Annotated in this window: 55 protein-coding genes and 1 riboswitch (1 of these 56 running past the window's edge); of the genes, 9 read left to right on the forward strand and 46 right to left on the reverse strand. The window is 33.4% G+C overall.

From position 1 onward, the window contains the following. Positions 1-185: 185 nt before the first annotated feature. Entirely contained in the window at positions 186-1,421 is a 1,236-nt protein-coding gene (locus AC23L6_RS10445) for an ABC transporter permease (protein ID WP_487562488.1), read from the reverse strand. Between the two features lie 96 nt (positions 1,422-1,517). Here AC23L6_RS10445 and AC23L6_RS10450 point away from each other — a divergent pair, with 96 nt between their 5' ends. Next, the gene (locus AC23L6_RS10450) at positions 1,518-2,831 is read left to right on the forward strand and encodes an exo-beta-N-acetylmuramidase NamZ family protein (protein ID WP_487562487.1); all 1,314 of its coding nucleotides are present in this window, start codon (positions 1,518-1,520) and stop codon (positions 2,829-2,831) included. Here AC23L6_RS10450 and AC23L6_RS10455 read toward each other — a convergent pair. Together AC23L6_RS10455 and AC23L6_RS10460 are read right to left on the reverse strand one after the other, a co-directional pair. Then, entirely contained in the window at positions 2,828-3,670 is an 843-nt protein-coding gene (locus AC23L6_RS10455) for a thioredoxin family protein (RefSeq protein ID WP_487562486.1), read from the reverse strand. The two genes, AC23L6_RS10450 and AC23L6_RS10455, sit on opposite strands and share 4 nt — an antisense overlap. 32 nt (positions 3,671-3,702) lie before the next feature. Beyond that, complete coding sequence (locus AC23L6_RS10460) at positions 3,703-4,197, reverse strand: YkgJ family cysteine cluster protein (RefSeq protein WP_487562485.1); 495 nt, start codon at positions 4,195-4,197, stop codon at positions 3,703-3,705. A gap of 85 nt (positions 4,198-4,282) precedes the next feature. Here AC23L6_RS10460 and AC23L6_RS10465 point away from each other — a divergent pair, with 85 nt between their 5' ends. Beyond that, entirely contained in the window at positions 4,283-4,990 is a 708-nt protein-coding gene (locus AC23L6_RS10465; RefSeq protein ID WP_487562484.1) for a class I SAM-dependent methyltransferase, read from the forward strand. Between the two features lie 24 nt (positions 4,991-5,014). Here the strand turns inward: AC23L6_RS10465 and AC23L6_RS10470 are convergent, their stop codons facing one another. The 11 genes from AC23L6_RS10470 to AC23L6_RS10520 all read right to left on the reverse strand — a co-directional run bounded on the left by AC23L6_RS10470 (position 5,015) and on the right by AC23L6_RS10520 (position 15,167). Beyond that, positions 5,015-6,265 carry a T9SS type A sorting domain-containing protein gene (locus AC23L6_RS10470; RefSeq protein WP_487562483.1) on the reverse strand — a complete coding sequence of 417 codons (1,251 nt, stop codon included), beginning with the start codon at positions 6,263-6,265 and terminating at the stop codon, positions 5,015-5,017. A 90-nt stretch (positions 6,266-6,355) separates the two neighbouring features. Then, complete coding sequence (locus AC23L6_RS10475; RefSeq protein WP_487562482.1) at positions 6,356-7,510, reverse strand: aminotransferase class V-fold PLP-dependent enzyme; 1,155 nt, start codon at positions 7,508-7,510, stop codon at positions 6,356-6,358. Further along, the gene (locus tag AC23L6_RS10480) at positions 7,510-7,902 is read right to left on the reverse strand and encodes an energy transducer TonB (RefSeq protein ID WP_487562481.1); all 393 of its coding nucleotides are present in this window, start codon (positions 7,900-7,902) and stop codon (positions 7,510-7,512) included. The genes AC23L6_RS10475 and AC23L6_RS10480 overlap by 1 nt, the downstream gene beginning before the upstream one ends. Before the next feature lie 10 nt (positions 7,903-7,912). Then, positions 7,913-8,665, reverse strand: a complete 753-nt coding sequence (locus AC23L6_RS10485; RefSeq protein ID WP_487562480.1) for an energy transducer TonB — start codon at positions 8,663-8,665, stop codon at positions 7,913-7,915. Positions 8,666-8,668: 3 nt separating this feature from the next. Beyond that, entirely contained in the window at positions 8,669-9,301 is a 633-nt protein-coding gene (locus AC23L6_RS10490) for a 7-carboxy-7-deazaguanine synthase QueE (protein ID WP_487562479.1), read from the reverse strand. Between the two features lie 142 nt (positions 9,302-9,443). Further along, positions 9,444-11,108, reverse strand: a complete 1,665-nt coding sequence (locus tag AC23L6_RS10495; RefSeq protein ID WP_487562478.1) for a tetratricopeptide repeat protein — start codon at positions 11,106-11,108, stop codon at positions 9,444-9,446. 16 nt (positions 11,109-11,124) lie between these two features. Next, complete coding sequence (locus AC23L6_RS10500) at positions 11,125-12,045, reverse strand: PstS family phosphate ABC transporter substrate-binding protein (RefSeq protein WP_487562477.1); 921 nt, start codon at positions 12,043-12,045, stop codon at positions 11,125-11,127. 231 nt (positions 12,046-12,276) lie between these two features. Beyond that, positions 12,277-13,068 carry an energy transducer TonB gene (locus tag AC23L6_RS10505; protein ID WP_487562476.1) on the reverse strand — a complete coding sequence of 264 codons (792 nt, stop codon included), beginning with the start codon at positions 13,066-13,068 and terminating at the stop codon, positions 12,277-12,279. A 21-nt stretch (positions 13,069-13,089) separates the two neighbouring features. Further along, positions 13,090-13,683 (reverse strand): ExbD/TolR family protein, encoded by a 594-nt coding sequence (locus AC23L6_RS10510; protein ID WP_487562475.1) that lies wholly within the window; start codon positions 13,681-13,683, stop codon positions 13,090-13,092. 16 nt (positions 13,684-13,699) lie between these two features. Further along, positions 13,700-14,308 carry an ExbD/TolR family protein gene (locus AC23L6_RS10515; protein WP_487562474.1) on the reverse strand — a complete coding sequence of 203 codons (609 nt, stop codon included), beginning with the start codon at positions 14,306-14,308 and terminating at the stop codon, positions 13,700-13,702. Positions 14,309-14,345: 37 nt separating this feature from the next. Further along, positions 14,346-15,167, reverse strand: coding sequence for a MotA/TolQ/ExbB proton channel family protein (locus tag AC23L6_RS10520; protein WP_487562473.1), 822 nt, complete (start codon positions 15,165-15,167; stop codon positions 14,346-14,348). A 307-nt stretch (positions 15,168-15,474) separates the two neighbouring features. Here AC23L6_RS10520 and AC23L6_RS10525 point away from each other — a divergent pair, with 307 nt between their 5' ends. The 3 genes from AC23L6_RS10525 to AC23L6_RS10535 are packed head-to-tail and all read left to right on the forward strand — an operon-like array spanning position 15,475 to position 17,721. After that, positions 15,475-16,983, forward strand: coding sequence for a helicase HerA-like domain-containing protein (locus AC23L6_RS10525; protein ID WP_487562472.1), 1,509 nt, complete (start codon positions 15,475-15,477; stop codon positions 16,981-16,983). Between the two features lies 1 nt (position 16,984). Continuing rightward, positions 16,985-17,356 (forward strand): DMT family protein, encoded by a 372-nt coding sequence (locus tag AC23L6_RS10530; protein ID WP_487562471.1) that lies wholly within the window; start codon positions 16,985-16,987, stop codon positions 17,354-17,356. A 2-nt stretch (positions 17,357-17,358) separates the two neighbouring features. Then, positions 17,359-17,721 carry a cupin domain-containing protein gene (locus AC23L6_RS10535; RefSeq protein ID WP_487562470.1) on the forward strand — a complete coding sequence of 121 codons (363 nt, stop codon included), beginning with the start codon at positions 17,359-17,361 and terminating at the stop codon, positions 17,719-17,721. 15 nt (positions 17,722-17,736) lie between these two features. Here AC23L6_RS10535 and AC23L6_RS10540 read toward each other — a convergent pair whose 3' ends face one another. Continuing rightward, positions 17,737-20,121, reverse strand: a complete 2,385-nt coding sequence (locus AC23L6_RS10540; protein WP_487562469.1) for a penicillin acylase family protein — start codon at positions 20,119-20,121, stop codon at positions 17,737-17,739. A gap of 164 nt (positions 20,122-20,285) precedes the next feature. Between AC23L6_RS10540 and AC23L6_RS10545 the strand changes: the two genes are divergently transcribed. Next, on the forward strand, positions 20,286-20,927 hold the full coding sequence (locus AC23L6_RS10545) for a flavin reductase family protein (RefSeq protein ID WP_487562468.1): 642 nt from the start codon (positions 20,286-20,288) through the stop codon (positions 20,925-20,927). Between the two features lie 65 nt (positions 20,928-20,992). Continuing rightward, positions 20,993-21,727, forward strand: a complete 735-nt coding sequence (locus tag AC23L6_RS10550; protein ID WP_487562467.1) for an SIMPL domain-containing protein — start codon at positions 20,993-20,995, stop codon at positions 21,725-21,727. A 72-nt stretch (positions 21,728-21,799) separates the two neighbouring features. On the opposite strand, the gene queA is transcribed toward AC23L6_RS10550, so the two are convergent. The 13 genes from queA to AC23L6_RS10615 form a co-directional block, all read right to left on the reverse strand. Beyond that, entirely contained in the window at positions 21,800-22,849 is a 1,050-nt protein-coding gene (gene queA / locus AC23L6_RS10555) for a tRNA preQ1(34) S-adenosylmethionine ribosyltransferase-isomerase QueA (protein WP_487562466.1), read from the reverse strand. A gap of 173 nt (positions 22,850-23,022) precedes the next feature. After that, entirely contained in the window at positions 23,023-24,255 is a 1,233-nt protein-coding gene (gene aroA, locus AC23L6_RS10560) for a 3-phosphoshikimate 1-carboxyvinyltransferase (RefSeq protein WP_487562465.1), read from the reverse strand. Between the two features lie 84 nt (positions 24,256-24,339). After that, the gene (locus AC23L6_RS10565; protein WP_487562464.1) at positions 24,340-24,666 is read right to left on the reverse strand and encodes a nucleotide pyrophosphohydrolase; all 327 of its coding nucleotides are present in this window, start codon (positions 24,664-24,666) and stop codon (positions 24,340-24,342) included. A 109-nt stretch (positions 24,667-24,775) separates the two neighbouring features. Continuing rightward, positions 24,776-25,081 (reverse strand): GIY-YIG nuclease family protein, encoded by a 306-nt coding sequence (locus AC23L6_RS10570; protein ID WP_487562463.1) that lies wholly within the window; start codon positions 25,079-25,081, stop codon positions 24,776-24,778. Between the two features lie 146 nt (positions 25,082-25,227). Continuing rightward, positions 25,228-25,422, reverse strand: coding sequence for a hypothetical protein (locus tag AC23L6_RS10575; RefSeq protein WP_487562462.1), 195 nt, complete (start codon positions 25,420-25,422; stop codon positions 25,228-25,230). Further along, on the reverse strand, positions 25,419-25,655 hold the full coding sequence (locus tag AC23L6_RS10580; RefSeq protein WP_487562461.1) for a hypothetical protein: 237 nt from the start codon (positions 25,653-25,655) through the stop codon (positions 25,419-25,421). The genes AC23L6_RS10575 and AC23L6_RS10580 overlap by 4 nt, the downstream gene beginning before the upstream one ends. Positions 25,656-26,046: 391 nt before the next feature. After that, complete coding sequence (locus AC23L6_RS10585) at positions 26,047-26,526, reverse strand: hypothetical protein (protein WP_487562460.1); 480 nt, start codon at positions 26,524-26,526, stop codon at positions 26,047-26,049. A gap of 119 nt (positions 26,527-26,645) precedes the next feature. Continuing rightward, the gene (dtd, locus tag AC23L6_RS10590; protein ID WP_487562459.1) at positions 26,646-27,098 is read right to left on the reverse strand and encodes a D-aminoacyl-tRNA deacylase; all 453 of its coding nucleotides are present in this window, start codon (positions 27,096-27,098) and stop codon (positions 26,646-26,648) included. Positions 27,099-27,200: 102 nt separating this feature from the next. Further along, complete coding sequence (gene rsgA, locus AC23L6_RS10595) at positions 27,201-28,184, reverse strand: ribosome small subunit-dependent GTPase A (RefSeq protein ID WP_487562458.1); 984 nt, start codon at positions 28,182-28,184, stop codon at positions 27,201-27,203. A 161-nt stretch (positions 28,185-28,345) separates the two neighbouring features. Then, a complete protein-coding gene (locus AC23L6_RS10600) occupies positions 28,346-29,428 on the reverse strand; it encodes a chorismate mutase (RefSeq protein WP_487562457.1) in 1,083 nt (360 codons plus the stop codon). A gap of 31 nt (positions 29,429-29,459) precedes the next feature. Next, positions 29,460-30,317 carry a prephenate dehydrogenase gene (locus AC23L6_RS10605; protein WP_487562456.1) on the reverse strand — a complete coding sequence of 286 codons (858 nt, stop codon included), beginning with the start codon at positions 30,315-30,317 and terminating at the stop codon, positions 29,460-29,462. A 4-nt stretch (positions 30,318-30,321) separates the two neighbouring features. Continuing rightward, positions 30,322-31,467 (reverse strand): aminotransferase class I/II-fold pyridoxal phosphate-dependent enzyme, encoded by a 1,146-nt coding sequence (locus AC23L6_RS10610; protein ID WP_487562455.1) that lies wholly within the window; start codon positions 31,465-31,467, stop codon positions 30,322-30,324. Continuing rightward, positions 31,464-32,291: a prephenate dehydratase gene (locus tag AC23L6_RS10615; RefSeq protein ID WP_487562454.1), complete on the reverse strand. Its 828-nt coding sequence runs from the start codon at positions 32,289-32,291 to the stop codon at positions 31,464-31,466. Before AC23L6_RS10615 ends, AC23L6_RS10610 begins: the two co-directional genes overlap by 4 nt. Before the next feature lie 492 nt (positions 32,292-32,783). Here AC23L6_RS10615 and gldA point away from each other — a divergent pair, with 492 nt between their 5' ends. Continuing rightward, on the forward strand, positions 32,784-33,683 hold the full coding sequence (gene gldA / locus AC23L6_RS10620) for a gliding motility-associated ABC transporter ATP-binding subunit GldA (protein WP_487562453.1): 900 nt from the start codon (positions 32,784-32,786) through the stop codon (positions 33,681-33,683). Between the two features lie 17 nt (positions 33,684-33,700). On the opposite strand, the gene AC23L6_RS10625 is transcribed toward gldA, so the two are convergent. Both AC23L6_RS10625 and AC23L6_RS10630 read right to left on the reverse strand, forming a co-directional pair. Beyond that, positions 33,701-34,447, reverse strand: coding sequence for a head GIN domain-containing protein (locus AC23L6_RS10625; protein ID WP_487562452.1), 747 nt, complete (start codon positions 34,445-34,447; stop codon positions 33,701-33,703). A gap of 7 nt (positions 34,448-34,454) precedes the next feature. Further along, positions 34,455-35,549 carry an acyloxyacyl hydrolase gene (locus tag AC23L6_RS10630; protein WP_487562451.1) on the reverse strand — a complete coding sequence of 365 codons (1,095 nt, stop codon included), beginning with the start codon at positions 35,547-35,549 and terminating at the stop codon, positions 34,455-34,457. A gap of 60 nt (positions 35,550-35,609) precedes the next feature. Here AC23L6_RS10630 and AC23L6_RS10635 point away from each other — a divergent pair, with 60 nt between their 5' ends. Continuing rightward, the gene (locus AC23L6_RS10635) at positions 35,610-37,739 is read left to right on the forward strand and encodes a beta-1,3-glucanase family protein (protein ID WP_487562450.1); all 2,130 of its coding nucleotides are present in this window, start codon (positions 35,610-35,612) and stop codon (positions 37,737-37,739) included. Positions 37,740-37,790: 51 nt separating this feature from the next. On the opposite strand, the gene metF is transcribed toward AC23L6_RS10635, so the two are convergent. The 16 genes from metF to thrA form a co-directional block, all read right to left on the reverse strand. After that, entirely contained in the window at positions 37,791-38,747 is a 957-nt protein-coding gene (metF, locus tag AC23L6_RS10640) for a methylenetetrahydrofolate reductase [NAD(P)H] (protein WP_487562449.1), read from the reverse strand. Positions 38,748-38,751: 4 nt separating this feature from the next. Then, positions 38,752-41,430: a methionine synthase gene (gene metH, locus AC23L6_RS10645; RefSeq protein ID WP_487562448.1), complete on the reverse strand. Its 2,679-nt coding sequence runs from the start codon at positions 41,428-41,430 to the stop codon at positions 38,752-38,754. A 42-nt stretch (positions 41,431-41,472) separates the two neighbouring features. Beyond that, entirely contained in the window at positions 41,473-42,471 is a 999-nt protein-coding gene (locus AC23L6_RS10650) for a homocysteine S-methyltransferase family protein (protein WP_487562447.1), read from the reverse strand. A gap of 175 nt (positions 42,472-42,646) precedes the next feature. After that, positions 42,647-42,750: riboswitch (SAM riboswitch) on the reverse strand. A 90-nt stretch (positions 42,751-42,840) separates the two neighbouring features. Then, on the reverse strand, positions 42,841-43,893 hold the full coding sequence (locus AC23L6_RS10655; protein WP_487562446.1) for an NAD(P)/FAD-dependent oxidoreductase: 1,053 nt from the start codon (positions 43,891-43,893) through the stop codon (positions 42,841-42,843). A gap of 104 nt (positions 43,894-43,997) precedes the next feature. Continuing rightward, positions 43,998-44,576, reverse strand: coding sequence for a precorrin-2 dehydrogenase/sirohydrochlorin ferrochelatase family protein (locus AC23L6_RS10660; RefSeq protein ID WP_487562445.1), 579 nt, complete (start codon positions 44,574-44,576; stop codon positions 43,998-44,000). Next, positions 44,576-45,349 (reverse strand): uroporphyrinogen-III C-methyltransferase, encoded by a 774-nt coding sequence (gene cobA / locus AC23L6_RS10665; protein WP_487562444.1) that lies wholly within the window; start codon positions 45,347-45,349, stop codon positions 44,576-44,578. The genes AC23L6_RS10660 and cobA overlap by 1 nt, the downstream gene beginning before the upstream one ends. Continuing rightward, positions 45,342-47,432, reverse strand: a complete 2,091-nt coding sequence (locus AC23L6_RS10670; protein ID WP_487562443.1) for a HEPN domain-containing protein — start codon at positions 47,430-47,432, stop codon at positions 45,342-45,344. Before AC23L6_RS10670 ends, cobA begins: the two co-directional genes overlap by 8 nt. A 28-nt stretch (positions 47,433-47,460) precedes the next feature. Then, complete coding sequence (locus AC23L6_RS10675) at positions 47,461-48,705, reverse strand: sulfate adenylyltransferase subunit 1 (RefSeq protein ID WP_487562442.1); 1,245 nt, start codon at positions 48,703-48,705, stop codon at positions 47,461-47,463. 89 nt (positions 48,706-48,794) lie between these two features. Further along, on the reverse strand, positions 48,795-49,694 hold the full coding sequence (gene cysD, locus AC23L6_RS10680; RefSeq protein ID WP_487562441.1) for a sulfate adenylyltransferase subunit CysD: 900 nt from the start codon (positions 49,692-49,694) through the stop codon (positions 48,795-48,797). Between the two features lie 98 nt (positions 49,695-49,792). After that, positions 49,793-50,494, reverse strand: coding sequence for a phosphoadenylyl-sulfate reductase (locus tag AC23L6_RS10685; protein WP_487562440.1), 702 nt, complete (start codon positions 50,492-50,494; stop codon positions 49,793-49,795). Next, a complete protein-coding gene (locus AC23L6_RS10690) occupies positions 50,494-51,396 on the reverse strand; it encodes a sulfite exporter TauE/SafE family protein (RefSeq protein WP_487562439.1) in 903 nt (300 codons plus the stop codon). Before AC23L6_RS10690 ends, AC23L6_RS10685 begins: the two co-directional genes overlap by 1 nt. 119 nt (positions 51,397-51,515) lie before the next feature. Further along, a complete protein-coding gene (locus AC23L6_RS10695; protein WP_487562438.1) occupies positions 51,516-51,926 on the reverse strand; it encodes an RrF2 family transcriptional regulator in 411 nt (136 codons plus the stop codon). Positions 51,927-52,026: 100 nt separating this feature from the next. Then, entirely contained in the window at positions 52,027-53,199 is a 1,173-nt protein-coding gene (locus tag AC23L6_RS10700) for a trans-sulfuration enzyme family protein (protein ID WP_487562437.1), read from the reverse strand. 91 nt (positions 53,200-53,290) lie between these two features. Further along, positions 53,291-53,719 carry an OsmC family protein gene (locus AC23L6_RS10705; protein ID WP_487562436.1) on the reverse strand — a complete coding sequence of 143 codons (429 nt, stop codon included), beginning with the start codon at positions 53,717-53,719 and terminating at the stop codon, positions 53,291-53,293. 214 nt (positions 53,720-53,933) lie between these two features. After that, positions 53,934-54,362 carry a hypothetical protein gene (locus AC23L6_RS10710; RefSeq protein WP_487562435.1) on the reverse strand — a complete coding sequence of 143 codons (429 nt, stop codon included), beginning with the start codon at positions 54,360-54,362 and terminating at the stop codon, positions 53,934-53,936. A gap of 78 nt (positions 54,363-54,440) precedes the next feature. Continuing rightward, positions 54,441-57,671: the 3' portion of a bifunctional aspartate kinase/homoserine dehydrogenase I gene (gene thrA, locus AC23L6_RS10715; RefSeq protein WP_487562434.1), read on the reverse strand. Its footprint extends 159 nt past the window's final position; only the last 3,231 of its 3,390 coding nucleotides appear in the window; its start codon lies beyond the right edge, outside the window; its stop codon occupies positions 54,441-54,443.

Below are 57,671 nucleotides of genomic sequence, written 5' to 3' on the forward strand. Positions count from 1 at the left end.
AAAAAAATCATTCCAAAGGACTTTTGAAATCAAATACCAATAGCCACGACCTGTCTGCCGACAGGCAGGTAGTAGTGGAAATCCTTTACCCTAAAGTTTCTAGCCTTTTAAAGACTTGAAGCTTCAGGGTAAAGATTGCAACGGATAGCGGGAAATAGCTCCTGAGAAATCCTAAAAAATAGGAATCAGTCGAAACGAATTGCTTTGACGGGAGAGATTTTGGTAATAATATAGGATGGGATTAGCAACACTAATAAACAGATTAGGATTGTACCACAATTTAAAACGAGAATGTAAAACCAGTTTAAATCTACTGGAGCAACACTTACATAATAATTTTCGGGATTAAGCTTGATGACTCCAAAATACTGTTGAATTAAAATTAAGCCAATGCCTATTAAATTTCCCCAAAACAAGCCTCGAACTATCAAATAAAAAGCGTTGTAAAGAAATATTTTTCGAACCGACCAATTATTTGCTCCAAGAGCTTTTAAAATTCCTATCATTTGAGTTCTTTCTAAAATAAGTACTAATAAAGCAACTACCATGTTTATGGTTGCGACTATTATCATTACTATTAATATAGTTAGAATATTAAAATCAAATAACTGGAGCCATTCGAAAATGTAATAATATTTTTCTACTATGGTTTTGGTGTCTAAAGTCGAGTTAATTTCAGAATAGACTTCTTCTCCTTTTTCTTTTATCTGGTTAAAATCATCTATAAAGACTTCAAAAGCACCAACCTGATTGGGCTTCCACTTGTTTACTCGTTGAACATGCCGAATATCACCTATAATATATGTAGCGTCAAATTCCTGAAATCCAGAATTATAAACTCCAACAACTTGAAAAACTCTCAAATTGGGAAGTTTATTATTTTTGTCTTTCATAAAAAAAGTATTGAACTTGTCTCCTACTTTCAAATTCAATCTATCTGCTAAAAATTTGGAAATTAACACTTGAGAATTTAAATCATGTGATACATCAGGTAGTTTTCCAGCAACAAGATATTCCTTGAGATTTTCCCACTGATATTCTTTTCCTACACCTTTAAAAATTATGCCTTCAAAAGCAGTAGCAGTTCTAATAATTCCTGCTTTACTGGCAACGGCCTGTATGTGATTAATTCCGTCAATAGAATTGAATTTAGGGTAAAATCTTTGATTGGTTACTATTGGTTCGACACTAACTTGAGATTGATTGTCATCATAATTTGAGATAATAATATGTCCATTAAAAGCTGACACTTTCTCACGTATTTTTTGCTGTAAACCAATGCCCATGGCTACCGAAACAATCATCATAATCATCCCGATGGCAATTGCAGCAATTGCTATTTTTATAATAGGAGTAGAAATAGTACTTTTACGGCTTTTAACCGAAATAAGCCTTTTGGCTATGAAATATTCTAAATTCAATTGGATAGTTTGTGTATTTCTGTTGTCAAAAATACAGTTTTAGATGCTATTTCTATCACGTTTAGATGATTTAATTATTCACCGTAAACCCATATCATGATTTACATACACGTTTGTAAGAGATTCAAAAAAGCAATTAATCATTATAGTTTGTCATTGTTGACAATTCTTTCTTTGGTAGTAGTTTCTTGTAAAACATCAAAACCTATTAATTATTCTATCCCTGCTGAAACGACAATAAAAAGTAAAATCAAATCAACAAAATTTTTGACTGGTGCAGATAATGTAAAAAGTTATTTATCGCTTTTAAAAAATAAAAATGTTGGAATTGTAACTAATCAAACAGGAATGATTTCATATGATTCTATTCATACCGTTTTTGATACAGTATCAGAATCTCATATTGATGTTGTGACCAAAAAAGAGTTGCATATTGTAGACTATATTACTCAGAAAACAAAAATAAATCTCATTAAAATCTATGCTCCCGAACACGGATTTAGAGGAACAGCTGATGCAGGAGAGTTAATTGTAGACGGAAAAGATACCAAAACAGGTTTGCCAATAGTGTCTTTGTATGGCAATAATAAAAAACCAACTGCCGATCAATTAGAGGGTGTTGAAGTTATTGTTTTTGATATTCAGGATGTAGGAGCGCGTTTCTACACTTATATTTCGTCTTTGCATTACATCATGGAAGCTTGTGCAGAAAAAAATATAGAACTAATAATACTAGATAGACCCAATCCAAATGGGGGTATTGTTGATGGACCCATTTTAGAAAAGGAATACAGTAGTTTTGTGGGAATGCATCCAATTCCGATTTTACACGGGATGACCATTGGCGAATATGCTTTGATGATTAATGGTCAAAAATGGTTAAAAGACAGTATTCAATGTCCACTAAAAATTGTTCCTTGTGAAAATTACCATAGAAGTATGCCTTATAAGCTACCCATAAAACCCTCACCAAACTTACCTAACGATCAAGCTATTAATCTATATGCAAGTTTATGCTTGTTTGAAGGTACTAATATAAGTGTGGGTAGAGGAACAGACAAACAGTTTCAAATTTATGGCTCACCCTATCTTCCCAACATAGATTTCTGTTTTATACCAGCTCCAAATCTAGGAGCTAAAGACCCTCTTTATAATGGCAGAGACTGCTTTGGAGAAGATTTATCAAAAATCCCAAAAGTAAAACAATTGGAATTAAAATGGTTGATAAAAGCCTATAATGAAACAGAAGAAAAATCAAAATTTTTCAATTCCTTTTTTACTAAACTTGCTGGAACTAAAAAATTGCAACAACAGATCGAGGCTGGTATACCCGAAGCTGAAATTAGAGCTTCGTGGCAAGATGATCTAGAGAAATTTAAAATAATGCGAAATGAGTATTTAATTTATTAATCCTTCTTTTTTGAGAGAATTAAGTCAATCTTTTTTGCATAATAGCTAAACCCTTCTAATCTCATTGCTTCTTCCTCGATTTCAATTCTATTCTCATTACCTAATCCTTTTGCTGTAAAAAGTCGTAGAAAATAATACGAGTTCAAATTATTTTCTAAAATAGTATTTCTACTGATATTCGATAATTTATTATTTAGCTTATCATAATTATAAGCATATACATAATTATATAATTCCAATAAATCTATTTTTTGTCTTACTTCTTCGTAATTTTCTAGTTTCTTTGAAATCATTTTTTTTGCCTGAAAAAAATAATCATTACCTATTTTAAGTATCTTATTCTTTATCTGTTCATCTACGTATAAAGAATAATCCATATACTTTTGAAAAACTCTTGATGCAGTATTGTAATTATTGCTCTTATAAAAGTTTATTAAATCAACCGATAAAAACTCTGTTGAAATCTCAAACTTTTCCAACTCTTTTTTTAATTCATATGCATTATGGTAGCCAGAAAAACTATGAACTACCATGCCGTTACCATCCATAACAAACATATTAGGAATACTATTGATTCCATATTTATTTGCTAATTCTCTATCTGAATCTATATTAATTTTAACCTGAATATAATTTTCTAATATTGCGTTAACACTAGCGTCACTCCATGAATCATAGTCCATTTTTTTACAAGGACCGCACCAAGAAGCCCAAAAATCAACAATCATAAATTTGTTTGTGGCCAATGCCATTTTTTTTGCTTCTTCAAAATTAGTCAACCAATTGGCATTCATTAGTTGTGAGGTTGAAACAAATAAAATTAAAAATATCTTTTTCATAAATAATTTTTTAATAAACATAAACAACATCTCTAAAGTGGCAATCTCTTCTTCATTTGCTCAACTATATTAAAAGCCGCAGGGCAGATAGCTACATTTAATAATGTTAAATCGGAAATTTGTTGAAATTTCTTTCTATCAGTATGAGGAAATTCCCTACATGCTTTGGGTCTTACAGCATATATGACACAAGCATTTTCATTGTCTAAAAAAGCACAAGGTACACTTTGAAGCACATAATCCTTATCTTCATCAATGCGTAAATAACGCTCTATAAATTGTTGTGGTTTCTGTTTAAAATGTTTGGAAATACGTTCAATATCAGCTAATGTAAATAGTGGACCTGTCGTTTTACAACAATTAGCACATTTCAAACAATCTGTTTTTTTAAATTCAGCTTCATGCAATTCTAGCATTACATAATCTAGGTTTTTAGGAGGTTTCTTTTTTAGCTTATCAAAATACTTTTTATTTTCGATATGCTTATCTTTGGCTAACTTTTGTAGTAGTTTAAGTTGGTTTACCATGGTTAGAGTTGGTTTAGATTGTATAAACTTCTATTAAACAAATTTAAACTTTTAAACTATTTAACACATTTAAACTTTTAAAAAGATGTTGGATTTATTCGGAAAAGCGATACTCGACTATCAAACTAATAACGCACCTGAAGATTTGATTACTGAAACCTCCATATCAGATGAAGATGCAATGAGTGTTGCCTATTTATTTCGAAGTTTTGATGAAATGCCTAAATTGGAACAACTTGCGTTACAACTCGCCAAAGGTAGAATTCTTGATGTAGGTTGTGGTGCGGGAAGCCATAGTCTTTATTTACAAAATACATTAAATTTAGACGTTACTGCAATTGACATTTCAGAAAATGCCATTACAGCCTGTAAACTAAGAGGAATACAAAAAACTATGGTTCAAGACATTATGACGTTAGAGAACGAAACTTTTGACACCATCTTACTTTTGATGAACGGTGCAGGTATGTGTGGTAGACTCAAAAATATTTCAAAGTTTCTTCTAAAATTGAAATCACTCTTGAATGAAAATGGGCAAATTCTTCTGGATAGTTCAGATATTATTTACATGTTTGACGAAGATGAAGACGGAGGAAAATGGATTCCATCTGTAAACGATTATTATGGAGAAGTCGTTTTTAAGGTTAGTTATAAAGGTCAAAAAGAAAAACCTTTCCATTGGATGTATATCGATTATAATACATTACAAAATGCAGCTTTCGCCAATGGACTAAAATGTGAATTGATTCAGGAAGGTGAGCATTATGATTATTTGGCTCGACTATCTGTTTAATAAAAAAAACAAGTAAAAGAAAGCTTACTCTTTTATTACTTTATCAGATTTTAAGAATTTACCTTTACTATAAATTCTCAAGTAGTACGTTCCGGAACTTAAATCTTGAATATTAATTACGTTATTTGTCTGAATTAATTTTTGGGTTTTAACCAATTGCCCCAACGCGTTATACAGCTCTACTTCATCAATTTTTAATTCTGGGGATGTAATCATAAAATAGCTAGAGACTGGATTTGGATAAACTGCAATAGCATTTACCGCCTCATAATCATTTAGACCTAGTGTACCGCATCCATTAGAAGACAATAAACTCAATCTCGGTCCTGATAAGGCATTTCTAACAACTGTTTTTTGACCCACTGTAAAAAAAGCCATACATGCATCATCTACATATTCCATATAATTCATAAACATAGAACCATTTGTTGAAGCTGTACATGCATTAGTATTATCTGGATAAGTTGGGCAATCATAATAAGGATTATTTGTAGCTGGAGTATCAGTTACAAAATCACTATTGGCTCCAGTTCCGCAAGCACTTCCATCTGCACCCCAAGGATGATACAACCCAAAATAATGTCCAATTTCATGAGTTGCAGTTCTTCCCTTATTAAATGGTGAAAGTGCAGTTCCTGAAGTCCCAAATGTCTTATAACTAATACATAAACCATCATCATCACTACCGGCAGACGAGGGTGGATATGCAAATCCTAATAAGGTAGTATCTGTAAAACTTCCAACCCAAATATTCAAATAACGAGTAGTATCCCAGGCGGGCTGACCTGAGGCAGTGTAATAATCATTATCAAAACTAAAGTTTGAAGGAATGGATTTCCTAGTTATACCAGTAGTGGTAGCACCAGTAGGTGTTTTTGTTGCCTTACAAAAAACAATTTCCATATCAGCTGCTAAAGATTTAAAAGCAGTAGGAACCACCGTATTAAAATCTGTATTTAACTTTCTGTAATCTTTGTTCAATACATCCAATTGAGATTGTATTTGAGCGTCTGAAATGTTTTGATTCGCATTTTTATACAATATATGAAAAACCACTGGTATTGTGACCACGGTAGCTGCTGAACTTGATTGTCTGCTGAAAAATGATTCTTTCTGGTTTGGATTATGAATAAAATCCATTATTTCTTTGTGATGCGCTTCAAATCCGGGTACTGTTTGTATACGCTCTCTTATTTTAGCATCTGCACCACAAGTTCTTTGAGCAATTATTGATACAGAAAAGAATATCAATAAAACGGTAATTATTTTATTCATTTTTACATTTTTTCGAATACAATATTACGAAACATTTATTATTCAACTATTTATACAATAGTTTTTTTAACAGATTAAACTAACTTTACCCTAATCTATCAAATCTGTATTCTTTATAATATCGCGAAGTGCTTTTAGAAGAATATCTAAATCTTCCTGAGAATTGTAAGCGTTTATAGAATATCTTAAATAAGTATTTCCATTTAGAAACATGATTGGAATTTGGATCTTGTACTTAGTATACAACAACTCTTTCAATTCATTCGGCTTTGCAGTCCTAATAGGGATACTCGCCATTTGCCCTAAAAATTCTCCAGAAATTGGGCAGATAGGTTCGGTATGGAGTAAATCACAAAAAACTCGATAATTCTCTAGAACTAGTTTCTTAGCTACTTTTGACTTTTCTTTCCAATTGTTTTCTTCGAGAAAATCTATCACTTTTGGTGTACATAAATAGACTGAAATATCTCTAGTTCCTTGATTTTCATGATAATCTAAAAATCGGCTATCACTTGGTGTCAAACTTTGGTAACCCCAACCCACAACTAATGGCTCAATTCTATCTTGGAATTCGGGTTTCACATATAGAAAAGAACTTCCTTTAGGTGCTAACATCCATTTATGAAGAGTCGCGGTATAAAAATCAGGATTTAATTCCGTGATATTTAAATCGATATGACCCGGAACATGCGCTCCATCAATAATAGTTATCAAGCCAAGTTCTCTCGCCTTATCACAAATTTCTTTAATAGGAAAAATCAGTGAAGTTGCACTCGAAATATGATTTAAAAAAATCACTTTTGTTCTACTGGAATATCCTTTCCAAAAATCTTCAATAATTTGTTGTTTTGAAATTACTGGTAATGCAATATTTTGGCGAATGTATTTTACTCCCGATTTTTCTGAATAGAAGTTCCAAGTTCTATCCATTGCGCCATATTCATGATTGGTTGTGAGTATTTCATCTCCTTCTTCTAATTTCAAACTGCGCATTATGGTATTCACGGCGACAGTAGGATTGGGTATAAAGAAAAAATCTTTTGGACTGCATCCAACAAATTTTGCCAATTTTTCTTTGGCAATTTTTAAATATCCTGATTGCTTTTTTTGAAAAAAATGAACAGGATCAGATTCTAACTCTAATTGAAAACGCTGATATTCTTGAAAAATAGGTTTTGGACAAGCACCAAAAGAACCATGATTTAAAAATGTAATTTCTGGATCTAAAAGAAACTGTGATTTCATTATTTTGTTTGGATTGGAATTACTACTGTATTCAAAACTCTAACAGGCTTGCCATCTTTGATTCCTGGTCGCCATCGAGGAGATAGTCGTAATACTCTTTCTGCTTCAACTCCTGTTCCAAAACCAACATCTTTAATTGTTCGAATATCAGTGAGTGTGCCATCCACTTCTACGATGAAGGAAACAAAAACTTTTCCTATGAGTTGTGGTACTTCTGGTTGTTTAAAATTAATTCCTATAAACTGATAAAAGCCATCTATTCCTCCCGGAAAACTTGGTTCTACAGTAATGTCTTTAAGCTCAAAGACTGGATTTTCAATAGGCTCTTGTTGCTCTTGAGCAAAACTTACTAAAGACAAAAAAAGTAGTATGAATGGAAGTATTCTTTTCATATTTCTTAGTCTATCTTGAACTAATAGTAATTGGTAAACTATAAAGACACCTAACAGGAACTCCATTTTGTGTTCCAGGAATCCATTTAGGTGACATTTTCAATACACGAATGGCTTCTTTACCTGTTCCATATCCTAAATCTTCTTCAATCATAAAATTGGTTAGACTTCCATCAACATCAACAATAAAAGAAACTATTACTTTTCCTTTTAAGCCCTGAACATCAGGCGTTCTGTAATTTTTAGCAATAAATTGATAAAACTCTTTTAAACCAGCTGAAAATTCTGGCTTGGTCTCAGTTCCTGTAGTATTATTTCCAGATTTTTTTACTGTATTTGCCTCTTCTAATTTATTTTGAGAACTTACAATAACTGGTTCTTTAACTTTAAATTCTAAAGGAACCTTCATATCTAAACTAATGGGCTTTCCTCCCCTTTTTGCTGAAACCCATTTAGGTGCTTTATTTAAAACCCTAAAAATTTCAGCGGCAGATTGAACATCGTTATATTGAATTATTCTGATATTATTCAAAACCCCTGTCTTATCAATTGTAAAAGAAACAATCATTTTTCCAGCCTTAGTCACTTTTGAATAATCAAACTCTTGATTAATAAACTCATAAAATTTCTCTAATCCACCTCCGTTAAATTTTGGCTCAATCAAATCACCATTCAAGTAAATTTCATCTTCTCCTTCTATTTGAGAAAAAGTAGAGATTGGAAATAAGAAAATTAAAAAAAACAGTGCTGATTTGATTGTCATAACTTATGGGATATTTAAATATTTATGGGTTTGTAAAGATACACGCCATTTAGGATTTTTCATGACATAATCTACTATCAGAGGGGTAATTTCTTCCTTTTTGCTCCATTCAGGTTGTAGGAACAAAATAGCTTTTGTATTTACTTTCTCAGCTTGCTCCTCTGCAAAAATAAAATCGTGCTTATTATAAATAATGACTTTTAACTCACTGGCATTATCATAAACTGTTTGTGTTGGCAACTTATTTTTTTTGGGAGATAGACAAATCCAATCCCAAATTCCTGTCAGCGGATAGGCTCCAGAGGTCTCAATATGAATATTTAAATTTTGTTCCTTTAACTTTTCTGTCAATGCAGTCATATCCCACATCAATGGTTCGCCGCCTGTCACCACTACCGTATTGGCATTGTCTTTAGCGTTGGTTACAATTTGCTGAATATTTGTTGGCGGATGTAATTCGGCATTCCAACTTTCCTTAACATCACACCAATGACATCCTACATCACATCCACCTATTCGAATAAAATAAGCTGCTGTGCCTGTATGAAAACCTTCACCTTGAATGGTGTAAAACTCTTCCATCAAAGGCAACATTGTTCCTTTCTCGACCTCTAACTGTATTTCTTTTGTAAGCATTTTTTCTAAATAAAGTGCAAAGATAAGGAAATGAATTTGGGATTATGAATTATTCTCAAAAGCTCAAATTAAACAAAGTCTATAGAATCAAAAAGCCGATAGTTTTCTAAACTATCGGCTTAAAAATTTATACTACAATTGTCTATTTTAATACTTTCAAAGATTCTAGAGCATATTGATTTGTTGGATCTAAAGCTAATGTCTTATTAAAATATTCTTTTGCTTTTGCTTTATCAAAATTAGCATAATTAGCAGCTAACAAATTATACGACTCTATAAATTTAGTTTTATTTTTAGCAACTTCTTCTGGTCCTTTTTCAGTAACGACTCTCAAATATTCCTCATAATATTTTGCCATCATTTCATCATTTTCTAGCAATCTATTTGTTCTAGCTCTGAAGATATAGGCATCTTGAGTTGTAGGCGATGCTTCGATAACTCTACCAAAAGCGGCATCTGCTTTTTGAAGTGCAACTGAATCAACTTTAACAACATCTTTTTGAGTGTTACTAAAATATATTGAGTTTCCTAGATAAAAGTTATCCAATAAAAAGTTCTTAGAATCAGGATTAGTTACTGCTATTTCATATATCACAGCTGCTTCTTTAAACTTTTTTTGTTCGTAGAATTTTTTACCAATCTCACTCAAATCATTCGTCATTGTGATTTCCATCTCTACCGATTTTTTAATATCAGCAACTCCAGCATCAAAAATGCTTGTATCAACGGTATTGGTTTCGATGTTGTTGGCTTTCTTTAATTTTGCCAAGCCCAGATACATGTAATCTCTAGCTATAATTTTATTTGATGGATTTGCCATAAAATCTTGTAGTGACTTTATTGCTACATCAATATTTCCATTTTCATAAGCGGAATACCCTAAGTAACGTAGAATCCTTGGATTTACATTATCTAATTCTTTCATTTTGTTGGCAACAACTTCAAGTGCTTTATAATCTTTTGCTAGAATTAAAAAATCGGCTTGACGCATACGTGATGCTAGTGAATAATCGGTTAAGCTCATATACTTTTCATAATAAGTCAAGGCTTTTTGTATGTATTCGTTAAATTTTTTAGGTTCATTACTTCCCCAATAGTAATACGTTTCTGCTAATTCTCTATAAACAGGCCCATAATTAGGGTCTGTAGCTATGACATTGTCATATGATTTTACAGCTTCATTGTAGGCCTTGGCTCCTTTTAACAAAACGCCTAACTGCATTTTTGCTCTAATTAATGTGTTATCTGTGTTATAAGCATTTCTATAAGCAGCATAGGATTCATTTTGATTTTTAGAACCATAGTAAGCATCACCAAAAGCCAATTGCAATAAAGCATCTGTAGGATTAATCTCCTTAGCTTTATTTAAATATAATAATGCTTTATTAAAATCAGGTTTGTCAGCATTCATATACGCTTTTGCGATATAAATGTAGGGTTCTATATCTTTCTTTTTTATATCCTTAGTAGCAGAAGCAAAATTAGATTCTGCAGAGGACACATTGTTGGTGTTTAAATCAATTTGACCCAAACCTATGTAATTCATTTTTGCTCCTTCAGTTCCTGTCAACCCTCTTTGAAAAACTATTTTAGCAGAATCTTCAATACCTTGTTTTAAGTAAATATTTCCTAGAAGAAATGAAAATTTACCGTTTTCAGGTTTTGTTTTTATAAGCGATTTCAGCATTGATTTAGCCTTTTCATATTGTTCGGCATCTATAGCTTTTTTTACAGGCTCAATTTCTTGAGCACTAGCTATAGAAGCAGTAATTACTAATAAAAAACTGAAAATTTTTAATTTATTCATCGTGTTTGTATTCATTTTACTTTTTATCATTATTGATTTCATTTCTGATACGAATTTTTCTTGAAGGAAACTTAGCAGGAACTAATCCAGATTTTAAAACAATTCTTTGTCCTACATCACTCATAATAAATGAGGTTAATCCCATTCCTAATCCTGAGTATCCTTGACAATTTATGATGTACAAATCACGTGCCAAAGGATAAGTGCCTTCTGCTATATTATTTTGTGTAGGACCAAAATAAGTACTACTATTTGTGTTTTTTACATCAAGAACATTAATCTTGTCAACGTATTGCTGCATTGACTGTGACGGCTCAAAAATACAATTTATCCCTACAATTCCAATACTGCCATCATTTTGTGAAACATATTTTATCACCTCATCATTGGTATTGAATGAAAAAATTCTTTCATTAGATAGGTTTTCATTACCTACGAGTTCTTTAAAATATCTTGTAGTACTTGAATTTGGGTTGTCAAAAACCAGCCCTTTAATTTTAGATTGATTTTTTTTCTGTACAAAGTCAATTACATCTTGTAACGCAATTAATGTATCTTTATTATTTGCATTACTAATCAATCCTATGGCGTCTTTTGCAAATAATCTAACTTTTGGAGTTATTTTTTTCTTATCAAAAAATTTCAATTCCTCATTAGTCAATTTTCGTGATAAGATAGCAATTCTTGAATCATCGTTTACCAACGATTGAATAACTTCAGCTTCTGACTTGGCAACTATAGTAATTTTTGCATCATACAGACTTTCAAAAATCTGGACTTGGTCTTCTATAATTGGCTTTAAGGTTTCGTCTACTAAAACTGTTGTAGTTCCTTCTAACATAGTATCCATTTCTGATTTAGCTTCATTCTTCTTAGAACATTTAATAAAAAGAAAGCTAAAAAAGACTAAACCTATTATTTTAAGATATTTTGCCATTTTAATCTTCACTTGAGTTGAAAAAACGTATGAACCTAAAGAAAGAATAGACTATCAATACTATTCCAAAAACTAGCCTGTACTTTTGTTCCATTACTATGGGTAACTCTTTCCAAAAAATCAGAATCAATCCCAAAACGAAATACATTAAAAAAAAACACACTCCTATAACGAGAAGAAATCGCTCTTTTAGCGATTTCTTCTTGAAATTAATAACTATTTTTTCGAACATTACTCAGCCGATTGTATATTAATTGGCAGGGAATAGAGTACTCTTACTTTTTTACCATTTTGTTCTCCTGGAGTCCACTTAGGACAAGATTTCAATACACGTATCGCTTCTTTTCCAGTTCCAAAACCAATATCTCTGATTACCTTGATATCCGTTAATGAACCGTCTTTTTCAACAACAAAAGAAACGAAAACCTTACCTTTTAAACCTTCTTCTTCTGGAGTTTGATAATTTTTGGCAACAAACTTATAAAACTTCTCAATTCCACCAGGAAAATCAGGTTTTACCTCAATACCAGCTGTGTTGTAAATTTCATTGTCTTCTTCAACAACATCCTTAGGTCCATTACCCACAGGTTCAACTGTTAGTTCAGCATCAGGATCTCCTTTAATGGTTTCCGCACCAATTTTTTTATCTTTAATTTCTTCAACTTTTGGTGGTTCTTCAGTTACCTCTTCTGCCTTTGCCACAACTGGTTTCACAAATTTTACTTGATCTACTTTTGGAGGTGGCGGTGGTGGCGGTGGAAGATTTTCTTTTGGCTTTTCCTCTTTAGGTGGTAACTTTACTGTTGTTATCTTTTGGTCTAGAGTAGTATCATCTGAACTATCTGGAATTAAATTAGCCAACACAGGTATACTTACTAGGAAAACAAAGATAACTCCACCAATAATAAAAGACTTGGTGGTGGTCTTCCCATTATTTTTTCTTAGCTCGTAAGCACCATATAACTTATTTCGTCCTTCAAAAACGATTTCTAGCCATTGATTTTTTAATAAATCTAATTTCATGTCTTTTCTTTTTTAATTAGATTAAGGATTCGTCGTTTCTTCAGTTGCAGGAGTTGCAGGAGTTGCTCCTCCTCCAATCAATTTGCTTTCCTCTGGAGTAAACTCATTTACAATAGCATAGGTAGGAACACCAACAATTGCCATTTCGTCAAGCACATCAACCAAATTGCGATACTTTGATTTTTTGGTAGGCTTGATAATGACAATCATTCCTTTGTCTTTCGTTCCAGTATATTCAAGAACAGCTTGTTTTTGCTCTAGCAAAACTTTACGAAGCCCATCCTTTCCGTAATCTACACTTCTTGGGGCAAGTTTAGGTGCAGCCATGAGACCTCTAAAAATTTTCAACTTATTGTTTTCCCCCATCAAAATTGTAACTGTACGATTTTCATCAACTTTCTGCGGTTTTACAGTTGGGTCATCTGTTTTATCTGGCAAACCTAAATTCATGGATTGAGGTTTAGACAACGTAGTGGTGAGCATAAAGAAAGTAATCAAAAGGAAAGCTAAGTCCACCATAGCTGTTAAATCAACTTTGGAATTTTGCTTTTTACTTCTTACCTTTTTACTGCCTTTCTTACCACCTCCACCGTCGCCGGTATTTAATTCAGCCATTTAATATATTTTTAAATTATTTTTCTTTTCCTCTCAAACCAGTAACTAGACTAAAGCTATTGATTTTTTGATCTTGTAAAATATCCATTACTTTTTTAATAACGGGATATTCTTCTTTAGCATCACCTTTTATGGCTAGTTCCAATTCTTTATCATGCAACTCTATATTAGCAATTCGTGCATTCTGAACCCAGTCAGCCAATTGATTATCTAAAGAATCTTTTGGTATTCCTGGTTGCTTAACATTTCTTCTTTCTGAAGGATGCATGTCCAGAATCTGCTTCAGATTTTGAACAGGAACACCAAAACTTTCCATGATAGCAAATTTATTTTGATCATCTTCTGAAAAAGTAACACCATATTTTTGACCCATTAACTCAAGTGTTCTTATACGAACATCTTTTCCTTTGACGTCAAAAAACACCTTTCCATTACCTACAGTTAGGGTTGCCAAATCTTTTTCAGGCAACTTCGTTTGAACCGTAGACTGAGGAGTATCAACAGGCATTACTTCAGGAACTTTAGCAGTAGCAGTCAAAATAAAGAACGTAAGCAAAAGGAATGCAACGTCACACATCGCCGTCATATCGGTAGATGTTGACTTTTTTTTCATTTTTATTGCCATTGTTTTGTATATTTTTTATTGATAGTAACTATCAAAATTATTGTTTTAAGCTACCTCTAAAATGTCTGTAAGTATTAACAATTGTAGTTCCTGCCTCGTCAATTGAGTACGTCAAAGTATCGATTTTAGAAGTAAAGAAGTTGTACATGATGATTGCTAAAGCAGAAGTCGAAATACCAGTAGCTGTATTAATCAAAGCTTCAGAAATACCATTTGCTAACTCAGCAGAATCTGCTCCACCTCCACCAGCTAATCCAGCGAACGCTTTAATCATCCCTGTTACCGTCCCTAATAATCCCGCAAGAGTTCCAAGAGAAACTAAAGTTGATATAATAGTCATGTGTTGTTCTAACATTGGCATTTCAAGAGCTGTAGCTTCTTCTATTTCTTTGTGTATCGTTTCAGATGCCTCTTCACTGTTGAATCCTTCTTTTTTAACATCTTGGTATTTTACTAAAGCAGAACGAATAGCATTAGCAACTGAACCTTGTTGTTTGTCACAAGCTGCAATCGCTTCGTCAATGTGACCTCCTTTAATGCTAGCCTGAACATTCTTCATGAATGCATCAAGATTTCCTTTACCTGCAGCTTTTGTGATTACAAAATATCTTTCAAATGAAAAAACAACCACCATTAATAACAGACCCATTAAAACAGGCACAATTGGTCCTCCTTTGTAAACCATTGCTAAATAATTTCCTTTTAAAGGCGCACCTGTATTAACACCACCCTCAAAATTTGATCCTGCACCCATGATAAAGTTCCATACAAGAATCCCTACCAAAATACATGCTACAATTACTAGTCCAGAGAACATTCCTCCTAAGTTTGAACCACTTTCTTTCTTAACGTTTGCCATTTTTTTTAATTTTAATTATTTAAATTATTTTTTGTTATAATTAACTTGTAGAGTCACAAATTTATAGTATTAGTTGAAATAAAAAAACTTTTTTTACTATTTAAATCACTATTATGAACAAAAACGTTTTCGTTATTTTTTTATTGTAAATTGAACAAGAATAAAAATGTTAAAAACCAATGAATTGCACTCATCTAAAACAATAAATCTAGTTAAAAACTCATTCCTTATTGAAGAGTTTATTACCTTCAAAAAATATTTATATCTTGCATACGTTTTCAATATTTCCCACTTAATTCAATAATCCATGTCAAAAAAAGAAGATTTTATACAAAGTATTAGTAACGGTTATACTTCAAAAGGAACGAGTTTACTTCTTGGTGGAGCAATTTTAGACGGAGAAGCAATTGCAGAAGCCTCTGTAAAAATTCCTCTTAAAACATTGAATCGTCACGGGCTAATTGCTGGGGCTACTGGTACTGGAAAAACAAAAACAATTCAGGTGCTCTCTGAACAGTTATCCTCACACGGAATTCCCGTACTGATGATGGATATCAAAGGAGATTTTAGTGGTATAGCAAAAAAAGGAGAAGAAAAACCCTTTATCACGGAGCGACACTTAAAAATTAATATTCCATATACCCCTTCGAGTTTCCCAGTAGAACTGATGACATTGTCTCAACAAGATGGTGTTCGTCTTCGTGCCACCGTTTCTGAATTTGGACCTGTTTTATTTTCTAGAATTTTAGACCTAAATGACGTTCAAGCTGGAGTTGTATCAGTGCTGTTTAAATATTGTGATGATAATAAAATGCCCTTGTTGGATTTAAAAGACATTAAAAAAGTTATCAATTACGTTACTGAGGAAGGTAAGGAAGAAATTGAGGAAAGTTATGGTAAAATTTCTACTTCAACTACTGGTACTATTTTAAGAAAAATTATAGAGTTAGAACAACAAGGCGGAGATTTGTTTTTTGGAGAAATCTCATTCGACATCAATGATTTACTTCGTTTTGATGAAAATGGTAAAGGATACATTAATATCATTCGATTGACAGATATTCAGGATAAACCAAAATTATTCTCCACGTTTATGCTAAGTCTTTTAGCTGAAATCTACCAACAAATGCCTGAAAAAGGAGATGCTGACCAGCCTGAATTGGTTCTTTTTATAGATGAAGCACATTTGATATTTAACGAAGCTAGTAAAACCTTGCTAGATCAAATAGAAACCATTGTAAAACTAATTCGTTCTAAAGGAATAGGCGTTTTCTTTATTACTCAAAACCCGATGGATGTTCCAAGTGGTGTTTTAGCACAACTAGGACTCAAAATTCAACATGCTCTGAGAGCTTTCACTGCCAATGACAGAAAAGCGATCAAAATGACGGCTGACAATTATCCGACTTCTGAATTTTATAAAACCGATGAGCTCCTAACTTCTCTTGGAATTGGAGAGGCATTAGTTACTGCTTTGAATGAAAAAGGAATACCAACACCGCTTGCTGCTACAATGATGCGAGCACCTGAAAGCCGCATGGATGTTCTTACTGAAACTGAAATAGCAGAAATTAATTCTAAGTCTAAATTAGTAAAAAAATACGGTGAATCAATTGACCGCGACAGTGCTTATGAAATGCTAACTAAAAAAATTGAAACAGCTCAAGAGCAAGCATCGGTCGAACAAGAAAAGAAAGTAGAAAGTAATGAACCTAGCACCGCTACCGTTGTTACCAAATCAGTTTTGAAAGTAGTAACTAGTGCTTCTTTTATTCGTGGGGCTTTTGGTGTTTTAATGAAAATTTTAAAGAAATAAAATGAAAAGCTACAGTACCATAGGTTTATTGATACTTTCTAATATTTTCATGACTCTGGCTTGGTATGGCCATTTGAAATTCAAAGAATTGAAATGGTTTGAAAATGCGGGTTTAATTACGGTTGTAGTTATAAGTTGGGGATTAGCTCTTTTTGAATATTGTTTTCAAGTTCCCGCAAACAGAATTGGCTATCAAGGCAACGGAGGGCCATTTTCGTTAATGCAACTCAAAGTGATTCAAGAGGTGGTTACTTTAGTCATTTTTGTGGTATTCTCGACCTTGTTTTTCAAAAACGAATCTTTACGATGGAATCATCTTATAGGAATGTGCTTCCTAGTTTTGGCTGTCTATTTTATTTTTAAGAAATCCTAATTATGAAAAAATATTTCATTCAAAAATCCCCATTTATAGTTCCCACTACTGATGGGAAATTAATAGAAGAGCATCACGGAATCCCAACAACTGGAAATCCTGACATTTCTATTGCTCACATGATTGCACCGCCAAAATGGAGCGAACCTTTTCAAACTCCAGAATTTGACGAATATACCTATATCATTTCAGGGAAGAAGCAATTTATTATTGAGGGTGAAACTATAATTCTAGAATCAGGTCAATCGATAAAAATTGAAAAAAATACCCGTGTACAATATTCTAATCCCTTTGATGAACCTTGCGAATATATTGCTATTTGCCAACCTGCTTTTGATTTTATGAAAGTGCATCGGGAAGAATAATTTGAAAAAATATTCTTATTTTGGTTTAAATACCAACTTTGTTGAAGTTCGAATAATTTCCTCTTTATTCAGTTTCATTTTTCTGAACTTACCCGCGTTATACATTTCTGCTTGATCGCTGTAATGTTTACTAAACACATTTCCTGATTGACCCGTTGGCAAAATGCTCCAACTGTTTTCAATATCAGAAAAATCAATGACTCTTCTGGTAGAAGGTCCTCCTGCGACTGCATATTCTCCGTTCTCAGTAAAAGTAAAAAATTGATTATTAATAACTTCATTTGAGCCGTTTATAGCGAAAGGGCCAACATTATAATAACTTCGCAAAGCATTCACTTTCCCGAGAGGATGCTGGTGCTCAACTTTATGAACTCTATTCCAAGTCCACAAATTTGGTGATGAACCAAGTTGCTTCTCTAAAACTGAAATAGCCTCATGAAATGATTTTTCTAAAATCATTTTTCTCGTTTCTTTACTACTTTTTGTTGTTATATCATCCCACCAAGGCGAATTTGGATTCTTTATTTGAGCAGCTATAATTTGTTTCATAATATGAGTCCCCAAAAACAGTTTGAAATCCTCCTCTCCTAGTTCATCTTTAAATGTGTTTTTCAAATACAAATACATCCATTTATTGTAAATAGTTGGTCCAATATCCTTCAATTCATTGGAACCTTTCCATGATTTTAAAATGGCATATGCTTTTTTCTCATTTTCTGAGAGTGAATTGTAATCAACATTTGCAATCAAATCACCTACGATAAGTGAAGAATTAGATGAAATATTATCGGTAATCATTTTGCCGACATCAGCTTTTGTCCAGTCGTTTTTTGGTTCTAATAAATTTGATATTCTTTTTGCCCTATCTTCTGGCAAATAATATCCAGGATATAAAAAACCATCAATAGCTTCAGGCTGATTATTTGCCGAATACACATAATTCCATGAAGGATTTAGAGCTTGAGGATTTTTATAAAAATCGAGATATTCTATACTATCATCATTCGCACTTGTGCCATCTAGGATAAAATTAGTATTTACACCTTCATTGTGCTTGTAGAGTTTTCCAGATGTTGTCCACGAAATATTCCCCTTTGCATCTCCATACATGATGTTCAATCCAGGAGCAGCAATTAATGCAATAGGTTTTTTAAAATCATCTACATTTTTTGCATGACAAAGCGAATAGATAGCATCTAAAATCTTGATAGGTTGTTGAGTGTATACCCATGACATTGCTATTGGTTCTTTTTGATGCATTCCGTCAATAAGTGTGTTCACAATAGGACCGTGGCGACTGATTTTTACATTGAAAACAACATCAGAACTATCTTTAACTTTTATAGTTTTTTTACTAATTTGATACTTTTGTAATCCAGTTGGAGTTTTGTATTTGTTGACATCCAAAGAATCCGTTTGCTCTTTGTAAAAATCCAAATCATCATTTTCAAACATTGTTAATCCATACGCATACTGCCTGTTGTGACCTAATAAAGGAAAAGGTGTGCCAGCCAAATAATAGCCATACATTTCATAATCTGGGCAAACAATATGAGCTTCATACCAAGTTGACGGTTGAGAAAAAGAAATGTGAGGATCATTCGCAAAAATAACTTTTCCATTCTTTGTCTTTTCTGGTGCAATAACCCAACTATTACTGCCTATAAACTGTGGTACCAGAGAAGCATCAAGTAAAGAAGTTACAGCAGTAGAAATTTGCGAATATTCTCTAGATTTACCGTCATAACTTTTCAATTGAGTGGTATTCAAACTTCCATCAATGCCAAAATCTTTCAAATAATCCATTCCATATTTATCTCGAATATCTGTTACTAATGGGTCCGTTTTTTGACCCATTGCAAAACTAAACGACATGTATCCAAATACATTGTAAATATCTCTTATAGTAAATTTTTGTTTTTGTAATCCTAATAATTGAAACTCAATGGGAGTTGGTCCTTCATCAACAAATTGATTGACTCCATTTAAATAAGCTAGAGCCAACTGATAACTCTGAGCGTTTTTGTCTAATTCAGAAATAGCTTTTTCAGAAGCTTCATCAATGCCAATTCCTGCAAAAAACTGATCCACTTTTAGAGTCTTTGTTCCAAAAATTTCAGACAATCTCCCGGGAGCAATTCGTCTAATTAGTTCCATTTGCCATAGCCTATCTTGTGCATGAACGTATCCTAAAGCAACCATGGCGTCTTTTTGTGTATTGGCATAAATATGAGGAATTCCATAATCGTCGAAGTAAACAGTAGTTTCTTTTTCAATATTTTGAAGCTTTATATCGCCCTCGTATTTGGGTTTCAAATAAAATCCATACAATGCTAAAAACAGCATAAGTGCTACTACAATAACAAAAAAAACAAGGATAGCTTTTTTTACTTTTTTCATTTGGAATAATTTAAAATCAAATATAATCTTTTTAGAAATCCTATTTTGAAATCTAGTATTGAATTTTGTTCCCCACTCGTATTACAAGAATCGAATATATTTTGTTTAATAAATTTTATTTTTAATTAAACAAAATATATCTTTGTAAGCTAATTCAATACAATATGATTCATCAGTCAAGAAGCGCCATTTCACAAATGGAAAAAGTAGAACGATTAAACCTTATCAATTCGTGTACGGGTTACAAATCTGCAAATTTAATAGCCACCAAATCAAAAAACGGAGAAAGTAATGTAGCTATTTTTAGTAGCATAACTCATTTAGGAAGCGATCCTGCACTTTTAGGATTTATTATGAGACCCACTACTGTACCAAGAGATACCTACAAAAACATAAAAGAAACAGGCTTTTTCACCGTGAATCATATTACAGAAAATATGATTATAGATGCTCACCATACCTCAGCCAATTATGACTTTGGCATTTCTGAGTTTGACAAAACAAATCTTGAGGAAGAATATAAAAGTGAGATTGATTTCCCTTTTGTAAAAGGAAGTCCGGTACAATTACTGTGCAAATATTTGAATGAGTACTACATAGAAGAAAATAATACTATACACATAGTTGCTTCTATCGAACATTTATTTTATGATCCAATTTTAGAACATGAAAGAGGCTGGTTACAATTGGATAAAGTAAATGTGGTTTCACTCAACGGATTAGATGGCTATTGTCTCCCTAAACTCATTGATCGATTTGAATATGCTAGAAAGGACACTCCAACAAAATCATTTTTTAACAAATAGAATATAAATATATAAAAAAATCAGTCTATTTATTACTTATATTTGATGTAATTAAAAAATAGGCTATGATCAAGAATAATTTAAATGTAGTTATTATTGCTTTAGCAATTATAATCTCATCCTATCTGTTTTCAAATGCTTTTCAAAATCGGAACAGAAGTAGTGATACTATTAGTGTAACAGGTTTAGGCAAAAAAGATTTTGTATCGGACTTAATCGTTTGGAGCGGTTCATTTTCTAAGAAAAGTTATACCTTAAAGGAAGCCTATGCAGCCTTAGATAATGATAGAGAAAAAATAAAATCGTATTTATCAGAAAAAGGAATAGCCCCTACGGATATTATTTTTTCAGCGGTTAACTTCAACAAAGATTTTGAAACAACCTACTATGAAAATGGCACGCCAAAGCAACAAATTTTCACAGGATTTACGTTGACACAAAGTGTTTCGATTCAATCAAAAGAGGTGAACAAAATAGAGGAAATTTCGAGACAATCAAGTGAATTGATAAATTCTGGTATTGAATTTTATTCTAACCCACCAGAGTATTATTATACCAAGCTTGCCGAACTTAAAATTAAAATGATAGCTGAAGCCACCAAAGATGCTAGTGTTAGAGCAAAAAGCATAGCTGAAAATGCAAATGCTAGCCTTGGTAACCTAAAAAAATCAGAAATGGGAGTATTTCAAATTACAGGTCAAAACTCGTCAGAAGATTTTTCTTATGGAGGTTCTTTTAATACAATTTCTAAGAACAAAACGGCGAGCATTACCGTTAAATTGGTATATCAAGTAAATTAAGATAAATACACTTTTAGCCAATAAAAAATCCCGTAATCAACGGGATTTTTAGTTTTAAGTAGTCTATTCAAATTAGAGAATCAACATGGCATCTCCATAAGAATAAAATTTATATCCTTCTTTAATTGCTTCTTCGTAGGCTTTTTTCATCAAATCATGACCACAAAATGCAGAAATCATCATCATTAATGTAGATTTTGGTGTATGAAAATTAGTAATCATGCAATTAGCTATACTGAAATCATAAGGAGGAAAAATGAATTTATTAGTCCAACCTTCATAAGGGTTTAATGTTCTAGCAGAAGAAACTGAACTTTCGATAGCGCGCATAGAAGTAGTTCCTACGGCACAAACTCGTTTCTTTTTTTCTTTTGCAGCATTAACAATATCACATGCTTGCTGAGAAATTTTCAACTCTTCAGAATCCATTTTGTGTTTAGACAAATCTTCTACTTCAACAGGATTAAATGTTCCTAATCCAACATGAAGGGTTACTTCGGCAAGTTTTACACCTTTAATCTCGAGTCTTTTTAGCAAATGTTTTGAAAAATGCAACCCAGCTGTTGGCGCAGCAACAGCACCTTCTTCTTTTGCATAAATAGTTTGGTAACGTTCGGCATCTTCTGGAGTTACTTCACGATTAATATATTTAGGGATTGGGGTTTCTCCCAATTCTGTCAATTTATTTCTAAATTCATCATAAGACCCATCATAAAGAAAACGCAAAGTTCTTCCTCTAGATGTTGTATTGTCAATAACCTCAGCTACCAAAGAATCATCATCACCAAAATACAATTTGTTCCCAATACGAATTTTACGTGCTGGATCTACTAATACATCCCAAAGACGCTGTTCAGAATTTAGTTCTCTCAACAAGAAAACTTCAATTCTTGCTCCTGTTTTCTCTTTATTCCCGTACAAACGAGCTGGAAAAACTTTAGTATTATTTAAAATCAAAACATCACCGTCTCCAAAATAATCAATAACATCCTTGAATGTTTTGTGTTCTATGGTCTTTTTCTCACGATTTACAACCATTAAACGAGACTCATCTCTATTTTCGGCTGGGTATTCTGCTAAAAGTTCTTTTGGTAAATTGAAATGGAAATGTGATAATTTCATAAGTAATTTTAGAATTTAGATTTTAGATTTAGGATTTGAATACGTCAAAAATCTTTCGGGCGCAAATATACGATTGTGAAATAGGCGTTGTCAAGTCTTTTGGTGTTTATTTTTCCTAACCCCAACCCTCTCCAAAGGAGAGTGAGGAGAAAAATAGCTTTACACCCAATGAACTAGGGGTTTGTTTCGAAAATTTCAAAACCAAGTTTTTTTAAATCTTCCCAAAAATCAGGATAGGACTTTGAAACCACTTCTGCATTTTCAATTTCTATTGGTACTTTTAATGCTAATGGGGCAAATGCCATAGCCATTCTGTGGTCGTTATAAGTGGCTATTTTTACATTTGAATTAATGTGATTTGACACCCCAAGCGTTAAGCTGTCATTGGTTACTGAAATATCTGCTCCTAGTTTTGTCATTTCGATTCTAAGTGCTTCGAGTCTGTCGGTTTCTTTAATTTTTAAGGTATGAAGACCAGTTAAATGACAGCCTATTCCTAAGCCAAGACAGGTTACAACAATAGTTTGGGCAATATCGGGAGTGTTGTTTAGATCTAAATTTAGAGTTTGCAATTTAAAGTTTGGTTGCTTAACTAATGTAATTTTATTTTCATCAAAATACGTTTTCACACCCATTTGCTCATATATCTTGACTAAAGCTGAATCGCCTTGCAAACTACTTTGTTTATAGCTACTTAATGCAATTGTCGCCTCGCTTGATAAGGCAGCCATACTAAAAAAGTAAGAAGCAGAGCTCCAATCAGATTCTACTGTAAGTTTTTGTGTTTTTAGGTCTGTAGTTAATGGTTTTACTGTGATAGTATTCCCTTCAAAATGAGTTTCAACTCCTATTTCATCCAACAAAGCCAGAGTCATTTTGATATACGGAATTGAAGTAATTTCACCTACCAAAGTCAATTCAATTCCATTCTCCAACTTGGGTGCTACTAGCAACAAAGCAGAAATATATTGACTACTAACATTAGCTGGAATCGTCACTTTGTTAGCCGTGATTTTTTTTCCTTTTATCCGAATGGGTGGATAGCCTACTTCTTTCTCGTATGAAATTTGAGCTCCCAATTGTTGCAAGGCTTCCACCAAAACTTGTATTGGGCGTTCTGTCATTCTTTGTGAGCCTGTCAAAACTACTTCACGCCCTTCATTGACAGCAAAATAAGCGGTAAGAAAACGCATTGCCGTTCCTGCATGATGAATATCTACTATCTCATGATTTCCCTTCAAAGCTTTTTGCATCACCTCACTGTCATCAGAATTTGAAGTGTTTGCTAGAGTAATTGCAGGATATAAGGCTTGTAAAAGTAACAATCTATTCGTTTCACTTTTGGAACCCGTAATTGAGATTGAAGATTGTAAACTAGCGATTTTAGATTGTATCAGTAAATTCATTTTTATTTTTTAACAAGGAAGTGCAAATATAATCAGAGAAAACAGAATTTAAACCATTAAGAAATTAAGTTTTACAAGATGCTGTTATTTCAATTTGTCGTTGTTTTTATGACGGTCTTTGTCGCGAACGGATTTCAAATCCATTTTTTTATCAAAAGCAGCCTGCAAATCAATACCTGTTTGGTTGGCTAGACATAAAACTACAAAAACCACATCGGCTAGTTCTTCGCCCAAGTCTTTGTTTTTATCTGATTCTTTTTCAGATTGTTCGCCATAGCGACGGGCAATAATACGTGCTACTTCGCCTACTTCTTCTGTAAGCTGTGCCATATTAGTGAGTTCATTAAAGTAGCGAACTCCGTGTTCTTTTATCCAAGTATCAACTTGTAATTGGGCATTTTTTAGGTTCATGGTTATGTCATTGCGAGGAACGAAGCAATCTCATCAACCATAACGTAGACATCGTGAGATTGCTTCGTGCCTCGCAATGACGTTGTGTTGAGTGTGCTTTATTCATAAGTTAAATTATCATTATGTCTTTTATTTCTTCATACAAATCATTCCAATCAGGATTGATGCTGTTGATTAAACTTTCTTTAGTGGCTCTATTTCCTGCTTTCAACTGTTTTTCTCTTCCTATAGCATCACCTATCATTTGGAATTGTTCAAAGTAAACCAATTTATTTAAATTATAACGTGCCGAAAACGAATTTTGATACCGCTTTTCTTTATGTTCTAAAATTCTATTGGGCAAGTTTGATGTCACTCCAATGTATAAAGTGGTATTGTTTTTATTGGTTATGATGTAGATGAATCCTGGTTTCATGGTTAACTCATAGTTTTTATTCGTTTAGTCATTGCGAGGCACGAAGCAATCTCAAAAACAGAACGCAAACAGGATAAGATTGCTTCGTGCCTCGCAATGACTTAATGGTAAATTATAAATTGCTATATTCTTTGCTATATAACTATTTAAATTTCTGGAAATCGTAACCAATTATTTGGAATATCATTCATTTTAATTAATGACTCTACCATTTTTTTGCCTTCAAATGTTAGATATCTAGAATCGTATCCATGATTAGGATATTTTATATTAAATTCCATTGGACTTGCATTAGAAAAGTAAACTTGCCCATATTCCTTAATAGCTCGTTTTATCATCATTCTGCAAATACCTTTTTTTGATATTCATCTGGAACACTACAATTACAAAGCCAATAATTACCCTTTTTATCTTTATAATAGGAGAATTCAGCCTTTTTTGAAATAACCTTATTACCACCAAGTTCTTTAGGCCTTTTTGTTTCTTTTTCTATAATAATTTGCCATTTGAGTTCATTTATTTTTTCAACTTTCAATTTTGATAAATCAATTTTATCAATAATAGATTTTTTCATGTTTATGTCTTAAAAATAGTTTATCCGATTCCAATTTTTAATTTTCCTCAACGTAAGGCTCGCTTGTTTAACTTTAATTCTTCCGTCACTTCACAAATATAAATAATTGTACATGGTGAAGGATATATGATGCGTGATTTTTGTTAAAAACGTGAAACTTCACGTTCTTGATGTAAAACTTTACGTCCGTGATGTGAAACTTTAGGTCTTAGACGTGAAATTTTACGTTACAACACGTAAACGTTGACGTTCTTGATGTGAACTTTCACGTCCTAGACGTGAAACTTTACGTCCCTGACGTGAACGTTGGCGTTTTTGGATGATTTTAAGACAAAAAAAATACCCTTTCAGTCAAACTTGAAAGGGTATCATGGGTATTTAAAGTATAGTTCTAAGGTGTTTGTGGCTCTGGAGACGTTCCCGTCCTACTAAAAAACTGTGACAACTCGTTCACTTTAGTTTCATAACCTGCTGTTTTGGTTCCTGCTTTGTACTGGCTGTAACCATAATCCGTAAGCGCTGCTTGATAGTTGTCAAAATCATGTAGAATTTTGTTATTGTCCAGTCCGTCAATAAGGCTCTGTAGTCGAGATATGGTGGCTTGAATAAAAGCTCTGGAATCAAAATCGTTTTGAAACTCTACCCAATCCACATCGGCACTGCTCAAACCAGGTTGGTTGTTTCTGTAGTCTAGAACTTTGTTTACAATGAGTTTGTTTTGCTCATTAATACTCCCGTATTTTTTGCGCTCATCAGGAGAGAGATTTCTGAACTTGGCTGTCAATGCAGTTTCTAAGTCCGTTAATGCTGTTGCAACAGCAGTCTTTTCGGTTGCGGTGTAGTGCACGTTGTTGAGGTTTTCAAATGGCATAGTACTTTTTTTTAAAGGTTTATAAATAATGATTTTCTCAAAAGTAGAGAATGGAAACCATAAAAAAAATCACTGTAATTAGTGATTTTTTACTTTTTTTTATAATCCTTAAAATGCCTTTACTCCCTATTCTTACTATCTATGACTATCGTAACTGGTCCGTCATTCAAAAGTGATACTTTCATATCGGCGGCGAAGATTCCGGTTTGTACTTTTTTACCTAATTGGTGCTCTACTTCTTGAACAAAACGCTCATACATAGGAATGGCAATTTCGTGTTTCGCCGCTTTAAGATAGGATGGACGATTGCCTTTTTTGGTAGAGGCTTGGAGCGTAAATTGACTTATGACTATAATATCTCCTATTACCTCCTTGACGGACAGATTCATAACTTCATGGTCATCTGCAAATATCCTGAGATTTACAATTTTTGATGTCATCCACTGAATATCTTCGAGTGTATCGGCTGCTTCAATGCCTACTAAAACAAGTAGCCCTTGTTGAATGTTAGCAACTGTATTGCCTTCTACTGTAACAGAAGCTGATGATACTCTTTGGATTACGGTTTTCATAGCCTCCTAGCCCCCGAAGGGGGAATTTGAAGATTAACATTATAACTATTTAATACCATATTGATTGTTTGAAAATTAATTTTGGAGTTCCCCCTTTGGGGTTTAGGGGGCTTCCCTCGATTTATCACTAATAATCCGATCTTCGTTGTAAATATCTGTTCGATAATGCTCCTCATCGCCTTCTAATATTTTAAGATAACTATTGTAGCGCGACCACGCTATTTCTTCTTTGTCTAAAGCGGCTTTTATGGCGCAATGGGGTTCGTCTTTATGCAAACAATTGTTGAATTTACATTGATCTTTTAACTTAAAAAACTCAGGGAAAAATCCGCTGATTTCGGCAGGCTCCATATCGACAATACCAAAACCTTTTATCCCTGGCGTGTCGATAATTCGAGCATTAAAACTCAAATCATACATTTCTGCAAAAGTCGTGGTATGCTGTCCTTGTTTGCTTTGCTCTGAAATTACAGATGTTTTTAAATGTAAACTGGGCTCTAGTGCGTTGACCAATGTTGATTTCCCCACTCCCGAATGACCAGAAAACATACTCACTTTGCCTATCATCATTTCTTTTAGTGCATCAACTCCCTTTCCCTGTGTAGAGGAAATTCGTAAACATTTATATCCAATTTGTTGGTAAATATGTTGCAGATACAATTGCTCATTCAGAGTAGATTCATCAAAAGTATCTATTTTATTGAAAATTAAAATAGCTTCAATTCCATAAGCCTCAGCAGTCATCAAAAATCGGTCGATAAAACTGGTGGTTGTTGGCGGATTATTGATAGTGACTAATAAAAAAACCTGATCAATATTGGATGCAATAATGTGCATTTGTTTGGAAAGATTCACCGACTTGCGCACAATATAATTTTTGCGTTCGTGAATGGTATGAATGGTTCCTGTTAAAGCATCAGAAGTTTCTTCAAGCTCATAATCCACACTATCTCCCACAGCAATCGGATTGGTACTTTTTATCCCTTTCATCCGAAATTTACCTTTCATTCGACATTCTATAAAATCACCTTCTTGCGATTTTACGGTGTACCAACTTCCTGTAGATTTATAAACGGTTCCTGTCATTCAATTTTAGATTTCCGAATTTTGATTTTAGATTCTTTGGCAAAGATAAATGATTGTTTTTCGTTTAAAGTTTAAACTTTGAAGTTTTTCGATTATACAAAATAAAAAATCTCCACTCTTTTTTAAGAAATGGAGATTTATTTGTAAGACCGAATTTGAATTTATGCATTCAAGATTTTTTCCTGATGTTCAATACTTTCTTGGTGAATTCCTTTGAATAATTTAATGATGAATTCTTCTGACAATCCTTTTTTAGAACCTTCAGCCACCATCTTTTCTTGAATTTCATTCCAACGATTGTTTTGTAAAACAGCAACGTTAGCTTCTTTTTTCACTTGACCAATTTCGTCAGCTACCTTCATTCGTTTGCCTAATAATTCTAACAAATTGGCGTCAAGAACATCTATATTCGCTCTCAATTTTGTCATTTTGTTATCAAAATCGGCAGTATCACCACTCACTTTTCTTACTTTCAAATCCTTGAAAATTTGTTTCAAAGCCGTTGGGGTAACTTGTTGTGCAGCATCACTCCAAGCATTATCGGGATCATGATGGGTTTCGATAATCATTCCATCATAATTCAAATCCAAAGCTTCTTGAGTCACTTCAAGAATCATATTGCGATTTCCTGTAATATGGGATGGGTCAATAATCAATGGCAAATCAGGGAATTTATTTTGCAATTCGATAGCAATCTGCCATTCTGGAATGTTTCTGTATTTTGTTTTTTCATACGTTGAAAAACCTCTGTGAATCACACCTAGCTTTTTGATTCCAGCCATATACAAACGCTCTACACCACCCAACCATAACGCCATATCAGGATTTACTGGATTTTTAATCAAAACTATTTTGTCTGTTCCTGCTAGTGTATCGGCAATTTCTTGAACCGCAAATGGATTTGCTGTAGTACGCGCTCCCACCCAAAGTACATCAATGTCGTTTTCTAAAGCCAATTTACAGTGTGCAGCTGTAGCTACTTCTGTTCCCATTAACAATCCTGTTTCAGCTTTGGCTTTTTTCAACCATTTTAAACCAATTTCTCCAACACCTTCAAATCCACCTGGGCGTGTTCTTGGTTTCCAAATTCCAGCTCTAAAAACACTTACATCTGAATCTTTCAATTCGTGTGCGATTTTCAATACTTGCTCTTCAGTTTCAGCACTACAAGGTCCTGCAATTACGAATGGATGATCCAAATTGAATGCGTTCAACCAGTCTCTCATTTCTTTCTTGTTTTCCATCTTTTCTAATTTTTATTTTTTTGTGTTTGTTTTACTTTTTAATATTTATTCCGTTTAATATTTCTTTTATCTTATTGACGCTTTGCATTTCATTGAAAATAGCTTCAAAATCATCCTTTTCTAGAAGGTCTTTAAAATTTGACAAATTAGAAATGTACTCTTCTAAAGTTTTTACCACTTGTTTTTTATTTTGTTTAAAAATAGGTGTCCACATTGCTGGTGAACTTTTGGCCAAACGCACCGTACTTTCAAAACCAGAACCTGCCATATCAAATATATCCTGCTCGTCCTTTTCTTTATTAATTACTGTTTTGCCTAGCATGAAAGAACTTATGTGTGACAAATGTGATACATAAGCAATGTGTTTATCATGTGATATAGGATCCATGTAGCGAATTCTCATCCCAATAGTCGTGAAAAGTTGTACCGCTTTTTCCTGCAATTTAAAAGTGGTTTTTTCGACCTCACAAATGATATTTGTTTTGCCATGAAACAAACCTCTAATTGCTGCTGATGGACCAGAGAATTCTGTACCTGCAATAGGATGAGCCGCAAGAAAATTTCTTCTTTTTGGGTGATGAGTAACCACTTCACAAATAGGCGATTTTGTAGAACCTACGTCAAAAACAATCGTATTTTCTCCAATTGCATCTAATACCTTTGGCAATACTTTTAATGAAATATCCACGGGAACCGAAACGATGACAAAATCTGCTTCCAACAAATCATCAAAACTAGACTCTTTATCAATTAAACCCAAATCAATCGCTTCTTTTACATGTTTTGGATTCGCATCAATACCGTAAATAGTTGCATTTGGATGCAATTCTTTAATGTCCAATACCATTGAACCTCCTATTAATCCTATTCCTATAACATGTACATTCATCCTACTAAAATCTATCTATTGCTTCTTGAACTTTTTCCTCTTGCACACAAAGAGCAAAACGAATATATCCTTCTCCATTAGAACCAAAAATAGTTCCCGGAGTTATGAATATTGATTTTTCATATAATATGCTGTCAATAAAAGCTTCTGCAGATGTGATTCCGTTGGGTAATTTTGCCCAAACAAACAATCCAACACCCTCTTTATACACTTCACAACCTAGTTTTTCTGCCAATTGTTCAGTTAAAACTCTTCGTTTTTTATAAACGGCATTCATAGAATCGAACCAAGATTTGTCACTTTTTAATGCGGCAATTGCACCTTTTTGAATTCCAAAAAACATTCCGCTGTCCATGTTACTTTTTACTTTCAAAACGGCATCTATACAAGCGGCATTGCCTAAAACCATTCCCACTCTCCAACCTGCCATGTTGAATGTTTTTGATAAAGAATTCAGTTCTAAAGCTACTTCTTTGGCACCTTCCACTTGCAACAAACTCATAGGATTGTCATTTAAAACAAAACTATACGGATTGTCATTAACCAGTAATATGTTGTGACTCTTGGCAAAAGCGACTAATTTTTCGAATAATTGTAAACTTCCTCTTGCACCTGTCGGCATGTGAGGATAGCCTATCCACATGATTTTCACCTTCGATAAATCCAACTTTTCCAGAGCATCAAAATCCGGTTCCCAATTATTACTTTCCTTCAAATCATAATAGACTGGAACTGCACCGACTAAATTGGTCACCGAAGTATAGGTTGGATATCCTGGATTTGGAATCAAAACTTCATCACCTTCATTCAAAAAAGCCAATGAAATGTGCATAATTCCCTCTTTAGAACCCATCAAGGGTAAAATTTCAGTATTCGAATTTAAAGTAACTCCAAAGTTGTTTTTATAGAAATCAGCCATAGCGCTTCTCAACTCTGGCAAGCCTTGATAACTTTGATATTGATGTGCATTTTCTTCCTGCATGGCTTGTACTACAGCATCAATAACGGCCTGTGAAGGTTTTAAATCTGGGCTTCCAATTCCCATATTGATTATAGGTTTCCCTTCTGAAGCCAACTGTCTAACTTCTCTCAATTTTGATGAAAAATAGTATTCTTCAACAATTTCTAATCGTTTCGCTACTTCTATCATGGCCTTGTATTTTTATATTCACCTAAAACTTTAAAATATTCAGCCATAATTTCTAAAAGTGATTTTGCCTTGGCATAATCTTCGTATTTTTCGAAGGTAACATCAACGAAAAAAGAGTATTTCCAAGGTGTTTCAATTTTTGGCAAGGATTGTATTTTTGTTAAATTCAATTTGCAATCGCTCATTACATTTAAAACTGCAGCTAAACTACCGCGTTTGTGATCCAATTCAAACTTGATAGAAGCTCTGTTAATTTCATCTTTTGAAACAAAATTGTTCTCTTTATTAATAATTACAAATCGGGTCATGTTATTATTAATAGTTTGAATTTCAGCAGCGATTATCTCTAAATCGTACATTTCTGCTGCTACTTTACTAGCAATTGCCGCAATTCCTTTTATTTGTTTATCGTGAATTCTTCGTGCTGTTTCAGCTGTATCTTTATCTTCAACCAACTTAATATTTGGATGTGTTTTCAGAAATTCCATGCACTGCAACAACGCCATTGGATGTGAATGCACTTCTTGAATATCTTCCATTTTTTGACCTTTTAGTGCCATCAAATTTTGATGAATATCCAAATAATGCTCTCCGATGATATGCAAATTGTTTTTATCAATCAAAGCATAATTAGGTATAATTGGACCTGCGATTGAATTCTCGATAGCCATAACTGCTTGGTCAGATTTACCACTTACTACGCTATCTATCAATTCCTCAAACGACAAGCACTCATCAATTTCAACATCTTTCGGGAAATATTCATTTACCACCTGATGATGAAAAGAGCCTTTTATACCTTGTATCGCAATTTTTGTTCTCATTTAATCAAAAAAAAATCCTGATTTTCATCAGGATTGTATCTTAGTTTTATTTGTTTCTTGTTTTTCAAATAATCATAGCACAATCCTTACTTCTTAAAAAAGAAATAGTAAGTATTGCTAAAATAAAAACGATTGTTTGACATTTTGTTACTGAAATAATTCTATGCGAATATAGAAATATTTTTTAACTCACCCAAAAAAAAGCATTTTTATGGCATAAAAAAATAATTTGAGGTAAAACACATTTTTTATTGAAAAATATTCAAAAAAAACAAGTATAAGTTTTTGTATTTATAGTATTTAATAAAGAAATTCCCATTTTAAATCTTGCTAAAACATTTTTATTAACAATTTATCGGTCTTTTTATCTCAAAATAAGTCTAATAACGTCTAAATCTAATTCCTTTTTGCTCAATTTGTTGATTTTAATTTTTCGATTCAATACTATAAAAAAGTATTTTTCTATTTACTTTTGCTAGAAATACAAAACTCATGTCAATAGAAGTTAATGCAATTTCAAAAAGTTACGGTACTCAAAAAGCGCTTGATAGCATTTCATTTTCTGTAAAAAAAGGTGAAATTGTGGGTTTCTTAGGCCCTAATGGTGCTGGAAAATCTACATTAATGAAAATATTAACCACTTATATCAGTGCTGACGAAGGGTCTGCATTAGTGAATGGAAATGATGTGAGCACGCAACAAAAAGCCGTTCAAAAATCTATTGGTTATTTGCCTGAGCATAATCCATTGTATTTGGATTTGTATGTTAGAGAATATTTGGACTTTAATGCAGATGTTTATAAAGTTCCTAAATCTCGAATCGAAGAAGTGATACAACTTACTGGATTAGGAAGTGAGAGTCATAAAAAAATAGGACAATTATCGAAAGGATATCGTCAGCGTGTGGGGCTTGCCAATGCATTATTACACAATCCAGAAGTGTTGATTTTGGACGAGCCTACAACAGGATTAGACCCAAATCAGTTGGTCGAAATCAGAAATGTGATTAAAACAGTGGGAAAAGACAAAACCGTTTTTCTTTCTACACACATCATGCAAGAAGTTGAAGCCATTTGTGACCGAGTTATTATCATTAATAATGGAAAAATTGTTACAGATAAAAAACTCGATAAATTAATTTCTACCGAGAAGGAACAAATTATCGAAGTTGAATTTAATACTGCTATTAAAGAAGAACTTTTTACAAAAATTCCGAATTTACAATCTTATAAAAATATTCATACTACGCTATGGGAATTGACTTTCCTCTCAGAAGTGGACATGAGACCCACTGTTTTTGACTTTGCTCATGATAATGGTTTGAAAACCTTGCAACTGAATCAAAAGAATAAAAATCTGGAAACTTTATTTAGAGAAGTGACTAAGGATTAAGTTGTATTTAATTACAATCAATTAAAAATTAATTTTCCTCTGTAATGCTGATTCACTTGAATATTTTCAGGTTTTGAATTACAAATTACATTGCCCAAATTATAAATATCCCCCGAAATAGATTCGATTGGATGTAAAAACATATCATTTGAACCTCTGTGATAAAAATGTACTTTGTTGGCCCATGCATTTTCACCATGAAAAATTCCATCTCCCTCATAAAAATTTACTCTCATTTCGTTAATTTTTCCAGTAATAAAATAACGTGATAGATGATTGTTTTCTACCAGCAAACTTTCACAATTCAAATTGAGAATATAATCTCCTGTTCCAGTTCCACTATATCCATCATAATTATTCATAGATACCAGATGCAAATAAGGAAAAGATAGAACTCCATTGCAAGTAATGTCTCGTTCTGTTTTTGAAAACACATCTGTCAAATTGGGAGCGGTAACATAAACTGTTGTTTCTCCATAATCTCTCACCCAATTGCATGTGGTGTTGTCTTCCAAAATAAGTTTATTATCAACAACATTGACTTCGATATCATTAATTAAATTTTCGCCTGTTTGAATCTCTACCTTGTAATCATCGCCTTGAGTAATTACCAATCCTATCCTTTTATTGACAATAATTGTAGAAAAAGTAAGTCCTTTATACTCTCTAGAAGTCATTTTCCCACTAGACTTGACACAATCGCCAATATTTTCACAATTAGTGAATAGTAAAATAAAGCAAAATGCAATCACAATTTTTCCCATACAAAAGTTATAATCGAACACCAACAATACATTCAACAGCTTCAGCCAAAAAACCATGAGTTACTAATGATACTCCTGAAAAAATTTTAGGAGTAATATAATATTTTATCCCTACTCTATCATAAAATGAAACATCGTATTTAAATGGCTGATAAACATAATACCCTAATTGAGTTTCAAAGGAAATTCTGTTTATAAATAACTCGTGCCCAATAAAAATGCCAACCCTTTTATAATCTGTATCAATAGCTACATGATCCTCTGGATAGGCAATAGTACGGTATTTTATAAATTCTTTAAAAGAGGTTGTCAAAAATAATTCTGCACCTGCTTGAAGAGCACTTTTTCTGTTAACCCTTTTATCAGCATAAAATCCAAAGTGATAAAAAGGTTTTTGACCACTACCAATAACCGGGCTTTCGTTATATCCTGTTCTCAGTAAAATATTGTATTTTATAGGTTCAACAAACTTCATTCTTGAAAAAATGGAATCTCTTGGTCTATTTTCAATAGCATCAAAATTATAATTAACCCCTACAACTAGACAATAGGTATTTATTCCACTGTTTGGCGATTTAAACCTTCCGTTAGAAAAATGAGTGAATAGTAATCCTCCTTGAATTCCAAATTTATCGATTAGGTTTTCTTTCTTGTAATTCAGTACAAAATCGATATTTGCCATCATTTTAGAACCAAAAGCTTTATTCTTGCTATTGGTAACTTTATCATAAGGATTTGTAGTAGTGGCAATTCCTGTAGCAATTTTTAGATTTAAATTTCTCTTTAAAAAATAAAAATTATAGAAAGCCCCAGTTGCATAGTTTTTTCCTAATGATTCATTTTTAAAATCTTGATATAAAAAATAAAAACCATAATCTGGATAATTATAAACAGACTGCCATTCCTCGCTACCATGAGTTTTCTTCGAAAAACTAAACATAGCGCCCTCAGGATGTCCGGTGATTAAATGGTATAAATCTGGTGAATGAGGAATAACATTTCCTCTAAATAGAGTAAAATCTATTGCCCCTGAATCCTTATTTTCTTGAGCTAGTATTAAATTTGAAAAAAGAATTAGAAATAGTCGAATTAGTAATCTCATCGAAAAAAATAAAAATCCATATTGAGTTTATTACTAAATTTACAATTTAACTTTACAAATATGAACAAAATTACTCTAACTCTAGCAGCAATATTTTCTTTTATTCCTTATTGTTTCTCTCAAACACTTCAAATCCCATATGTTTTTGAAAATAATTCGGAATATTTAGATTCAGAAATTTACATTGCGTTAGTTGGGAAATATGGTTCTACAGGCGATGTGTGGATGGATATGAATTCTAGTGCACTGATTGCCATGAATTCTAGCGCCAATACTGTTTCTGGACCATCTTGGAGTACACCTGCTGAATGGAAATACCCAGCTATTTTTACAAAATTGAGTGATATTCCAAACAAAACGATACAAATACCCAAAGGATTATATGCTGGTAGAATTTTTATATCATTCAAATCTCCCTTGTATCTTCATTTTCACGATGATGGTGGTTATGCTGGAGCCAATCTAAGTTCTTCGACTGATCCGAATGATGGAATTCGATGGGAATTAGTTGAACTTAGCTGGGACAATTCTGGAATATTTACCAATACTAGTAGAGTGGATGCTTATCAATATCCTATGGGAATAGAGGTACATGGCTTTACTGGTTCTGTAAATCCAGAAATAAGCTACGACCAAAATTACAGGAACGCCATTGCAGGTGAAGGTATACCAAAATATAGTAAAGTAGGTGAGTTAATTTCTCATGACGCTATCATGGCTCTTTGGGATACCAATGTTTCGAGTGATTATTTAGTTTGTAAGACAACTAAAACTCATTCCTTAGACGGAAAACCCATAATAGAACAACCTACCAAAATATCAGGTTTTCCGACATCTGAATTAGAATCATATATCAATGCTATTTGGTCGACTTATACCACAAATGATTTAACAATAAATATAGGTGAAAATGGTGTATGGGTAGGTCGAGTAACGGGAAATACTTTCAATTTTAGAGATTCAAAAGATGGATCAATTGCCACCATTTATTCAAAACCAAATCCTACAAACGCAATTGAAGGCTCTGGAGCTTTGGCATACACTCCTGTAAATCCAGAACTTAATGCTGTTAAATACAGTGAAGACTTAATGATACAAGCTCAGATTGCAGCAGCCATAAATAGGCATGCTATTAATACCGCTATAGTAGGATCAACAATTCAGTATTCTCATGACTCGGCTTCATTTTTTAAAATTAAACCCTACAATGAATATGTCGCTTTTTTTCATAAAGAGAACATCAGCTACAATTCTAAAACCTATGCCTTTGCCTATGATGATGTAGGAGACCATTCTTCTACCATTCAATGTACTTATCCAACAAACGTTAAAGTAATAATTGGTGGTTTAGTGGGTAAAAACGCCTCGTTATCTACAATCTCAATAACTCCACAAATTACCAACCTAAGTCTAAGCTCTACACAAAAATTTTCTGCACAAGGATTTGATACAGATAATAATCCATTCCCAACTAATATCATCTGGAGTATTACTAGTGGAACGGGAACCATAGCAGCAAATGGATTATTCACTCCATCTAGTACAGGGACAGTAACTATACAAGCAACCGATGGATTAATCAGCTCTACATTTACATTTAATGTAGAAAATACTACTATCAACAAATGCAACGCAACCGCTATAAATGGTCAATATACTTATGATGTTACCAATACTTTAAATCCAACTATTACATTTATACCAACCATTCCGACAACTGGTAAGGCTGTTTGTATTTTATATTTCAGCAAAAATGTTGCTGGTCCATTTAACGGTTATAATGTAACGCCAAATGTACCTTACCGAATTACCGCACCACTAGGTGAAACTATTTATTTTTATTACACTTACTCCGTTACCACTGGTGGGGAAAACACCACATTGAACAACAAACATACAGTTACAGTAGGAGGTTGTGATTCATTAAATATTAAAAATAATGAATTGACGAATGCTATAATTGTCTATCCTAACCCTTCTCATGGTAAAGATTTAAAAATCACAGGTAAAATTGAAAATTCTGAAATTTTAATGTATTCTCTGAATGGTGCTTTATTGAAAAGTTGTACAACTAATGACGAAAATGAGTTGTCTATTTACACAAACAATCTAGCCAGAGGAGTTTATATTTTAAAAATTATCAAGAAAAGTTCGAAAGAAGTTAAAACTGTTAAAGTAGAAGTGTTTTAATTCTTGGCTTTTTTAAAATAAAATGGGATTCAAATTGAATCCCATTTTATTTTAAAAAACTTTACTTGCAATTTGTCTGATATTTTCAGATTTTCCCATTGAATAGTAATGCAAAACAGGGACTCCAGCCGCTTTTAATTCTAAGGATTGTTGAATAGCCCATTCTATTCCAACTTGTCTAATATCGGCGCTAGATTTACATTGTTCCACAGCAGTTATTAAATCTTCAGGCAAATCAATTCTAAAAATTTGTGGTAATACTTGTAAATGTCTTTTTACTGCTATAGGTTTTATTCCAGGAATAATAGGAACGGTGATTCCCATTTCTCTTGCCTTAGCAACAAACTCGAAAAATTTTGAATTATCAAAAAACATTTGCGTCACGACATAATGGGCTCCAGCATCTACTTTTTCTTTCAATCGTTTCAAATCAGAGGTCAATGAAGGAGATTCTAAATGCTTTTCAGGATAACCCGCTACTCCAATACAGAAATCCGATTTATTATCGATATCCATAACCTCATGTAGATACTTTCCTTTATTTAATTGATCGATTTGTTTTACTAAATCCACAGCATAGTTATTTCCACCTTCTTTTGGAATAAAATATTGTTCATCTTTCATCGCATCGCCACGCAAAGCCATTACGTTTTCTATTCCTAAATAGTGACAATCTACTAATAGATATTCTGTTTCCTCTTTTGTAAAACCACCGCAAAGTACGTGAGGCACAGTATCTACATTATATTTATGTTTTATGGAAGCGCAAATTCCGAGAGTTCCAGGTCGCATTCTTGTGAGTTTTTTATCCAACAATCCATTGCCTTTATCTACATAGATATATTCTTCGCGAGAAGTTGTTACATCAATAAATGGTGGTTTGAATTCCATCAATGGATCAATATTGTCGTATAATTCTTGAATGCTTTTCCCTTTTTGAGGTGGAATAATTTCAAAAGAGAATAGTGTTTCTCCTTTTGCGGCTTCTATATGTTGTGTTACTTTCATTTTTTTAATCAGCTATATTAGGATTTAACCATTTCATTGCCATTTCGGTCGAAATACCTCTTCGCTTGGCGTAATCTATTACCTGGTCTTCTTTTATCTTCCCAAGTCCAAAATATTTACTTTCTGGATTTGCAAAATAATAGCCAGAAACTGAAGACGCTGGCCACATCGCCATACTCTCAGTTAACTTCACTCCTATTTTCTCTTCAACATTTAATAATTTCCAAATTGTTGGTTTCTCCAAGTGGTCAGGACATGCTGGATATCCCGGAGCCGGACGAATTCCTTGGTATTCTTCTTTTATTAAATCTTGATTTGTTAGTGCTTCGCCTGAAGCATAACCCCAAATTTCTTTACGCACTTTTAAATGCAAATATTCTGCAAATGCTTCAGCCAGCCTATCACCTAATGCTTTTACTAATATAGAGTTATAATCGTCTAGTTGTTTCTCAAATTCGGCGGCTTTTTCATCAACTCCAAAACCAGTACTTACACAAAAACAACCTATATAATCTAGTTTTCCGTTATCTTTTGGTGCAATAAAATCGGCTAAGGCAATATTTGGAGCTCCAGCAGTTTTTTGAGATTGCTGTCTTAGCGTTAAAAATTTCACTGCCTCTTTTCCATTTTCGTCAAAAACTAAAATATCATCATCATTGATTTGATTCGCAGGAAATATTCCGATAATTCCCTTTGCTTGAAACCATTTTTCAGAAATAATTTGGTTCAGCATTTTTTGAGCATCTTCAAATAAAGACGAAGCCTGTTCACCAACCACTTCATCCGTTAGAATTGCTGGATATTTACCATAGAGTTCCCATGAATTAAAGAAAGGTGTCCAATCTATAAAATCGACCAAATCAGATAATTCAACTTCTATAGTTTTTGTTCCTATGTAATTTGGTTTCGCAGGTTGAAAATCGTTCCAATTTAGCTGCAATTTATTCCTACGAGCATCTTCTATTGATAGATAGTTTTTGTCTCTGCTTCTGTTCAAATAGCCTTCACGGAGTTTATCATATTCTTCGCGAATCGTTTTAGAATAATCTACTTTAGTTTCCAGTTGTAATAAGTTGCTAGCTACCGTAACCGCTCTTGAAGCATCATTTACATGCACAACTGTTGCTGCATATTCTGGTGCAATCTTAACAGCTGTATGCGCACGCGAAGTTGTTGCTCCTCCTATCATGATAGGTATCTTGATATTTAATTTGTCCAACTCTTTGGCTAAATACACCATTTCATCCAATGAAGGAGTTATCAATCCGCTTAGACCGATAATATCAACATTATGTTCTACTGCTGCAGCAATAATTTTTTCAGGCGGAACCATAACTCCTAAATCGATAATCTCAAAGTTATTACAGCCTAATACAACTGAAACAATATTTTTACCAATATCATGTACATCGCCTTTTACAGTTGCCATCAATACCTTACCTGCCGAGGATGATTTTCCATCTTTTTGAGCCTCGATGTAGGGTAAAAGATAGGCCACCGCTTTTTTCATTACACGTGCTGATTTTACTACTTGTGGTAAAAACATTTTTCCACTTCCAAATAAATCCCCAACAACGTTCATTCCCGCCATCAAATTAACCTCGATAACCTCAATAGGTTTAGATGCTAGTTGTCTGGCTTCTTCAACATCAATTTCGATAAATTCATCTATTCCCTTTACTAACGAATGTGTTAATCTTTCTTGAACCGAACCATTACGCCATTCTTGTATCGCTTTTTCATTGGTTTTAAAATCTCTTTTAAAGCTTTCGGCTAAGTCCAATAAACGCTCTGTTGCATCTTCAGTTCTGTTTAGCAAAACATCTTCTACATGCTTTAATAATACAGGATCAATTTCATCATAAATCTCTAGCATTTCGGGATTTACAATTCCCATAGTCATTCCGTTTTTAACCGCATGATATAAAAAAGCAGAATGCATTGCCTCACGAACTTTGTCATTTCCTCGGAACGAAAAAGAAACATTACTCACACCTCCCGAAACTCCCGCATAAGGTAGATTTTCTCTAATCCACTTTGTTGCTCGGAAGAAATCTAACGCATTCAATTTGTGCTCTTCCATTCCAGTAGCAACAGGAAAAATATTTGGATCGAATATGATATCTTCTGCAGGAAAATGTACTTTATTTACGAGGATATCGTAACTTCTCTTACATATTTCAATACGCCTTTCGTAATTGTCCGCTTGACCTTCTTCGTCAAACGCCATTACAATTACTGCAGCACCGTATTTTTTAATTAATTTGGCATGATGGATAAAGGCCTCTTCGCCTTCTTTTAGGGAAATGGAATTCACGACGCCTTTTCCTTGAACTACTTTTAATCCAGCTTCGATAATTTCCCATTTAGAACTGTCAATCATTACCGGAACTCTAGCGATATCTGGCTCTGCTGCAATAAGATTTAGGAATTTTGTCATGGCATACACTCCATCCAACATTCCTTCATCCATGTTCACATCGATAATTTGCGCTCCACCTTCAACTTGTGCTCGAGCAATATCAAGTGCTTCTTCGTATTTTTCTTCTTTAATAAGACGAAGAAATTTTCTAGAACCAGTAACATTTGTTCGTTCACCAACGTTAACAAAATTGGTTTCAGGAGTTATGATTAAAGGTTCAAGACCTGATAATTTTAAATATTTTTTTTCTGTTATCTTCATATAAATAAATACCTACAAGGTTTAGAAAACCTTTCAGGAATATTAAACTAATTCTATTTGTCTTGGTTTAAATTCAGCTGCTACTTCTGCAATAGCTTTAATGTGTTCAGGTGTAGTACCACAACAACCTCCAATGATATTCACTAAATTATCTTGCAAATATTCCCTAATTAGAGCTTGCATTTCTTTAGGTGTTTGGTCGTATTGTCCAAAGGCATTGGGCAATCCAGCGTTAGGATGCGCAGAAATATTAAGTTGTGTATTCATAGCCAATCGTTTCAAATAGGGCTTTAATTGATCGGCTCCGAGTGCACAATTAAATCCAATACTTAATAAAGGAATGTGAGAAATGGATATTAAAAACGCTTCAACTGTTTGTCCAGAAAGTGTTCTTCCTGAGGCATCTGTAATCGTGCCCGAAACCATAATTGGAATGTCTAGATTACGTTCTTCCTTAACTTCTTCAATAGCGAATAAGGCTGCTTTTGCGTTGAGAGTATCAAATATGGTTTCTACCAACAACAAATCTACTCCACCATCTATTAAAGCTTCTACCTGCTGTTTGTAAGCTATTCGAAGTTCATCAAAAGTCACTGCTCTGTATCCAGGATCATTTACATCTGGAGACATAGAAGCTGTTCTATTTGTTGGCCCTATTGAACCAGCAACAAAACGAGGTTTATCGGGATTTCGTGCAGTAAATTCATTAGCTACTTCTTTTGCAATTTTTGCGGATTCATAGTTCAATTCATAGACGCTATCTTCAAGATGATAATCTGCCATACCAATTGTTGTTGCTGAAAAAGTATTGGTTTCAACAATATCAGCTCCTGCTTCAAAATATTTTGCGTGAACTTCTTTAATCGCTTGAGGTTGAGTCAATGATAATAAATCATTATTCCCTTTCAGCGAATACGGAAAATCCTTGAAACGTTGACCTCGAAAATCTTCTTCTGAGAAATTGTAACGCTGTAACATGGTTCCCATAGCCCCATCAAGAACGAGTATCCTTTTTTTAATGGCTTCTTCTATTTTTGACATAATTCTTTCTTAAAAAAGGATAGATACCCTTTACTGTTTAAATTTAAAATTGATGATACAGAATTAATTGATTACCAATAAAAAAGAATCAGTTAGCGTAAAATCAATAGGATGTCTTAATTATTTTTGAAAATTATCTGAGAAAGGTTTGAGAACTACTTCACAAGTACTTCTTATGTTATCTATCCATGCATTACGTGGTAGAATGTAGCACCTTCTTTAAGGTAAAGGGTTGCTAAGGTTTCATTGGGTCTTTCCCTCCACCTTTCGTGATAACTTTCAATACGTTTAAGAACACTGCAAAGTAAACACATAGCGCTAATACTTGCAAGTATTAGCGCTATATTTTTGACATTAAAAAAAGGGATATTATACAATAGCTTTCACTACTGCTTTTGGAGCTTCTTTACGACTACCATCAAATCCATCAATACCACTAACCGTGGTATATTTCAATACATATTTCTTGCCTGGGTTTATAATTTGATACGCCGCTTGACACATTAAGGTAGCTTCATGAAAACCGCAGAGAATCAACTTTAGTTTTCCTGGATAGGTATTTACATCGCCTATTGCAAAAATCCCAGGTATGTTAGTTTGATAATCTAGAGCGTTGTTCACTTTTATAGCATTCTTTTCTATTTCAAGACCCCAATCTGCAATGGGTCCTAATTTTGGAGTTAATCCAAAAAGCGGAATAAAATAATCACAAGGAATATTTCTGTGAGCGCCATTTTCGTCAATATCAACTGATTCAAGGTGTTCTGCTCCATTCAACCCCACCACTTCAGCTGGTGTAATCATTTTGATTTTTCCAGCAGATTTTAACTCTTGAACTTTTTCAACAGAATCTAAAGCGCCTCTAAACTCATTTCTTCTGTGAATTAAAGTCACTTCAGAAGCAACATTAGACAAGAAAATACTCCAGTCCAATGCCGAATCTCCACCACCTGCAATGACTACTCTTTTGTCTCTAAATTTTTCAGGATTTTTGATAAAGTATTTTATTCCTTTGTCTTCATAAAATTCGATATCTTCAATAAGTGGTTTTCGAGGTTCGAAACTACCCAAACCACCAGCAATAGCAATTACTGGAGCATGAAATTTCTTCCCTTTATTAGAGGTTACAATAAAAGTTCCATCTTCTTGTTTTTCAATAGTTTCAGCTCGTTCCCCTAGCGTAAAACCTGGTTCAAACTGCTTGATTTGTTCCATTAAATTATCCACTAAATCTCCTGCTAAAACTTCGGGAAATCCGGGTATATCGTAGATTGGTTTCTTGGGATATAATTCTGAAAGCTGCCCACCTGCTTGTGGTAATGCATCTAGAATATGACATTTTAATTTTAATAATCCTGCTTCAAAAACGGCGAATAAACCAGTTGGTCCGGCTCCTATTATAAGTATATCTGTTTTAACCATTGTATTCTATTTTGACTTTTGTTATTTTAATTTACCTTTTAATGATACAAATCAACGAATGATTTTTTATTCTTTGTGTGACAATTGTAACACTTGTACTATAATTATTTGTTCTTTAAAACTTCTGTAATTTGGTTCATTTTTTGAACTTTTTCTTCAAAATTGCCTTTTAGCGTTTTACGATATTCATTCAAATTTTCAACCATTTTATTAATATCGTCTGGAATAATTTCTTCAAAAAACGCCCTCAACCTTTTAGCTGTTGTTGGTGATTTTCCATTGGTTGAAATCGCTATTTTGACATTTCCTTTGGTCACAATTCCTCCTAGATAATAATCACATAATTCAGGCGTATCAGCTATGTTACAAATCAAATATCTCTTTCGAGACAAATCATAAACCCTTTTATTTACTTTTAAATCATCGGTACATGCGATAACCATATTCCTTTTGCGAAGCATCCAGCGATTGAATTTTTTATATGTCAATTTCACTGAAGGATGTTTTTTGGCTAAATCTTCTAGTTCTGATAAAAATCTTGGAGCCACCACCTCAACGTTAGCGTTAGGACTTGATTTTAATAAAAAGGTAAGCTTTTCCAATCCTACATTACCTCCACCAACAATCAATACATTGAGTTGATGTAATTTTAAAAAAATAGGATATAGCTCGTTCCTTTCCATTAAGCAATTTTTCTAATACTAAATTCCTCGTAGAAACTTTTCAATTTATTACTTTCTCGAACAACTTCACCAATAACAATAATGGCAGGTGAACCTAAATTTCCCTCTCGGGCGACATCAACAATGGTATCAATCGTTCCAACTCCTATTTTCTCATTAGGTAAAGTTCCGTTTTGGATGATTGCAATAGGCGTTTCGCCTTTATTTTCTTTTTGAAACAAACTGACAATTTGTGAAAGCTTACTCATTCCCATCAAAATCACTACTGTTGCAGAAGATTGTGCTGCCAATGCTACATCGTTAGATAGTTTTCTATCCGAAGTAGTCCCAGTTATTACCCAAAAACTTTCTGAAACTCCTCTTTTAGTCAATGAAACTCCTTGATAAGCAGGAACTGCGATTGAAGATGAAATTCCAGGAACCACCGCAGTAGGAATTCCAAAACTTTCTATATAATCGATTTCTTCACTTCCGCGACCAAAAATAAATGGATCTCCACCTTTTAACCGAACAACATGACCATAAGTCAAAGCATTATCAACAATCAATTGATTAATTTGGTCTTGAGTATATTCGTGATACCCTTTTCTTTTTCCAACAAAAATTTTAATCGATTTTTTGGGAGCATACGCTAATATTTCTTCATTAGCCAAGGCATCATACAAGACCACATTGGCTTCGGATAGCGCTTTTGCTCCCTTTATGGTAAGCAAATCTGGGTCTCCAGGGCCGGCACCAACTAAGGTAACTTTTGATTTGATTATTTTATGCATTTGCTAAATCTTTGTCTCTGTAATTTTCAATAGTTTCAAAAAAAGCTACCCCTTGCTCAATGTATTTTTTTGCAAATACTTCTGAAGGTTCGTTTTGATTGATTTGATAGACTGCATCTCTGAAAGTCGAATTCAATTCAATTTTTCCAGTTTCGATAAAAACGGTATCAAATAAATCGATGATACCTGCGTGGTGATTGGTTTTTTGATTTTCGGCCAGCAATAAAGCTTTAGCTCCATTTATATACGCTGCATAGGCTAAATAAATGGCATCTGACCATTTTTTTTCATCAAAAGCTTCTTGAGCAAATACTAATTTTTCCTTAGCTTCAAATAATAAAGTAGCTACTAAATCAATAACAACACCTGCACACTCACCTACTCCCACTGCTTTTACATAATTATCTGCATTACCCCAATCTATAAAATCTGCTTCGGTAAGATTGGTAACATCTGCTAAAGGTTTCAAAAATTCGTAAAAATATTTTTCTCCTTTAGCATCATAATAATTCAAAAATGACTGACCGTTTGCATTTGCAATAAAATCGTTCAAAATCAATCGTAAGGCTTCGGGTCCTCTACGACTTGGAATTTTAATTACTTTATCTGAAAATCTTCCTTGACCATTTCCTAAATTACCTCCTCCTAGTAATACTTGAAGGGCTGGAGCAACTAATTTTCCTGAATTGATAGACATTCCTTGAAAGCCAATTTCAGCCATATTGTGTTGACCACAGGCATTCATACAACCACTAATTTTTATAGCAATCTCTTTATTATTAGCATATTGTGGATATTCTGTCTCCAATACTCTTTCAAGTTCAGCTGCTATTCCCGTACTACTTGCGATTCCTAAATTACAAGTATCTGTTCCTGGACAGGCTGTTACATCTGCGATACTATCGTAACCTAATGCTACAAAACCTAATTTTGCTAATTCTTGATAGAAAAACGGAAGATGTTCTTCCTTTACATGACGAATTATAATATTTTGTCTTAAAGAAAATCGCAATTCATTTGCGGCATAATTTTTTATCAAATCTGCCAATGCTCTTGCTTTATCAGTATAAAAATCTCCTAAATGAACCTTAATACCAATGGCAACATATCCCGCTTGTTTCTGTTGAATTACATTCGATTTTTTCCAAGCTTCAAAAGCGTCAGTATCATCAATAGTCACTTTTGGTGCTTCCAATAATGGTTTTGGAATTTCAACATCAAATGCAGCTGTATCAATTTCTACAATATGATGTGACAACGCTTTTTTCTCCTCCTCTACCAATCGTAAAAACTCGTCTTTACCTAAGTCTTTGATTAAAAATTTCATACGTGCTTTTAATCGTTTGGCTCTTTCTCCGTATCGATCAAATATTCTCAATACCCCTTCGGTTGTTGGTATAATTTGATTTACTGGCATAAATTCTGACAGTAATTCTGCATGTTGCGGTTGAGAACCTAAGCCTCCTCCAAGCATTACTTTGAAACCTCTTTCACCATTTACAATTTTTGGAATAAATCCTAAATCGTGCATATAACTCAAAGCCGTATCTTTATCTGAAGATGAAAATGCAATTTTGAATTTACGTCCCATTTCTTGACATACTGGATTTCTTAGAAAAAATTGAAACATAGCATGAGCATAAGGAGAAACATCAAAGGGTTCCTCTACATCAATCCCAGCAGTTTCACTTGCAGTAATGTTTCTGACGGTATTTCCACAGGCTTCTCTCAAAGTAACATCATCTTTTTCTAACTCTGCCCATAGTTGTGGAGTTCTGTCCAAACTTACATAGTGAATTTGAATATCCTGACGTGTTGTAATGTGCAAACGCCCTGTTGAATATTCATCTGACACTTTACAAATACGGTGTAATTGTTCGCCTGTAACTTTACCAAATGGCAATTTAATACGAATCATTTGCACACCTTCTTGGCGCTGACCATAAACACCTCTAGCTAAACGAAGACTACGGAAACGCTCATCATCAATTTTTCCATCACGGAATAAAGCAATTTTTCTCTCTAAGTCGATGATGTCTTTTTGGACAATTGGATCTTCTATTTCTGTTCTAAAACTTTGCATCTGTAATTATGTTTTATCAAAAGCTGGCTTATTGAATAAAGCCAACCCCTGCAGTTGTATTTGTTGCTGTATCAATCAAAATAAAGGCACCATTTGATTTATTGTCATTATAGGCGTCAAAATATAATGGCTTGCTTAATTTAATAGAAACTTCACCTATCTCATTAATTTCCAATCGAGTCGCTGGCGTAACTCCAGAATAATCGGTAGCAATTACATTTTTAACTGCTTCAATCTTAGCCAAGACTCTATTTGTATTGTGTTGAATTAAATATTTTGTTCCTGGTACTAGTTTTTTGCTGTCCATCCAACAAATTGTAGAGGTAATATCTTTTTCAATTCTTGGAAGCTCATCCGATTTGACAATCATATCGCCTCTAGTAACATTGATATCATTATCTAATTCAATCGTAATTGATGAACCTGCTGTGGCTTCGTCGTATTGTTTATCAAAAAAATGAATGTTTGTTATTTTTGATTTTGTTAAAGAAGGAAGCACAGTTACTGCATCTCCAACTTTAATGTTGTTGCCATATAATTTCCCTGCATATCCTCTAAAATCGTGATACTCTTCTGTTTTAGGTCTAATAACCGTTTGAACTGGAAAACGCGCCTTCCCATTTTCATAGATGTCTTTTGGCTCCAAACTTTCCAAATGTTCAAGAACGGTTTGTCCAGTATACCATGGCATATTTTCTGATTTTTCAGCCACATTTCCACCATTGATAGCACTCAAAGGAATATAACTTACATTCTGTTCTTTGTAGGCGCTTTTTGCATTTAATGCTTGGAAATCGGCTTTAATTTTATTGAATACCTCTTCTGAATAATCAACCAAATCCATTTTGTTGATAGCGACAATCACGTCTTTTACTCTCAATAAATTGTTGATAAAAAAGTGACGGTACGTCTGCTCAATTACTCCTTTACGCGCATCAATTAAAATAATAGAAACCTGTGAAGTCGAAGCTCCTGTAACCATATTACGAGTATATTCTACGTGACCAGGTGTATCAGCAATGATGTAACTTTTCTTAGCTGTAGAAAAATAAATATGAGCCACATCAATAGTAATTCCTTGCTCTCTCTCGGCAACTAAACCATCGGTAGCTAGTGAAAAATCGAGATAATCGTAGCCTTTTTGTTTACTACTTCTTTCTATTGCTTCTATTTTATCAGTTGTCAATGATTGAGTATCGTATAATAATCTTCCTATTAATGTACTCTTTCCGTCATCTACACTTCCCGCCGTTGCTATTTTTAAAACTTCCATTCTTGTTTTGTTTATTGTTTGTTGTTTATTGTTTGTTGTTTAGAGTAAAAGGACATTTCCATAAACTATAAACGAAAAACCATAAACTCTTAAAAGTACCCTTGTTGTTTTCTTTTTTCCATTGCGGCTTCAGAGCGTTTATCATCGATTCTCGCCCCTCTTTCTGAAATGGTTGAAGAACGAATCTCACCTACTACTTCTTGAATGGTTGCTGCATAGGATTCTACTGCTGCTGTACAACTCATATCGCCAACGGTTCTGAAACGCACCACTCTTTCTTCAATTTCTTCATCCTCTTCTTGATATACAAATGGAGAATGTGACCAAATTAATCCATCTCTTAGAAACACTTTACGCTTGTGCGAAAAATAAATAGATGGAATCTCAATTTGCTCTTGTTCAATATAGCTCCAAACATCTAGTTCTGTCCAATTTGAAATAGGAAAAACACGAACATTTTGACCAATTTCTATTTTCCCGTTCAAAAGGTCGAATAATTCAGGTCGTTGATTTTTTTCATCCCATTGACCAAAATCATCACGAACCGAAAAAATACGTTCTTTAGCTCTGGCTTTTTCCTCATCTCTACGTGCTCCACCAATACAAGCATCAAATTTAAACTCTTCGATAGCATCCAATAGGGTAGTCGTTTGCAAGGTATTTCTACTAGAATATTTCCCCGTTTCCTCAACAACCTTGCCTTGATCGATAGCATCTTGAACATTACGAACGATTAATTCCAAACCTAATTCAGCGACTAGTTTGTCTCTAAACTCAATGGTTTCAGGAAAGTTATGCCCTGTATCTACATGCAACAACGGAAAAGGGATTTTGGCTGGAAAAAATGCTTTTTGTGCCAAACGCACCAATGTAATTGAATCTTTTCCTCCCGAAAAAAGCAATACAGGTTTTTCAAATTGAGAAATTACTTCTCTGAAAATGTATATCGCTTCGCTTTCTAAAGCATTTGTTTTTAATATTGAACTCATTTTTCTTAGTTAAAAAGTTTAAAGTTTAAAGTTTAAAGTTGTTTAACTTCCACTAAAATCTAATAAACTATTATTTATGTATACTTTATTCTTAAATCTTATTTTTGGTGCAAACCACACTCTTTATGACTTGATTCCCATGACCATCTTCCTGCTCTAATATCTTCTCCCGGGGCAATTGCTCTAGTACAAGGAGCGCAACCAATACTCACAAATCCTTTTTTATGCAAGCTATTTTGTGGTACATTATTATCATCAATATATTTTTGAACTTCTTCTAAAGACCATTTTAAAAGGGGATTGAATTTTATGATTTCAAACTTTTCATCGTATTCAAAAAGTTGCATATCGTGTCTGTTCTCTGACTGTTCAGCACGCAAACCAGTTATCCAAACCGAATTCCCTTTTAAAGCTTTGGTAAGTGGAACTACTTTTCGTATAAAACAACATTCTTTCCTGTTCTCTACTGATTCGTAAAAGCTATTTGGACCTTTTGTATTCAACAAATTTTCCACTTGACTTGCTTCAGGAAAATAGGTATGAATAGCAACTTTATATTTTTTTACTGTTTTATGAAAAACATCATAAGTCTCTTGAAATAACCTACCCGTATCTAAAGTGAAAATTTTAATCGGTAAATTATTTTTAGCAATTAAAGCCGTAATCACCTGATCCTCTTGACCGAATGATGTAGAAAAAACCACTTTATCTTTATACTCATTGGCGAGAAAAGAAAGTGTTTCTTCGATGGAAAACCCCTTTGTTTTTTCTAATAAACTATCTACAGTTATGTTACTCATTACAATAATTTTGATAATGTTCTTAAACTCAAAATGATAATTAAAATTCCGACTGCGATCATCATTGGTTTTCTTTTTATCTTGTTTACCAAAAATGCTGCTAAAGGTGCTGCAATGACTCCACCTAGAATTAATCCTATGATGACTTGCCAACCGTTTATTCCACCAAAAATCATGAATGTGATTCCACTTGCAAAAGAAACAGCAAATTCTGCTGCATTCACTGAACCAATTGTGTAACGCGGATGTCTTCCGTTACCAAGAAGTGTTGACGTTACAATTGGTCCCCAGCCTCCACCACCAACAGCATCCATGAAACCCCCAAAAGTGGCCAATACTCCTAATTTCTTTGTTTTCTTTTTAATGATATTTTTCTTCAATGCCTTGCTAATAATAATACAAGCCAAAACTATCATGTAGATTGCTATGAATGGTTTTATTACATCTCCGTCAATAACATCCGACAATAAATAGGCTCCAGTGATTGACCCTAAAACTCCGGGAATCAAAAGATGTCTCACTAGTTTTTTGTTGATATTTCCAAATCTGTGATGAGAAATAGCTGATGCTCCCGTGGTAAACATTTCAGCCACGTGAACGCCTGTGCTACTTATCGCTGGAGGAATTCCGTACGCTAACAAGAATGACGTTGACGTCGCTCCGTATCCCATCCCTAGAGTTCCATCCACTAGTTGCGCAAAAATTCCTATTAGGAAAAAAATTAAAAATTCGTGATTGAAACCTGCAAGAAAACCATTCCAAGAAAACTCACCATAATGTTTGTATAGCAATACTGAAAATAAACCAGCAAGTAGCACTACCGGAATTATTACCCATAAGCGCTCTGCAAAAGACGTTTCCACTTTTATCTCTGCATTCTTTGCTTTTGAAACTTTATTCATATTATAATAAATTGAACTAACTTTAAATTGATTATCTAATACCCTATCGGCTTAGTAGATTATTTTGCAAAAATAGAACTTTATTTTAAACTATAAAAGAGTTTTATAAAATTTTATGATTAAAATGAGATATCGGCGAGCGTGTTGTTCTCCAGTATCATTAAGGTATTGTCTCTAACTTCGGTCATTAACTTGTGAACAGAACACTTACTTTCATCAATACAATCATCACATTTTTCATAGAAATTATGACTCACACAAGGTAATAAAGCTATGGGACCTTCTAGAATCCTGTATACTTTGGCCATATTAATTTCTTTAGGATCTTTTATTAAATAATAGCCTCCGCCCTTTCCTTTTTTAGCTCCTAAAAAACCTGAATGACGTAATAATAATAAAATGCTTTCTAAAAACTTAATTGAAATATTCTCACTCTTAGCTATTTCAGCTATTTGTACTGGCTGTTGATTTTCCTGTCTCGCCAAGAAAGTCAACGCTTTTATTCCGTATTTTGTTTTTTTTGAGAGCATATTAATTTTAGATTTTTGATTAACGATTGTAGATTTTTGATTGAATCACGATTTTTATTTAGTTCAAAAAATCAAAAATCGATATTCTACAATCTGAAATCTATGAAAGTGCCTGTTCCAAATCGGCAATAATATCCTTAACTGTTTCCAATCCAACTGATACACGTACCAATCCATCAGTGATACTTACAGCCAAACGCTCTTCAACCGTTAATTTACTATGGGTAGTCGATGCTGGGTGTGTCACAATGGTTCTAGTATCTCCTAAATTGGGTGACAACGAACACAATCTTATTTTGTCCAAGAAAGTTCTCCCTGCTTCAAGACCGCCTTTGATTTCGAAAGCCACAATGTTACCACCCAATTTCATCTGCTTTTTGGCAATTTCATATTGAGGATGCGATTTCAAGAACGGATATTTCACCAAACTCACCTTTGGATGCTGTTCTAAAAATTCGGCTACTTTCAGTGCATTTTCGCAATGTCTATCTAAACGAATGGCCAAAGTTTCTAAACTTTTAGACAATACCCATGCATTAAATGGAGATAACGAAGGACCTGTCAATCGAGAAAAGAGATAGATTTTTTGAATCAATTCGGCATCACCAACAGTTATTCCTCCCAAAACTCTACCCTGACCGTCCATTAATTTTGTGGCTGAATGTATGACCAAATGCGTTCCCCATTTTATAGGTTGTTGCAAATAAGGCGTGGCAAAACAGTTGTCGATGATTAAAATCAAATTATGTTTTTTGGCAATTACTCCCAAAAATTCCAAATCGATTATATCTACAGCTGGATTGGTAGGCGATTCAGCAAAAAGAATTTTGGTATTCGGCTGAATACAACTTTCTATAGTTTCTGGTTTATTGATATCAAAATAAGTAGTTTCTATTCCCCATTTTGGAAAATAATTGATAAACAAAGAATGTGTTGCTCCAAAAACACTTCCCGCCGAAACAATATGATCGCCTGAATTCAACAATGCAGCCAAGGTGGAGTAAACTGCTGCCATTCCGGATGCGAAAGCAAAACCAGCTTCTGCTCCTTCCATTTGGCAAACTTTATCCACAAACTCGTTAGTATTTGGGTTACTGTAACGACTATAAATATTTCGCTCTTTTTCTTCGGCAAATGAGGCACGCATGTCTTCTGCATCTTCAAATACAAAACTTGAGGTTAGATACAAAGGAACGGAATGTTCTAAATATTGTGTTCGTTCTAATTGGCTGCGGATGGCTTGAGTTTCGAAACCGAATTCTGAATTGTTCATTCTGTTTTTGTTTAAAGTTTAAAGTTTAAAGTTGTTGCAATAATTAGTATTTCAAAACTCTATCCTTAAACGAAATTTTGGCTATTTATATTTAGGCTAATTGTACCCCGTTCAAAACTACTTTATAATGAATTGTTGCGGTTGGTTCTACTGTTTTGGCAACCGAACAATATTTTTCAAAAGAAAGTTGTGCTGCTCTTTGAGCTTTTTCTTCATTGATAGTACCTTCTAAAAAGAAAGTCACATAAATATTTTTGAACGGTTTTGCTTCACCAACTTGTACTCGTTGGCCTTCTACTTCTGCCTTGAAAGAAGTGATTTCTTGACGTTGCTTTTTCAAAATCGAAATCATATCGATTCCGCTACAGCTAGCAACGCTCATCAACACTAATTCCATTGGACTTGGTCCCATATCGTTCCCACCAAAGTCAGGTCTAGCATCTACATTGACTATATGTCCACGTTCATTTTTTAATTGAAAGTGGAAGTTTTCGTTTACTCTATCTAATGTTATTTTCATTTCTTTTATTTTTAATGAACGCAGATGAAACGGATTTCAAACACGGATTTTATTTTTACACTAAATTATTAAAAAAGTTTGGGGCTTAACTAAGTAAGGGAATTATAGAACCTGAAACTATCTATCTATAACGAATTTAACTAAAAATAATAAATTTCAATTAACCAAAAAAAACCTATTACTTTAAATCCCTAATATGCATTAGTTTCTTATTTTACCATTCTCTCCACTCTTCAGTTATATCTTCGTCTCTTTCATTATAACCTTTAAGATGTCCTGCTAAGATTATAATGTTAGCAATTTGTTCTCTTTGGTCAGTTTCAATTAATTCATTTCCACAATCTTCATTAAGTTCATTGAGCTTTATTACAATATTTTTAACTATTTTTAATCCAGCTTCTTTATTTTTTGATTGAGCGATATCATATAGAAAAGCATCTATTAATTTCAAACATTTTTCAACTTCTTTTTCTGAATATTCAGTTTCTCCTGACTGAATATATTCTGTCATTCCAATTTTTAAACTCTCTAAACCTTGTTTAATTTCCTCGTCTAAATTTAATTTTAGTGATGTTGATTTTTTATCTTTTTTGTATGCATAGTAAGTATAAATTAATACTATTAAAATCCCATAAATCACCATATTAAATATCTTTTAACGAGTTATTGAATTCATCTCCAGTTGACCAAAATAAAAAATAACAAATGACTAAACATTATTCTACCCTTTTTCTGATAATCTCAAAATATCTCCAAAAACACCACGTGCAGTAACTGCTGAACCTGCTCCTGCTCCTTGAACAACAATAGGTCTGTCTCCATAGGATTCTGTGTAAATTTCGAAGAAAGAATCTGAACCTTTTAACCCGCCCAAAGCAGTATCTGAAGGTACAGAAACCAATTTCACTTCAAGATTTCCTTTATCCTGTTGCAAATCTCCTGATAATTCTCCAATATATCGCAAAACATGATTCGGATTTTGATTTTGTTTTATCTCAGCATATATAGCATCTAATTCTTGTAATCTTCCAAGGAATCCTGCCTTATCTCCTTCTCTTAAATGTTCAGGAATTAGATTTTGAATAGCAATTTCTTCAAACTCATTCTGTAAATCGAGTTCTCTTGCCAAAATTAACAACTTTCTTCCCACATCATTTCCACATAAATCTTCGCGTGGGTCTGGCTCGGTAAAACCTTTGTCGATAGCTTCTTGTAACACTTGGCTAAAAGGACGATCTTCTGCAGAAAAAATATTGAATAAATAACTCAAAGTTCCTGAGAACACTCCTTTTATCTTAGTTACATTTTCACCTGAAAGATGTAATAATTTAATAGTGTCAATAAGCGGTAATCCAGCGCCAACATTGGTTTCATACAAATAATTCTTTTGATTATCTGCCAAAACTTCTCTCAATTTTTTATAAAATTTATAACTCAACGTATTGGCTACCTTGTTGGAAGAAATCAAATCAAAACTACTTTCAATTAAATCAATATAATTCTCAACAAATGAAGCGCTAGCTGTATTATCAATAGCTATTAAATTTTCTAAATGATTCTCGCTAGCATAAGTTATTACATCATTGATGGTGTATAAAACGCCATTATTCGAAATTTCGTTTTTCCAATTTGATGATACTCCGTTTTTGTTCAACAGCACTTTTTTAGAATTCGCTATAGCAAAAACGTTCAATTTAATTCCCTTTCTTTTTTCGATAGTATCGGCTGATTCTAAAATCTGATTGATTAAAGTTCCTCCTACTAAACCGTGTCCGAAAATGGCAATATTTATTTTCTTTGAAACTCCAAAAATTCCTCCGTGAATTACGTTCAAAGCTTTGTGAAGTTCGGATTTTTTCACCACCAAACTTACATTTTTACCAGTAACCGTATTATTGAAAAGAATCGGAACAATCTTATTTTTTATCAATGCCGTATAAGGCTTGTGGAAAGTGCTTAAATCCTGACCAATGATAGAAATTACAGAAACATTATCGGTTACCGATATCCTATTGACATCCTTAGAATAAAAATCATTTTCGAATTCTTTTTCCAATTCAATCATTGCTTTGGAGGCTTTATCAGCGGCAACCACTAATCCAATTCCTCTTTCTGAAGAGCCTTGTGAAATAATGCTCACGCTAATGTCATTATCGCCCATCACTTTAAAAATTCGAGCATCAACACCCGTTTTTCCTAGTAATCCTCTACCTTCAAGGTTTACTAATGCAACATTTTCAAGAACAGAAAGTGTTTTAATTCCCTCTTTATTTGATTTTGAAGTGATTAATGTTCCTTGATTTTCGTGATTAAACGTATTTAAAATTCGAAGCGGGATATTTTTCTCTAATAACGGTATGATTGTTTTGGCGTGTAAGATTGTCGCTCCAAAATTGGCAATCTCATTTGCTTCGTTAAACGATAAAAAGTCGATTTTTTTTGCATCAGGAACCAAATCTGGATTGGCAGTGTAAATTCCGTCTACATTAGTATAATTCTGAAGTTCCTCGGCATCAATATAATTAGCAATCAAAGAAGCGGTATAATTACTTCCATTTCTACCTAAAGTAGTTGTTTCATTATTTGCATTTGAACCAATAAAACCAGTTATAATATTTACCGTTTTGTCATTTTGTTTGAAATACTGTATGACATTTTTCTTTGAAATTTGTTCTAAAGGTTGGGCGTCACCAAATTTAGAATCGGTTTTAATTAACTCCCTTGTATCGGCAAATTTGGCGTTTACACCTCTTTGGTTTAAAACTGCAGAAAGTAATTTTGCCGAAATTACTTCACCTTGAGCCAAAACCTGATCTTTAATTTTATTACTAAAATCGCCTATTAAACTAACACCTTCAAAAAGTTTGTCTAATGTTGCAAATTCCACAGAAAGATCTACATCAGTATAATTGTCTTGCTGATAGGCTTTAAAACTTTCTAGAAGCGGTTTATAATTCCCATTTTTAGCGGCTATAGTCAAAATATCCTCTAACTCATCTGTAGCGTTTCCTCTGGCAGAAACTACGACTGCAATGTTTTCACCCTTATTTTTTTTATCAATAATAATTTCTAAAACTCTATTGATTCCTTCACCATTCCCTAGAGATTTTCCTCCAAATTTTACTATTTTCATTCTATTTTTTTTATTTTTAAAAACTACATCTAAAAGCGTATTCAGCTGCTCGTATTCCATCAAAAAGGCGTCGTGCCCGTGTTGTGAATCGATTTCACCGTAATACACATTGTTTTTGAATTTTTTAATTTCGTTGTACGTTTCTCTATTTTCATTGGCCGTAAAAAACAAATCTGAATTAATTCCAATAATGTAAATATTGGCTTCAACTGCCTCAATTATTTCTTCAAATGAATCTCGATTTCTAGTAATGTCAATCGTTTTCAACAACTGATTCATCATCTTGTATGCCGAAAGTTGAAACCTATTGTGTAATTTTTCTCCGTGGTGATTTAACCAACTCTCTACATTAAATAGGGTTTCATCATCGTTCACTTTTCTTTGAAATTTTTCTTTGAATGATTCTGGTGTTCTATAGCACATCATTGCATGAATTCGCGCATCTTCAATAGGATTCCTTGAATTATTAAGAATTTTTTCTTGCAAATAGCAATTGGCAATTAACCAATCTGTCGATTTCCAATCGGTAGCAATAGCAATTAAATTTTGAGTTAATTTAGGCTCGATTGCAATCATCTCCCAGGCTATTCCGCCTCCTACAGAACCACCAATCAAAGCGAATAGATCATTAACTTTTAAAAAACTCAACCCTTCAATAAATAATCTAGCGATATCTCTAGCTGTAAAGTCACGATAGTTATCGATTATTTTTCCGTCAAATCCATTTCCAGGTACATTAAAAGCTAAAATCGTATATTTAGAAGTGTCAATAGTTTTGTCAATTCCAATGAGTTCATTCCACCATCCATTTTCTCCAAT

The sequence above is a fragment of the Flavobacterium sp. R1_16 genome, from assembly GCF_057652095.1.

Bases quoted from the DNA above. Each gene is read 5' to 3' on its own strand.
- AC23L6_RS10570 (WP_487562463.1), bottom strand. From the start codon at position 25,081: ATGAAACCAGGATTCATCTACATCATAACCAATAAAAACAATACCACT.
- AC23L6_RS10635 (WP_487562450.1), top strand. From the start codon at position 35,610: ATGAACAAAATTACTCTAACTCTAGCAGCAATATTTTCTTTTATTCCT.
- AC23L6_RS10585 (WP_487562460.1), bottom strand. From the start codon at position 26,526: ATGCCATTTGAAAACCTCAACAACGTGCACTACACCGCAACCGAAAAG.
- AC23L6_RS10710 (WP_487562435.1), bottom strand. From the start codon at position 54,362: ATGGTGATTTATGGGATTTTAATAGTATTAATTTATACTTACTATGCA.
- AC23L6_RS10575 (WP_487562462.1), bottom strand. From the start codon at position 25,422: ATGATGATAAAACGAGCTATTAAGGAATATGGGCAAGTTTACTTTTCT.
- AC23L6_RS10675 (WP_487562442.1), bottom strand. From the start codon at position 48,705: ATGGAAGTTTTAAAAATAGCAACGGCGGGAAGTGTAGATGACGGAAAG.
- AC23L6_RS10650 (WP_487562447.1), bottom strand. From the start codon at position 42,471: ATGTCAAAAATAGAAGAAGCCATTAAAAAAAGGATACTCGTTCTTGAT.
- queA (WP_487562466.1), bottom strand. From the start codon at position 22,849: ATGAAATTATCACATTTCCATTTCAATTTACCAAAAGAACTTTTAGCA.
- AC23L6_RS10690 (WP_487562439.1), bottom strand. From the start codon at position 51,396: ATGAATAAAGTTTCAAAAGCAAAGAATGCAGAGATAAAAGTGGAAACG.
- AC23L6_RS10470 (WP_487562483.1), bottom strand. From the start codon at position 6,265: ATGAATAAAATAATTACCGTTTTATTGATATTCTTTTCTGTATCAATA.
- AC23L6_RS10610 (WP_487562455.1), bottom strand. From the start codon at position 31,467: ATGATAGAAGTAGCGAAACGATTAGAAATTGTTGAAGAATACTATTTT.
- AC23L6_RS10630 (WP_487562451.1), bottom strand. From the start codon at position 35,549: ATGAGATTACTAATTCGACTATTTCTAATTCTTTTTTCAAATTTAATA.
- AC23L6_RS10460 (WP_487562485.1), bottom strand. From the start codon at position 4,197: ATGGTAAACCAACTTAAACTACTACAAAAGTTAGCCAAAGATAAGCAT.
- metH (WP_487562448.1), bottom strand. From the start codon at position 41,430: ATGAAGATAACAGAAAAAAAATATTTAAAATTATCAGGTCTTGAACCT.
- AC23L6_RS10705 (WP_487562436.1), bottom strand. From the start codon at position 53,719: ATGAAAATAACATTAGATAGAGTAAACGAAAACTTCCACTTTCAATTA.
- AC23L6_RS10475 (WP_487562482.1), bottom strand. From the start codon at position 7,510: ATGAAATCACAGTTTCTTTTAGATCCAGAAATTACATTTTTAAATCAT.
- gldA (WP_487562453.1), top strand. From the start codon at position 32,784: ATGTCAATAGAAGTTAATGCAATTTCAAAAAGTTACGGTACTCAAAAA.
- AC23L6_RS10550 (WP_487562467.1), top strand. From the start codon at position 20,993: ATGATCAAGAATAATTTAAATGTAGTTATTATTGCTTTAGCAATTATA.
- dtd (WP_487562459.1), bottom strand. From the start codon at position 27,098: ATGAAAACCGTAATCCAAAGAGTATCATCAGCTTCTGTTACAGTAGAA.
- AC23L6_RS10485 (WP_487562480.1), bottom strand. From the start codon at position 8,665: ATGACAATCAAATCAGCACTGTTTTTTTTAATTTTCTTATTTCCAATC.
- AC23L6_RS10700 (WP_487562437.1), bottom strand. From the start codon at position 53,199: ATGAACAATTCAGAATTCGGTTTCGAAACTCAAGCCATCCGCAGCCAA.
- AC23L6_RS10500 (WP_487562477.1), bottom strand. From the start codon at position 12,045: ATGGCAAAATATCTTAAAATAATAGGTTTAGTCTTTTTTAGCTTTCTT.
- AC23L6_RS10455 (WP_487562486.1), bottom strand. From the start codon at position 3,670: ATGAAAAAGATATTTTTAATTTTATTTGTTTCAACCTCACAACTAATG.
- rsgA (WP_487562458.1), bottom strand. From the start codon at position 28,184: ATGACAGGAACCGTTTATAAATCTACAGGAAGTTGGTACACCGTAAAA.
- AC23L6_RS10655 (WP_487562446.1), bottom strand. From the start codon at position 43,893: ATGGTTAAAACAGATATACTTATAATAGGAGCCGGACCAACTGGTTTA.
- AC23L6_RS10660 (WP_487562445.1), bottom strand. From the start codon at position 44,576: ATGGAAAGGAACGAGCTATATCCTATTTTTTTAAAATTACATCAACTC.
- AC23L6_RS10530 (WP_487562471.1), top strand. From the start codon at position 16,985: ATGAAAAGCTACAGTACCATAGGTTTATTGATACTTTCTAATATTTTC.
- AC23L6_RS10580 (WP_487562461.1), bottom strand. From the start codon at position 25,655: ATGAAAAAATCTATTATTGATAAAATTGATTTATCAAAATTGAAAGTT.
- aroA (WP_487562465.1), bottom strand. From the start codon at position 24,255: ATGAATTTACTGATACAATCTAAAATCGCTAGTTTACAATCTTCAATC.
- AC23L6_RS10495 (WP_487562478.1), bottom strand. From the start codon at position 11,108: ATGAATAAATTAAAAATTTTCAGTTTTTTATTAGTAATTACTGCTTCT.
- AC23L6_RS10540 (WP_487562469.1), bottom strand. From the start codon at position 20,121: ATGAAAAAAGTAAAAAAAGCTATCCTTGTTTTTTTTGTTATTGTAGTA.
- metF (WP_487562449.1), bottom strand. From the start codon at position 38,747: ATGAAAGTAACACAACATATAGAAGCCGCAAAAGGAGAAACACTATTC.
- AC23L6_RS10600 (WP_487562457.1), bottom strand. From the start codon at position 29,428: ATGGAAAACAAGAAAGAAATGAGAGACTGGTTGAACGCATTCAATTTG.
- AC23L6_RS10465 (WP_487562484.1), top strand. From the start codon at position 4,283: ATGTTGGATTTATTCGGAAAAGCGATACTCGACTATCAAACTAATAAC.
- AC23L6_RS10525 (WP_487562472.1), top strand. From the start codon at position 15,475: ATGTCAAAAAAAGAAGATTTTATACAAAGTATTAGTAACGGTTATACT.
- AC23L6_RS10670 (WP_487562443.1), bottom strand. From the start codon at position 47,432: ATGCAAAGTTTTAGAACAGAAATAGAAGATCCAATTGTCCAAAAAGAC.
- AC23L6_RS10695 (WP_487562438.1), bottom strand. From the start codon at position 51,926: ATGCTCTCAAAAAAAACAAAATACGGAATAAAAGCGTTGACTTTCTTG.
- AC23L6_RS10615 (WP_487562454.1), bottom strand. From the start codon at position 32,291: ATGAGAACAAAAATTGCGATACAAGGTATAAAAGGCTCTTTTCATCAT.
- AC23L6_RS10510 (WP_487562475.1), bottom strand. From the start codon at position 13,683: ATGGCTGAATTAAATACCGGCGACGGTGGAGGTGGTAAGAAAGGCAGT.
- AC23L6_RS10535 (WP_487562470.1), top strand. From the start codon at position 17,359: ATGAAAAAATATTTCATTCAAAAATCCCCATTTATAGTTCCCACTACT.
- AC23L6_RS10685 (WP_487562440.1), bottom strand. From the start codon at position 50,494: ATGAGTAACATAACTGTAGATAGTTTATTAGAAAAAACAAAGGGGTTT.
- AC23L6_RS10605 (WP_487562456.1), bottom strand. From the start codon at position 30,317: ATGAATGTACATGTTATAGGAATAGGATTAATAGGAGGTTCAATGGTA.
- AC23L6_RS10450 (WP_487562487.1), top strand. From the start codon at position 1,518: ATGATTTACATACACGTTTGTAAGAGATTCAAAAAAGCAATTAATCAT.
- AC23L6_RS10490 (WP_487562479.1), bottom strand. From the start codon at position 9,301: ATGCTTACAAAAGAAATACAGTTAGAGGTCGAGAAAGGAACAATGTTG.
- AC23L6_RS10625 (WP_487562452.1), bottom strand. From the start codon at position 34,447: ATGGGAAAAATTGTGATTGCATTTTGCTTTATTTTACTATTCACTAAT.
- AC23L6_RS10480 (WP_487562481.1), bottom strand. From the start codon at position 7,902: ATGAAAAGAATACTTCCATTCATACTACTTTTTTTGTCTTTAGTAAGT.
- cysD (WP_487562441.1), bottom strand. From the start codon at position 49,694: ATGAGTTCAATATTAAAAACAAATGCTTTAGAAAGCGAAGCGATATAC.
- cobA (WP_487562444.1), bottom strand. From the start codon at position 45,349: ATGCATAAAATAATCAAATCAAAAGTTACCTTAGTTGGTGCCGGCCCT.
- AC23L6_RS10505 (WP_487562476.1), bottom strand. From the start codon at position 13,068: ATGAAATTAGATTTATTAAAAAATCAATGGCTAGAAATCGTTTTTGAA.
- AC23L6_RS10520 (WP_487562473.1), bottom strand. From the start codon at position 15,167: ATGGCAAACGTTAAGAAAGAAAGTGGTTCAAACTTAGGAGGAATGTTC.
- AC23L6_RS10545 (WP_487562468.1), top strand. From the start codon at position 20,286: ATGATTCATCAGTCAAGAAGCGCCATTTCACAAATGGAAAAAGTAGAA.
- AC23L6_RS10565 (WP_487562464.1), bottom strand. From the start codon at position 24,666: ATGAACCTAAAAAATGCCCAATTACAAGTTGATACTTGGATAAAAGAA.
- AC23L6_RS10515 (WP_487562474.1), bottom strand. From the start codon at position 14,308: ATGGCAATAAAAATGAAAAAAAAGTCAACATCTACCGATATGACGGCG.